The 57671-nt window shown below is 66.0% G+C and carries 44 protein-coding genes; 17 read left to right on the top strand and 27 right to left on the bottom strand.

The genetic code is table 11. The features are described 5' to 3' along the window. Positions 1–168 precede the first annotated feature (168 nt). Positions 169–1710, top strand: coding sequence for a DUF3943 domain-containing protein (locus FBX97_RS18040; RefSeq protein WP_185748632.1), 1542 nt, complete (start codon positions 169–171; stop codon positions 1708–1710). Here the strand turns inward: FBX97_RS18040 and FBX97_RS18035 are convergent. After that, positions 1707–2558 carry a LysR substrate-binding domain-containing protein gene (locus FBX97_RS18035; RefSeq protein WP_185748631.1) on the bottom strand — a complete coding sequence of 284 codons (852 nt, stop codon included), beginning with the start codon at positions 2556–2558 and terminating at the stop codon, positions 1707–1709. The two genes, FBX97_RS18040 and FBX97_RS18035, sit on opposite strands and share 4 nt — an antisense overlap. 90 nt (positions 2559–2648) lie before the next feature. Between FBX97_RS18035 and FBX97_RS18030 the strand changes: the two genes are divergently transcribed. Then, a complete protein-coding gene (locus FBX97_RS18030; RefSeq protein ID WP_141834185.1) occupies positions 2649–3509 on the top strand; it encodes an alpha/beta fold hydrolase in 861 nt (286 codons plus the stop codon). 366 nt (positions 3510–3875) lie between these two features. Next, complete coding sequence (locus FBX97_RS18025) at positions 3876–5567, top strand: PHB depolymerase family esterase (protein ID WP_255517537.1); 1692 nt, start codon at positions 3876–3878, stop codon at positions 5565–5567. Positions 5568–5619: 52 nt separating this feature from the next. Here FBX97_RS18025 and FBX97_RS18020 read toward each other — a convergent pair whose 3' ends face one another. Further along, entirely contained in the window at positions 5620–6393 is a 774-nt protein-coding gene (locus FBX97_RS18020; RefSeq protein WP_141834180.1) for an SDR family oxidoreductase, read from the bottom strand. A gap of 197 nt (positions 6394–6590) precedes the next feature. On the opposite strand from FBX97_RS18020, the gene FBX97_RS18015 reads away from it, so the two are divergent. From FBX97_RS18015 to FBX97_RS17995, 5 genes are all read left to right on the top strand, one after another. Next, the gene (locus tag FBX97_RS18015) at positions 6591–7472 is read left to right on the top strand and encodes a LysR family transcriptional regulator (RefSeq protein WP_141834177.1); all 882 of its coding nucleotides are present in this window, start codon (positions 6591–6593) and stop codon (positions 7470–7472) included. Between the two features lie 146 nt (positions 7473–7618). After that, on the top strand, positions 7619–8308 hold the full coding sequence (locus tag FBX97_RS18010) for a heavy metal response regulator transcription factor (RefSeq protein WP_141834174.1): 690 nt from the start codon (positions 7619–7621) through the stop codon (positions 8306–8308). Continuing rightward, positions 8305–9708, top strand: a complete 1404-nt coding sequence (locus FBX97_RS18005; RefSeq protein WP_141834171.1) for a heavy metal sensor histidine kinase — start codon at positions 8305–8307, stop codon at positions 9706–9708. The genes FBX97_RS18010 and FBX97_RS18005 overlap by 4 nt, the downstream gene beginning before the upstream one ends. 302 nt (positions 9709–10010) lie before the next feature. Then, positions 10011–10367 carry a DUF305 domain-containing protein gene (locus FBX97_RS18000; RefSeq protein WP_141834667.1) on the top strand — a complete coding sequence of 119 codons (357 nt, stop codon included), beginning with the start codon at positions 10011–10013 and terminating at the stop codon, positions 10365–10367. Continuing rightward, entirely contained in the window at positions 10364–11746 is a 1383-nt protein-coding gene (locus tag FBX97_RS17995) for a hypothetical protein (protein ID WP_141834168.1), read from the top strand. Before FBX97_RS18000 ends, FBX97_RS17995 begins: the two co-directional genes overlap by 4 nt. 35 nt (positions 11747–11781) lie before the next feature. On the opposite strand, the gene FBX97_RS17990 is transcribed toward FBX97_RS17995, so the two are convergent. From FBX97_RS17990 to FBX97_RS17970, 5 genes are all read right to left on the bottom strand, one after another. Then, the gene (locus FBX97_RS17990) at positions 11782–12171 is read right to left on the bottom strand and encodes a cytochrome o ubiquinol/quinol oxidase subunit IV (RefSeq protein WP_141834165.1); all 390 of its coding nucleotides are present in this window, start codon (positions 12169–12171) and stop codon (positions 11782–11784) included. Beyond that, entirely contained in the window at positions 12168–12797 is a 630-nt protein-coding gene (locus FBX97_RS17985; protein WP_141834162.1) for a cytochrome c oxidase subunit 3, read from the bottom strand. Before FBX97_RS17985 ends, FBX97_RS17990 begins: the two co-directional genes overlap by 4 nt. Continuing rightward, complete coding sequence (gene cyoB, locus FBX97_RS17980; RefSeq protein ID WP_141834159.1) at positions 12794–14770, bottom strand: cytochrome o ubiquinol oxidase subunit I; 1977 nt, start codon at positions 14768–14770, stop codon at positions 12794–12796. The genes FBX97_RS17985 and cyoB overlap by 4 nt, the downstream gene beginning before the upstream one ends. Before the next feature lie 11 nt (positions 14771–14781). Continuing rightward, positions 14782–15606 carry a ubiquinol oxidase subunit II gene (gene cyoA, locus FBX97_RS17975; RefSeq protein WP_141834156.1) on the bottom strand — a complete coding sequence of 275 codons (825 nt, stop codon included), beginning with the start codon at positions 15604–15606 and terminating at the stop codon, positions 14782–14784. A 69-nt stretch (positions 15607–15675) separates the two neighbouring features. Then, positions 15676–16530 carry a LysR family transcriptional regulator gene (locus FBX97_RS17970; protein ID WP_141834153.1) on the bottom strand — a complete coding sequence of 285 codons (855 nt, stop codon included), beginning with the start codon at positions 16528–16530 and terminating at the stop codon, positions 15676–15678. 103 nt (positions 16531–16633) lie between these two features. On the opposite strand from FBX97_RS17970, the gene FBX97_RS17965 reads away from it, so the two are divergent. From FBX97_RS17965 to FBX97_RS17940, 6 genes are all read left to right on the top strand, one after another. Beyond that, complete coding sequence (locus FBX97_RS17965; RefSeq protein ID WP_141834151.1) at positions 16634–18091, top strand: MFS transporter; 1458 nt, start codon at positions 16634–16636, stop codon at positions 18089–18091. 323 nt (positions 18092–18414) lie between these two features. Next, positions 18415–20787 carry a bifunctional diguanylate cyclase/phosphodiesterase gene (locus FBX97_RS17960; RefSeq protein WP_141834146.1) on the top strand — a complete coding sequence of 791 codons (2373 nt, stop codon included), beginning with the start codon at positions 18415–18417 and terminating at the stop codon, positions 20785–20787. Positions 20788–21044: 257 nt separating this feature from the next. Further along, a complete protein-coding gene (locus FBX97_RS17955; RefSeq protein ID WP_141834143.1) occupies positions 21045–21752 on the top strand; it encodes a hypothetical protein in 708 nt (235 codons plus the stop codon). A 48-nt stretch (positions 21753–21800) separates the two neighbouring features. Further along, positions 21801–22679, top strand: a complete 879-nt coding sequence (locus FBX97_RS17950; protein ID WP_141834140.1) for a DUF3365 domain-containing protein — start codon at positions 21801–21803, stop codon at positions 22677–22679. Positions 22680–22688: 9 nt separating this feature from the next. Beyond that, positions 22689–24143 carry a serine/threonine-protein kinase gene (locus FBX97_RS17945; protein ID WP_141834137.1) on the top strand — a complete coding sequence of 485 codons (1455 nt, stop codon included), beginning with the start codon at positions 22689–22691 and terminating at the stop codon, positions 24141–24143. A 17-nt stretch (positions 24144–24160) separates the two neighbouring features. Next, positions 24161–25012 carry a PP2C family serine/threonine-protein phosphatase gene (locus FBX97_RS17940; RefSeq protein ID WP_221631821.1) on the top strand — a complete coding sequence of 284 codons (852 nt, stop codon included), beginning with the start codon at positions 24161–24163 and terminating at the stop codon, positions 25010–25012. Positions 25013–25031: 19 nt separating this feature from the next. Here FBX97_RS17940 and tagF read toward each other — a convergent pair whose 3' ends face one another. From tagF to tssA, 19 genes are all read right to left on the bottom strand, one after another. After that, entirely contained in the window at positions 25032–25709 is a 678-nt protein-coding gene (gene tagF / locus FBX97_RS17935; RefSeq protein ID WP_141834134.1) for a type VI secretion system-associated protein TagF, read from the bottom strand. A 5-nt stretch (positions 25710–25714) separates the two neighbouring features. Then, on the bottom strand, positions 25715–29260 hold the full coding sequence (gene tssM / locus FBX97_RS17930) for a type VI secretion system membrane subunit TssM (RefSeq protein ID WP_141834131.1): 3546 nt from the start codon (positions 29258–29260) through the stop codon (positions 25715–25717). Between the two features lie 46 nt (positions 29261–29306). Further along, a complete protein-coding gene (gene icmH / locus FBX97_RS17925) occupies positions 29307–30635 on the bottom strand; it encodes a type IVB secretion system protein IcmH/DotU (protein ID WP_141834128.1) in 1329 nt (442 codons plus the stop codon). 3 nt (positions 30636–30638) lie between these two features. Then, positions 30639–31970: a type VI secretion system baseplate subunit TssK gene (tssK, locus tag FBX97_RS17920; protein ID WP_141834124.1), complete on the bottom strand. Its 1332-nt coding sequence runs from the start codon at positions 31968–31970 to the stop codon at positions 30639–30641. Between the two features lie 21 nt (positions 31971–31991). Next, positions 31992–33572, bottom strand: a complete 1581-nt coding sequence (gene tagH / locus FBX97_RS17915) for a type VI secretion system-associated FHA domain protein TagH (protein ID WP_141834121.1) — start codon at positions 33570–33572, stop codon at positions 31992–31994. Positions 33573–33705: 133 nt separating this feature from the next. Next, positions 33706–35670 carry a type VI secretion system Vgr family protein gene (locus FBX97_RS17910; protein WP_141834118.1) on the bottom strand — a complete coding sequence of 655 codons (1965 nt, stop codon included), beginning with the start codon at positions 35668–35670 and terminating at the stop codon, positions 33706–33708. Between the two features lie 13 nt (positions 35671–35683). Beyond that, positions 35684–36073: a DUF4280 domain-containing protein gene (locus FBX97_RS17905; RefSeq protein WP_141834116.1), complete on the bottom strand. Its 390-nt coding sequence runs from the start codon at positions 36071–36073 to the stop codon at positions 35684–35686. A 77-nt stretch (positions 36074–36150) separates the two neighbouring features. Further along, positions 36151–36786, bottom strand: a complete 636-nt coding sequence (locus FBX97_RS17900; RefSeq protein ID WP_141834113.1) for a hypothetical protein — start codon at positions 36784–36786, stop codon at positions 36151–36153. A gap of 425 nt (positions 36787–37211) precedes the next feature. Then, positions 37212–38111 (bottom strand): hypothetical protein, encoded by a 900-nt coding sequence (locus tag FBX97_RS17895; RefSeq protein WP_141834110.1) that lies wholly within the window; start codon positions 38109–38111, stop codon positions 37212–37214. 83 nt (positions 38112–38194) lie between these two features. Further along, positions 38195–39121: a hypothetical protein gene (locus tag FBX97_RS17890; RefSeq protein WP_141834107.1), complete on the bottom strand. Its 927-nt coding sequence runs from the start codon at positions 39119–39121 to the stop codon at positions 38195–38197. Between the two features lie 36 nt (positions 39122–39157). Beyond that, positions 39158–41872 (bottom strand): type VI secretion system ATPase TssH, encoded by a 2715-nt coding sequence (tssH, locus tag FBX97_RS17885; protein WP_141834105.1) that lies wholly within the window; start codon positions 41870–41872, stop codon positions 39158–39160. 28 nt (positions 41873–41900) lie between these two features. Beyond that, a complete protein-coding gene (tssG, locus tag FBX97_RS17880) occupies positions 41901–42929 on the bottom strand; it encodes a type VI secretion system baseplate subunit TssG (protein ID WP_141834102.1) in 1029 nt (342 codons plus the stop codon). Beyond that, on the bottom strand, positions 42914–44788 hold the full coding sequence (gene tssF / locus FBX97_RS17875) for a type VI secretion system baseplate subunit TssF (protein WP_141834099.1): 1875 nt from the start codon (positions 44786–44788) through the stop codon (positions 42914–42916). The genes tssG and tssF overlap by 16 nt, the downstream gene beginning before the upstream one ends. Next, entirely contained in the window at positions 44785–45297 is a 513-nt protein-coding gene (tssE, locus tag FBX97_RS17870; protein ID WP_141834096.1) for a type VI secretion system baseplate subunit TssE, read from the bottom strand. Before tssE ends, tssF begins: the two co-directional genes overlap by 4 nt. Next, positions 45290–46099, bottom strand: coding sequence for a type VI secretion system accessory protein TagJ (locus tag FBX97_RS17865; protein ID WP_141834093.1), 810 nt, complete (start codon positions 46097–46099; stop codon positions 45290–45292). The genes tssE and FBX97_RS17865 overlap by 8 nt, the downstream gene beginning before the upstream one ends. A gap of 62 nt (positions 46100–46161) precedes the next feature. Continuing rightward, positions 46162–46653: a type VI secretion system tube protein Hcp gene (locus FBX97_RS17860; RefSeq protein ID WP_141834091.1), complete on the bottom strand. Its 492-nt coding sequence runs from the start codon at positions 46651–46653 to the stop codon at positions 46162–46164. 106 nt (positions 46654–46759) lie between these two features. Continuing rightward, on the bottom strand, positions 46760–48247 hold the full coding sequence (gene tssC / locus FBX97_RS17855; protein ID WP_141834088.1) for a type VI secretion system contractile sheath large subunit: 1488 nt from the start codon (positions 48245–48247) through the stop codon (positions 46760–46762). Positions 48248–48270: 23 nt separating this feature from the next. Further along, positions 48271–48771: a type VI secretion system contractile sheath small subunit gene (gene tssB, locus FBX97_RS17850; protein WP_141834085.1), complete on the bottom strand. Its 501-nt coding sequence runs from the start codon at positions 48769–48771 to the stop codon at positions 48271–48273. 59 nt (positions 48772–48830) lie between these two features. Beyond that, positions 48831–49898 (bottom strand): type VI secretion system protein TssA, encoded by a 1068-nt coding sequence (gene tssA / locus FBX97_RS17845; RefSeq protein ID WP_141834082.1) that lies wholly within the window; start codon positions 49896–49898, stop codon positions 48831–48833. A 381-nt stretch (positions 49899–50279) separates the two neighbouring features. Here tssA and FBX97_RS17840 point away from each other — a divergent pair, with 381 nt between their 5' ends. Then, entirely contained in the window at positions 50280–51986 is a 1707-nt protein-coding gene (locus tag FBX97_RS17840) for a serine/threonine-protein kinase (RefSeq protein WP_141834079.1), read from the top strand. A 10-nt stretch (positions 51987–51996) separates the two neighbouring features. Here the strand turns inward: FBX97_RS17840 and FBX97_RS17835 are convergent, their stop codons facing one another. Further along, a complete protein-coding gene (locus FBX97_RS17835) occupies positions 51997–52536 on the bottom strand; it encodes an OmpA family protein (protein WP_141834661.1) in 540 nt (179 codons plus the stop codon). A gap of 255 nt (positions 52537–52791) precedes the next feature. On the opposite strand from FBX97_RS17835, the gene FBX97_RS17830 reads away from it, so the two are divergent. Then, on the top strand, positions 52792–54381 hold the full coding sequence (locus tag FBX97_RS17830) for a ShlB/FhaC/HecB family hemolysin secretion/activation protein (protein WP_185748630.1): 1590 nt from the start codon (positions 52792–52794) through the stop codon (positions 54379–54381). 18 nt (positions 54382–54399) lie between these two features. Beyond that, a partial coding sequence (locus FBX97_RS17825) for a YDG domain-containing protein (RefSeq protein WP_141834073.1) occupies positions 54400–57671 on the top strand: 3272 nt, incomplete at its 3' end.

The raw sequence follows: 57671 nt of genomic DNA, 5'->3' as shown, positions 1-57671 counted from the left end.
CTTGGCGAGGCGCGCAATCCCGCATGTCCATTCCATCATGCAATTCGTGCGACGACATTTCTTGCGAGCCATTATATTTATGCTAACACTCGTCCCGGGAGTCCTCCCGGTGAGCGAGCAGCAAAGCCTGGACACAGCATGATCGCATCGAGTCGACCTGGAATAGAGATGAACGCTTCACACTACACATTCAAGCTGCGCCGGCCTGTGCAGGCGCTGCTGCTGGCACTGGCCGCCGGCGCCGCCCATGCAGCACCCGGCGCGCCCGCCGACACCCCGTTTGCCGAAAGCTGGTTCACCGATACTGCGGCGGCGTCCGCAGCGGCCAAAGACCAGGCTCAGGAACAGGACCAGAACCGGGACCCGCTGCGCGAACCGGCGTCGCCGGCCGCACCGGGGCCGCTGCTCAAGGACGATGCGCGTCCCTACAAGAGCTACGGGGCGGCCGCGCTGGAAATCGCCGCCTTCCAGATCGCGCTGAACCGCATCGACCACGCCTTCGTGAAGCCGGACGACTATCGCGTCACCATGGGGTCGATCCGGCGCAACCTGCACAGCAGCTGGGTCGAAGACCGCGACCCCTTCGAAATCAACCAGCTGGGCCACCCGTACCAGGGTTCGGTGTACTACAACCTCGCGCGCAGCAACGGACTGACGTTCTGGGAATCGCTCGGCTATGCCTTCGCCGGCAGCGCGGTCTGGGAAATCGCCGGCGAGACGACGCCGCCTTCGCGCAACGACCAGATCACGACCAGCTTCGGCGGCAGCTTCCTGGGCGAAGCCCTGTACCGGATGGCGAGCCTGGTGCTGGACGGCGGCGACGGATCGAAGCCGCTGTTGCGCGAGACCGGCGCCGCGATCGTGTCGCCGGGGATGGGCTTCAACCGCCAGAGCGGGAGGAGCCGGCGCGCCGCTGCGCTGTGGGCCGGCGCCACCCCGGCCACCTTCGGGCGCCTGCAACTGGGTGTCAGCAACCCGTCGAACAGCAACGCCGGCCCGTCGCTGGCGACCAAGCGCAGGGAAGTGGCGGCCGATTTCGCGCTCGAATATGGCTTGCCCGGCAAAGAGGGCTATACCTACCACAAGCCGTTCGACTACTTCGCCTTCAGTGCCCGCGTGTCGAGCGTGAACGGCCTGGAAAGCCTGAGCTCGCGCGGCCTGCTGTACGGTGCGCCCTACTCGCCCGGCAACAAGCTGCACGGCATCGCCGGGCTGTACGGCAGCTACGACTACCTGTCGCCGCAGCTGTTCCGGATCGCGAGCACCGGCGTTTCGCTGGGTAGCAACCTGCAATGGTGGCTGGCCGACGGGCTGGCGCTGCAGGGCCATGCATCGGCGGGCGTCGGCTATACCTCGACCGGCACGATACGCGCCAGCTCGGCCGGACAATACAACTATGGCTTCGCGCCGCAGAGCGCGCTGGGCCTGCGCCTGATCCTCGGCGACAGGCTGTCGTTCGACCTGCGCGCACGCGCCTTCTTCGACGGCCGTGTCGCCAGCCCCGAAACCGCCGGTACCGACCGGGTGCTGCGCGGCGATGCCTCGGTCAGCTACCGGGTGGCCGGCCCGCATGCGCTCACGCTCAGGTACCTCACCTCACGCCGCCGCTTTTCCTTCCCGACCGTACTGGAAACGCAGCAGCGGCACGACTCGGTCGGGCTGTATTACAGCTACCAGCCATCGGGCGGGATGGGGGCGGTGAAGTCCTAGCGGCGCAGCTCCGCCATGATCTTCTCGGCCAGGAAGTCGCATGGCGGCCGCTTCGATGTCGAGCTGCGCGCGAGGATGACCTCCAGCGGCGCGATTTCAGGCAGCCCCTGTGCCTGTCCAAGCAGGGACAGGTGAGCCGGCACGGCACAGCGTGCCAGCGGCGCCACCGCCAGTCCTGCTTCGACCATGCTGAGCAGCCCCATCAGACTCGGGCTTTCGTAAGACGTGCGATACGGGATCTTCGCCCGCTCGAGACTGCGGATCGCGTTTTCCCGCGCGACGCTACCAGGCAGAAACACGGCAATCGGCAGCGGTTTTTCTTTCCAGAGTTCGCGCTCGCTCGGCGCGGCAGCCCAGACCATCGGTTCGAAGCGGACGAACTCCCCCGACAGTCCTTTGACACGCGTCGCGCACACCAGGTCGACCGAGCCGTCCTTCACCATGGGCGCCAGCGCCACGCTCGGCAGGCCCACGACCTGGATCTCGACCTTCGGATAGGTCGCGGAAAACTTCTTGAGGATCGCCGGCAGCAATGAAGAGGCATAGTCGTCGGGCACGCCGATACTGACGCGCCCCGTCACGTCCGGCCGTACCACCGCGGCCCAGGCTTCCTCGCGCAGCGCGAGCATGCGCCGGGCGAAGGTCAGCAGGACCTCGCCATCCTGCGTCGGCGTGACGCTGCGCGGCTTGCGCACGAAGAGCGGCTTGCCGATGGCCGTTTCCAATGTCTTGATCTGCATGCTCACCGCCGATTGCGAGCGATGCACGACCTCGGCCGCGCGGCTGATGTTACCGGTGTCGGCCACGGCCACCATCATGGCCAGGACGTCGAGATCGAGCGATTTCATAAGTCTCAGAAAATCTGATTGATACGATCAATATTATGCGATTTTCTTGGACCTTGCTGTGGTGCATAGTAGCAAAAAAGGAGTCCGACCATGAATGCACGAACCGATCAGCACGTTTTGGCAGTGCCCGAGGTGTACTTTGCCACCCTGCCTTCCGGCAGCCGCATGCCCTATGTGACGCGCGGATCCGGAGAACCGCTGGTATTCGTTCACGGATCGCTGTGCGACTACCGCTACTGGAACGGCCAGATGGCCGTCCTGTCGAAAGACTTTCACTGCGTGTCGGTCAGCCTCGGCCACTACTGGCCTTCGGACGATTGCTCGATCCCGGGGCCGTTCAGCTGGAGCACGCACGTCGCCGAACTCGCCGAGTTCATCACGGTGATGGACATCGGCCCGGTGCACCTCGTCGGCCACTCGCGCGGCGGCTGCGTTGCATTCCAGCTGGCGCGCGAGTATCCCTACCTCGTGAAGACGCTGACGCTCGCCGATCCCGGCGGCCCGCTGCAGATCGATGATGCGCCGGAAGCGGCGCTGCCGCCGGCGACCACTGCCCTGCGCGCGCAAGTTGCCGAGCTGATCGACGGCGGCGCGGTCGAGGCGGGCCTGGAAATGTTCGTCGACTCGGTCAGCATGCCGGGCATCTGGCGCAAGAGTCCCTCCGGTTTCCGCTCGATGGCGATCGACAACGCGGCCACGCTGCCGAAGCAGTTCCGCGATCCCTTGCCTGCCTATACCCGTGCGGCGGCGGATGGCGTGACATGCAGGACGCTGCTGGTCGCGGGAGGCAAGAGCCCGCGCATGTACCGCGACAACGTCGAGAGGCTTGCCGAGTGGATCGGACGTGTCGAGAAACGCACCCTCGCAGGCGCGTCGCATGGCATGAATGTCACGCATCCGGCGGAATTCAACCGGCTGCTCGAGGCCTTCGTGAATGGAAACGATACCTAGCGGCGCGACCCCGGCATGCGGGACCGTCTGGGCAAGAGCGGCCCGCCCCTGTTTGCGTAAATGCGACGGTGTGCAAATTCGCACAAGCAGCATGCTCGGACGCGCCTTGCGCCCGACTCTCCCAGGTCTAGAATGATTCGGCGATTCCCATCGCGATAAGACCGATAACCGGAGACCCGCCATGCCCATGTTCCCGCCCGCATCCTGACACGGCTGCCTTCGCTCTTCCGACACCGATCCCCGGTGCGGGCGCCCAACGCTCGCCGCGTCTGCGCTCGCCCGAGTTACCCGCACGGCTACCGCGCAATGGAGGCTTCGATGGCGTTTTCCTTTTCACGGGCAGCGCGCCTGCTTGTCCTGTTCTTCATGCTCGCCCCCTGGATCGGTGCCCAGGCCCAGGTGCAGGCCGGCCCCGGCACCTGGAGCGGCAACCAGACCTGGGCCACCGACAGCGTCAACGGCGGCGCCCTGAGCGGCTACTACTACTGGCCATCGACGGCGCCCGCACTCGCCGGCAAGCGCGCGCTGGTACTGGTGCTGCACGGCTGTGCGCAGACCGCGGCCGGCGACGTCATCGACGGCACGAGCGACAAAGGCTACAACTGGAAAGCCGTGGCCGACCAGTACGGCGCCGTGATCCTGGCGCCGAACGCCACCGGCAACCTGTACGGCACGCACTGCTGGGACTGGGCCAGGTCCACCCACAGCCGCACGACCGGCCACTCGGGCGTGCTGCTCGACCTGGTCAACCGTTTCGTCAGCAACCCGCAGTACGCGATCGATCCGAACCAGGTGTATGTGGCCGGCCTATCCTCGGGCGGCGCCGAGACCATGGTGCTGGGTTGCCTGGCGCCCGACATCTTTGCCGGCATCGGTATCAACGCCGGTCCGGCCCTGGGCGTGACGACGGCGCAAATCGGCAGCGTGCCGTCCGGGACCACCGCCACCAGCGCCGGCAACAAGTGCAAGAACCTGGCCGGCACCAATGCGCCCGCCTTCGCCACCCAGGTTGCCGGCGTCGTCTGGGGCACCAATGACTATACGGTGGCGCAGGGATACGGCCCGCTCGATGCGGCGGCGATGCGTGTCGCCTACGGCGGCAGCTTCACGAAAGGCGCGGCCGCCAGCGTGCCGACGGGCGGCAGCAATATCCCCTACACGGATGCCAATGGCAAGGTGCGCACCTCGGAAATGACGGTGACGGGGATGGGCCACGCCTGGCCGGCCGGCACGGGGGGCCAGAACGGCAACTACGTCGACGCCACCAAGGTCAACTACCCGGCCTTCGTGACCAATTTCTGGTTCGCCAACAACCTGCGCGTGGCGCGGGCGGCGGCGCCGGTGATGGCCTCGTGCAGCGCCAGCGTCTCGGGTTCGACAGTGACCGTCAGCGGAGTGGCGAGCGGCGGCGCCATCGGCAGCTATCGCGTCGTGCTGAACGGGCCGACACCGGTGGACGACGCCGCGGCCGGCAGCGGCCCCAACTTCAGCAAGGCCTATGCGGCGCGCGCCGACGGCTATTACAGCGGCAGCGTCAGCGCCACCGACAGCACGACCGGGCTGACCTCGAACGCCTGCACGATCGCGCAGTTCCTGGTCGGCACCGCGCCGGCGCTGCAAGCCCCGGCAGGGCTGGCGGTCGCCGGGTCGAGCGCCGCTAGCATCACCCTCACCTGGAACGCGTCGAACGGCGCCACCGGTTACAACGTCTATCGTAATGGGGCGAAGGTGAACGCGGCGGCGGTCGCCTCGACCGGCTATACGGATGCCGGGCTGGCGGCGGCCACCAGCTACAGCTACCAGGTCTCGGCCGTCGGCAACGGCGGCGTCGAAAGCGCACGCTCGGCCGCGGTGACCGGCAGCACGGCGTCCGGTTTTGCGTGCACGGCGACCACGTCGAGCAATTACGCCCACGTGCAGGCAGGACGTGCCCACGACAGCGGCGGCTATGCGCTGGCGAACGGCTCCAACCAGAACATGGGACTGGACAATCTCTTCTACACGGCGACGCTGGCGCAGACGGCGGCCGGCTACTATGTCATCGGTAACTGCCCGTAAAGGTGCCGGGTGCAAGTCTCCAAGGCCGTGGAAGACAATCCGGTGGCCCGGGTCATGAAACGCTGGGAACCAGGTTTTCGCCACCGGAGACTTCGATGGTCGTACCGGTGACATACGGGTTGGTCATCAGGAACCATGCCGCATGGCCGATGTCCTGCGCCGTGCCCGCGCGCCGCGCAGGGAAGGTTTCCTTCACCTTGTCTTTCAGACACTCGCGTGCGTCGCCGGGCAGGAAGCTCCACATATCCGTATCGACAAAGCCGGGACGTATCGTGTTCACACGGGTCGGCGCCAACTCGAGCGCGAGCGACTTCGCCAATGCTTCCACGGCCACGAATGCCGATGTCACGGCGGCATAGCCGATTTTCGGGCGGACTGCCAGGCCGCCGGACAGGAAGGTGATCGACCCGTTTTCCTTCAGATAGGGCGCGGCATGGCGTGCGCAGGCCCAGCTGCCCAGGAACTTGCCTTCCAGGTAGCTGCGGGCGCCACCCATGTCGTCGTCCATGAAGTTGCCCCAGGTGCCGAGATCGGGCGCAGCCGTGACGACCAGATGATCGAACGCGCCGATGGCCTCGAACGCCGCCCTGACGCTGCCCTCGTCGCGCATGTCCAGGCCGACCTGCTCGAAGCCGGCCAGGTCCGGACGATCCTGGATCGAGGCGACACGCCGGCTGGCGACCAGCACCGACGCGCCTGCCGCCAGCGCGGCACGTGCCACGCCCAGGCCGATACCGGTTTTTCCGCCGACAACGACGACCTTCTTGCCCGAGAGGCTCGGTGAGGTCGAGGCCGATACAGCCGGTTGATTGAATGCTGCGCTCATGGTTGTGCTCCTTCCATCAATGTGTGGGTCACCGCCCTTGGGGGCCCGTCGCTGGGGTGATGCATGAACGCGACGGCACATTGATCGTAATTGGCGCCGATTCTGATGATAATCCGCAGAACCAGGATTTATACTATTCCAAAATGGAATAAATGAGGTAAGCGTGTGGAACCCCATGTTGTGGCGATGGAGACGCGATGGACAGATTCCAGGAAGTGACCGCCTTTGCCGCCGTCGTGGAAGCGGGCGGCTTTTCCGCTGCCGCAAGGCGAACCGGCGATTCGCAGTCGGCGATCAGCAAAGCCGTGGGTGCGCTTGAAAGGCGCCTGGGCGTGCAACTGCTTAACAGGAGCACACGCAGTGTCACGCTGACCGACCAGGGACGCAGGTACTACGAGCGCATGAGGCCCCTGCTCGACGAAATGGCGCAGGTGGATGGGGAACTCGCCAGCAGCAGGGCCGAAGTCGCCGGTCTGGTGCGGGTCGCCGCATCCTCGACCTTCGGCCGGCTGCACGTCCTGCCCCTGCTGCCGCGGCTGTTGGCGCTGCACCCGAAGCTGGAACTCGATCTGCAGCTGTCCGACAGCGTCCAGGATCTGCTTGCGGAAGGCGTCGACCTGGCGATCAGGGTGAGTCCGCTGCAAAAGCCCGATGCCGTGGTCAAGAAGGTCAGCAGCACCTCGCTGGTCTGCGCCGGATCGCGGCTGTACTTCGAACGGCACGGCATTCCCGAGACGCCGGAAGAACTCGTCCACCACAACTGCCTTGTATTCAACAACATGTCCGACTGGCCGTTTGTCGGCCCGCAGGGAAAATTCAGCGTCGCGGTGCATGGCAACCTGTCTTCGAATACCGTCGAAACGATTCTTTCGGCGGTCAAGGCGGGTGTCGGCATCGGCATGTTCTACAGGGCGTCGCTGGTGGATGGCCTGCGCCAGCCGGACATCATGACCGTACTGGACGAGTTCGTCGGTGAAACGCGTGATGTGAGCCTGATCTGGCCGAACCGGAAATTCATTCCGGCGCGCGTGCGCCATGTGACTGAATTCTTCGCTGCGGCACTGGCCGAACGTTTTTGAGGTATGAGCGCCTCTGGACCAGGTACCGTGTTCGGTCTGAAAGATAACCGAACCGTAATGTGCTTGTCCGTCTATCGTCAGCTTCGGTTGGTTACAGTGCCGGGATAGAATTGGGCCAGGTGGCCCGCCCTGATAATGGAGCTGACATGCGAATCCTGGTTGTCGAAGACGAGCCGAAACTGGCGAACTATGTGCAGAAAGGCTTGACGGAGAACGGCCACGTGGTCGACGTCGCACACGACGGCATCGATGGCGCGCACCTGGCGGTCAACGGCGACTACGACCTTGTCGTGCTCGACATCATGCTACCCGGCATCGACGGCTTTGGCGTGCTCAAGGCGATCAAGGACAGCAAAAACAGCAAGGACACGGCGGTCCTCATGCTGACCGCGCGCGACAGCGTGGAAGACCGTGTGTCCGGCCTGCGCGAAGGCGCCGATGACTATCTCGTGAAGCCCTTCGCCTTCAGCGAGCTGCTGGCGCGCCTGACCGCGCTGCAGCGGCGCGGCATCCGCAGTGCGAGCAGCCTGGCCGCAAGCCGGATCGTGGTCGGCGACGTCGAGTTGGACCTGATCCGCCGCAAAGCGCTGCGCGCAGGCAAGCTCCTCGACCTGACCGCCAAGGAATTCCTGCTTCTGAGCCTGCTGATGCGACGCCAGGGCGAGGTGCTGTCGCGCACCGTCCTCGCCGAGCAGGTGTGGGACATGAATTTCGACAGCGATACCAACGTGGTCGAGGTGGCAATCCGCCGCCTGCGCACCAAACTCGACGATCCCTTCGAGACCAAGCTGCTCAAGACCGTGCGCGGCATGGGTTACGTGCTGGAACAGCCTTGACCACCTTGCTGCCTTCCACACGGTCGCTGTCGCTGCGCATCGGCTTGATGGTGGCCGCGGTTGCCGTGGTCGTGTTCTCCACGACCATCTATTTGCTGCACAAGGACTTCGTGCACATCCTGCAACTGGACGAGGAAGCCGACCTCCGCACCAAGGTCAGCGTCGTGCGCAAATTCACCGACGAGGTCAAGAGCAAGGACGACCTGCCTTTGCTGAAGCGCCACCTCGATGCCGCGGGTATCGGCGGGCGTTATCGCTGGAACGTCTGGCTGGTCGACAGTGCCGGAAAGGTGATCTATGGCGAGGCCTTCCCGCCGGTCGCCGCCGCCGGTCCGGAACGCATCCGCATCACGCGGCAGGACGGCGTGACACTGCGCGGCATCAGCTACCTGCTCGAAGACAATCCGGTATTTCCCGACACGCGCGTCTACATCGGCATGGACCCGCGTCCGCGCGTCGTCATGCTGGAGCGCTACGACCATTCCAGCATCGTCATCTGTATCGCCGGGGTGCTGTTGACCGTGGTGCTGGTATTCGCTGCCGCACGCCACGGCCTGCGGCCGATCCATGCCCTGTCGGCCGACGCCGCCCGCATCACGCCGGACGCGATGTCGCGCCGCCTGACGCTGTCCGCGGCAAGCACCGAACTGCTGCCGCTGGCGCAGCGTTTCAACGAAGTCCTGGACCGTATGGAGCAGGCCTGGCAGCAGCTCGATGGCTTCAGCGCCGACGTGGCGCACGAACTGCGCACGCCGCTGGCGATCATGATCAGCGGGGCCGAGGTGGCGCTGTCGCGCGACCGCCCCCTGCCCGAGCTGCGCGAAACGCTCGAGAGCCACCTGGAAGAACTGCGCTCGTTGGCCGGCATGGTCAACGACATGCTGTTCCTGGCGCGCGCCGACCGCGGCGCCATGGCGGACAACGTCAAGCCCTGTTCGCTGCGCGAAGAAACACGGCGGGTGGCAGACTTCGTGGAAGCCGTGTTCGCGGAAAAGCGCCAGGTCATCGCCATCGAGGGCGATGCCGACGTCATGGCGAACGCCCCGCTGGTATGCCGGGCGATCGTCAATTTGCTGACCAATGGCGCACGCCATGCCGACGCCGCGGCGACGATTGCGGTAAGGCTGACGCCAACGCCGGAAGGCGCACGGATAGCCGTCGTCAACCCGGGCAGTCCGATTCCCGAAGATGTCCAACGCCGCATGTTCGACCGCTTCTGGCGCGGCGACAGCGCACGGGTGAAGTACGGGGACCGCTTCGGGCTGGGCCTGGCGATCGTGCGCGCCGTCGCGATCATGCACGGCGGAACCACGTTCGTGCGCAGCGAGGGTGGCTACAACCACATTGGACTGACGCTTGTGAACACGGCTTCCGGCGCTCGCGCAAAGGAAGCGCCGTAGCGCACCGGGGTGGCAGACGCATGGCCGGCGCCGCTCCTCATCCCCTTCCCCGTTGATGCAAGCAGGTGCCGCGATCGGCAGCGATCGCCGGCCGCCGGTCTTCATTACGCAAACGTAATTTTGACGTCACTTTCGCGTTATACGGCCAGCCCTAACATGGCTACGCATACGCTGACTTCACAACCACGAAAGGAACCTGCCATGAAAGCATCCATCCGAATCCGGCGCGCCGGGGCTGCACCGTGAAGGCCCTGCTGACGACGCTGGGCTTGTGCCTGGCGACCGGGATCCATGCCCAGGAGATGCACATGCACCATGGCATGGCGGCGTCCCCGGCGGCGACCAAACCCGCGCCCGCACCGGCGCCGTTCGTGGCGAGCAGTGACCGGTCCTTTGCCCGCCTGATGGACGATGCGATGGCGGCCATGGATGCCGGCATGCAGGCGGCACCGATGAACGGCGACCCCGGACACGATTTCGTGACCATGATGCTGCCGCACCACCAGGGCGCGATCGACATGGCCAAGGCAATACTGCTCAACAATCAGGACCCGGAACTGCGCAACCTCGCACTCGGCATCATCGCCGAGCAGCAAAACGAAATCAATGTGATGCATGCCTGGCTGGCGCGTCACCACGATACCAAGGAGAAAAAATGAAACCCATCAAACGCATCCTCGTCCTGGCCGGACTGATCGGGGCCGCCCACGCCGCGCAGGCGCTGCCCGCGGCCTCTGACCGCGTCTATACGGCCGACCAGAACACGAATACGGTGTCGGTGTTCGACCCGTCCACCAACCAGCTGCTGGGCCAGATCGTGCTCGGCAATGGGCGTCCCGATGTGCTGTCGCCGTTGTACCGCGGCGAGATCAACGTGCACGGCCTGGGCTTTTCACCCGACCACAAAACCCTGATCGCGATTTCGAACGGGTCGAACTCGGTGACCTTCATCGATACCGCCACCAACAAGGTCAAGGGCAAGACCTATGTGGGGCGCTCGCCGCACGAGGGCTTCTTCACTGCCGACGGCAAGGAAGTCTGGGTCGTGGTGCGCGGGGAAGACTATATTTCCGTCATCGACCCGCATACGTACAAGGAGACGCGCCGCATTCCGACCGCCGTCGGCCCCGGCATGGTGCAGTTCATGCCGGACGGCAAGCTGGCGTTTGCGGTGTCCAGCTTTACCCCGGAGGTCGACGTCATCGACGTCAAGGCGCACAAGGTGATCAAACGGATTCCGGTGGTGAGTCCGTTCTCGCCCTTCCTGCAGTTCACGCCCGACTTCAAGGAAATGTGGATGACCCACAAGGACGTGGGCAAGGTCACCCGCATCGATACCCGCACGTTGGCGGTGACGGGCGTCATCGACACCGGGTTCATCACCAACCACCTGGCCTTTGCCAAGGTGGGCGGCCAGGTGCGGGCCTACGTCAGCGTCGGCGGCGAGAACCTGGTCAAGGTGTACACCACCGACAAGGAAGCGAAACTCGTGGCCAGCATCCCGACCGGTGCGCTGCCACACGGGATATGGACCTCGGACGACAGCAGCCGGGTCTACGTCGGCCTGGAAAACGGGGATGGCTCCGAAGTGATCGACCCGGCCAGCAACCGCGTGATCGCGCACATGCCGGGGGGCCAGGCGCCGCAAGCCCTGGTCTACCTGTCGCATGTCGCCGCGCCCGGCAGTGCCGAGAATCTGAGCAAACGCGTGAATGGCGATTCTCAATCGGTATCGCTCAAGGCAGCCACCGGACCCGGCCGCGGTCTGCTGGTGGCGCGCCAGCTGGGCGTGGTCGACGCGCTGGATATCAGCGTATTCAAGCTCAAGCCCGATACGCCGTACACCGTGTACCTCGGCGGACAGCAGGCCGGTGCGCTGCGCACCGATGCGAAGGGCACGGCCGCGGGCACGATGATCGGCCCGGTGCGCACCTTCGCGCAAGCCAATGCGGCAGCCGCGGCACCCGCCGCCCAGCGCGTCCTGGTCATGGAGGGAAGCATGGCACCGGATCCTGCCAGCGCCGTACTCGTCAACTAAGGCGGCGCCGGTGACCGCCTGCTTTTGCACTCAGGTCACGGCGCCATCATGGTCCGGTGCGCATCGACGGGCATGTCGTTCATGCGCGTATCCAGGCTGTGCATGATGATCATCGATCCGAAGATCACCAGCGCGACCACGAACACCCCGAAGGCGAGCGACATGATGTTGTTGGTGCTCTCCGGTCCGCTGGACACGTGCAGGAACATCAGCAGGTGCACGCCCATCTGCGCGATCGCCAGCGCCGCCAGCAGCACCGGCACCCCGCCCGGCCAGACGGCATCCGTGGCCGAGACCCAGAACGACACCCCGGTCAGCAGGATCGACAGCAGCAGGCCGCCGGTGTACTTCAGCAGCTTGGTGCGCAGTTCGCCCTCGGCGCCGGGGCGTTCGTCGTCGCGGCTTGCCTCTGTTTCGGTTTTCATGTGAAGGCTCCCAGATACACGACGGTAAACACACCCACCCACACGATGTCGAGCGCGTGCCAGAACAGGTTGAAGCACTGCAGGCGCCGCACCACCTTGGGCGAAAAGCCGAGCGTGGCGACCTGCGCCAGCATGACGACCAGCCACAGCATCCCGCACGCCACGTGCAGGCCATGCAGGCCCACCAGGGCAAAGAAACCGGACAGGAAGGCGCTGCGGCCGGGGCCGGCGCCATCGGCGATCATCTGCGTGAACTCGGACAGTTCCAGCACCATGAAGGCGGCGCCGAGCGCCAGCGTCACCGCCGCGGCGATATAGGTCACCGCCTTGTTGCGGTACTCGACGCCGACGCCCAGCAGGGCGCACGAGAAACTCGAAAACAGCAGGCATCCCGTCTCGATCAGCACGGTATGACGGTGGAACAGGTCGCGGCCCGCCGGTCCACCCGCCGTGTGGTCGCGCAGGACCACGAAGGCGGCGAAGAAGGCGGCGAACATGACGATATCGCTGAGCAGGAACAGCCACATGCCATAGCTGGTGGTCACGTGCGGCGCCGCCGGTCCGCGCTGCGAACGCGGTATCGGCCGCTCGATTGTTTGCATCGGTTCATCCAGCATGGCGCTCATGCGACCTCCCTGGCGGGCGCCGCGTAGACGGCGGCGACGGCATCGCCGTCGATGTCATGCTCGTCGTCCCGGCGCCAGGCAAACGCCAATGCCACGCCGAGGATTCCCAGCAGGCTGGCGATGGCCATCCACCAGATGTGCCATACCATGCCGAATCCGAAGCCGACCGCGAAGAAGGCGACGAAGAAGCCGGTGCCGGTGCGTACCGGCACCTCGATGGCGGATGGCGCCGGCATCTCGGGCCAGCCCGGCGCCGGCATGCCGGCGCGCTTGGCGGTCCAGAAGGCGTCGAGGCCATTCACCTGCACCGGGGTCGCGAAGTTGAAGGCCGGCGCCGGCGACGGCGTGGCCCACTCCAGCGAGCGCCCGTCCCATGGGTCGCCGCTCAGGTCGCGCCTGTGCGCCCGGCTACGGATGCTGACGACCAGCTGCACGATCGTGCAGCCGATGCCGGCGCAGATCGACAGCGCGCCGCACAGCGCGACGATCATCAAGGGTTGCCACTCCGGCTCCGCATAATGCTGCATGCGCCGTGTCGCGCCCATCAAGCCGAGCAGGTACAGCGGCATGAAGGCGAGGTAGAAGCCGACCAGCCAGCACCAGAAGGTGGCGCGGCCCCAGCCTTCGTGGAGCGTGAAGCCGAAGGCCTTGGGGAACCAGTAGTTGTAGCCGGCATAGGCGCCGAAAATGACCCCGCCGATGATCACGTTGTGGAAGTGCGCCACCAGGAACAGGCTGTTGTGGGTGACGAAGTCCACCGGCGGCAGCGCCAGCAGGACCCCGGTCATGCCGCCGATGATGAAGGTGACCATGAAGCCGAGCGCCCACATCATCGGCACCGAAAACCGCACGCTCCCGCCGTACATCGTGAACAGCCAGTTGAAGACTTTCACGCCGGTCGGCACGGCGATGATCATCGTCATGACGCCGAAGAAGCCGTTGACGTCGGCGCTGGCGCCCATGGTGAAGAAATGGTGCAGCCAGACCATGAAGGACAGCACGCAGATCGCCAGCGCCGCCGCGGCCATCGAGCGGTAGGCGAAAATCGGCTTGCCGGAAAAGGTGGAGATCACTTCGCTGAACACGCCGAAGGCCGGCAGGATCAGGATGTACACCTCGGGGTGGCCCCAGGCCCAGATCAGGTTGATGTACATCATGGCGTTGCCGCCGAAATCGTTGGTGAAGAAATGGAAACCCAGGTAGCGGTCGAGGGTCAGCATGGCCAGCGTCGCGGTCAGGATCGGAAACGCCGCGATGATCAGCAGGTTGGCCGTCAGCGCGGTCCAGCAGAAGATCGGCATCCGCATGTAGCCCATGCCGATCGTGCGCATCTTGAGGATGGTCGCGGTCAGGTTGATGCCGGACAGCAGCGTGCCGACGCCGGCGATCTGGATCGCCCACAGGTAGTAATCGACCCCGACGCCGGGCGAGTAAGCCAGCTCGGACAAGGGAGGATACGCCAGCCAGCCGGTGCGCGCGAACTCGCCGATGACCAGCGACAGGTTCAGCAGCAGCACCCCCGAGGCGGTGAGCCAGAAGCTGACCGAGTTCAGGGTCGGAAACGCCACGTCGCGTGCGCCGATCTGCAGCGGCACCACGAAGTTCATCAGGCCGACCATGAAGGTCATGCCCACGAAGAAGATCATGATGGTGCCGTGCGCGGAAAAGATCTGGTTGTAGTGCTCGGGCGGCAGGAAGCCCTGGTTGGCGCCCACCGCGATCGCCTGCTGCGAGCGCATCATGAGGGCATCGACGAAACCGCGCACCAGCATCACGAGTGCCAGCAGTACGTACATCACGCCGATCCTTTTATGGTCGACGCTGGTGATCCACTCTTTCCATAAATAGGTCCACCAGCCGCGCCTGGTGATCCAGACGGCGACGCCCAGCATGCCGAGTGCGACGATGCCGGCGGCGATCAATGGAATGGGTTGGTCGGTGGGAATCGCAGACCAGTCTAGTTTGCCCAGCATGGAAACGGCTTTCAATGAGAAGAAGAGGAAGACGGTGCCATCGACGCCGCCAGGATGTGCTGGAACAGCTGCGGTTCCTCCAGCCGGTAGGCGCGCGGGGCACTGGTGCCGGGCCGGGACAGCGCGGCGTAGGCGCTCGCGTCCAGGCGGGTGCCGCCTGCACGGGTGCGCGCCAGCCAGGCCTCGTACTCGGACGGCGTGACGGCCTCGACGTCGAAGCGCATGTCGGAAAACCCGTCGCCGCTGAACTGGACCGAGCGGCCGGGGAAGGTGCCGGGCCGGTCCGCCTGGAGGTGGAGCGTGGTCGTCATCCCGGCCATCGTGTAGATCTGGCTGCCCAGCTGCGGCACGAAGAAGCTGTTCATGACGGTACCGGAGGTCAGTTGCAGCTGCAGCACGCGCCCGGCCGGCACGACTAGGTGATTGACCGCGGCGACCCCGCCATCCGGGTAGATGAACAGCCATTTCCAGTCGAGCGACACGACCTGGATTTTCAGGGGCGGCGCCGGCGACGGCAGCGGCTTGGCCGGGTCCAGCGCATGCGATGCGACCCACCCCATCCCGCCGAGGAACAGGATGATCATCAGCGGCACCATCCAGTTCACCACTTCGAGCGCACCCGAATAACTCCAGTCTGGCCTGCGCTTGGCGCGCCGGTTGCCGGCCCTGAACCACCACGCGAACACCAGGGTCAATACGATGATCGGCACGATCAGGGCCAGCATGACCACGGTGGCGTTTTGCAGGAGCTGGTATTCGTCGGCGGCGACCGGGCCGCGCGGATCGAGGACGCCGGTGACCAGATCGGGCGCCATGGTGAAGACGGATTGGTTCATCCGCCCAGTATAAAGTGCCCTACCCGCGATTCGTTTCAGTTCATATAATTTTTTGCGGCATGGCAGTATTTATCCTTGCGCCAGCATCGCATCGGCGAGGTCCAGCAGCGCCCGCAGGCGGTCCATGTGGCGCAGGTCCTGGTGGTAGCCGACCCACACGTCCCTGCCCGGCGGCTGGTCCGGCATATCGATACGCTGCAGCCCGGCTGTCGCATCGCCCAGCGGCCTTGGCAGCACCGCAATGCCCATCCCGCGCACGCACATCTGTGCCTGAACGGCCCGGCTCGTGCTGGTGAACACCCGCCGCGAGCGCGGGAACCTGTCGAGCAGCCAGGCGACATCGGGGAAATGCGATTGCGCGGTATTCATGAGAATCAGCCCTACCGAGGCCGGATCGTCGTGCAGCGCAGACGCCGTGTCGGCCGAGCCATACAGACCGTAGGAAATCGTCACCAGGCGGCGCTGGACGATGTCCGGCTCGCTGAACGGCACGATGCGAAACGCCACGTCCGCCTCACGGCGCGCCAGGTTCAACAAGCGGTAGCTTGCGATCACCTCCGGCACCACGGCCGGATGGCGATGCGTCAGTTCGGCCAGCACGGGTGCCAGGACGTAGCCGGCAAACCATTCCGCCGCGGATATCCGCAAGATGCCCTCGAGGCGCTCGTGGTTGCCCGCCAGGCGCCGCTCCATGGCCAGCGCGGCATCTTCCATCGATTCGGCCAGCGCCAGCACCGTGTCCCCGGCATCGGTGAGGACCAGTCCCTCCCTGGTCCTACGGAACAGCGCCTGCTCCGCCCCGTCCTCGAGCGCCTTGATCCGGCGCCCCACCGTCGGATGGCTCACGCCCAGGATGCGCGCGGCCTCGCCGAACGAGCCGCCGCGCACGACAGCCAGGAAAATCCGGACGTCACTCCACTCCATCGCATAGCTCCGTACATAAATGTACATGAAATATACATTTATGGCAGTTCACAGACAACTTTGTACGCCTCACCATGACCAAAAGGTTCATCAAGGAGGTGTCATGTCACAGAATCATCCCGCCCTGCCCGAGCCGCGCCGCTGGGCGATGTTCGCCGTCCTGCTGGTCGGCGCCTTGCTGCCGCCGCTCGACTTTTTCATCGTCAACGTGGCGCTGCCTTCCATCCAGGGCGACCTGGGCACCTCGTCCTCGGCCGAGCAGATGGTCATTTCCGCGTATGCCGCACTGTATGCGGTCACCCTGACTACCGGCGGGCGCCTGGGCGACCTGTTCGGCCGCAGCCGCGTGTTCTTCCTCGGCCTGATAGGCTTCACCGCCGCCTCGCTGCTGTGCGGTTGCGCCCCGTCGCCCTGGGTCCTGGTCGCCGGGCGCGCCCTGCAGGGCATCAGCGCCGCGGTGATGGCGCCGCAGGCGCTGGCCTCGGTCCAGGCCATCTTCCCGGAATCCGAAAAGCCGCTGGCGCTCAGCCTGTATGGCGCGGTGTTCGGCCTGGCCTCGGTCATCGGGCAGGCGCTGGGCGGCGTCCTGATCGCGCTGGACCTGTTCGGCATGGGATGGCGCGCGGTGTTCCTGGTCAACCTGCCGGTGGCCCTGCTGGTGATCCTGTTCGGCATCCCCCTCCTGAAGCGGACCGGCGAGCGCGGCTCGGGCAAGCTGGACCCGGGCGGCATGGTCCTGTCGATGCTGACCCTGGCGCTGCTGATCGTGCCGCTGATCGAGGGCCGCGAGGCCGGCTGGCCGTGGTGGTCCTGGCTGTCGCTGGCCGCGGCGCCGCTGCTGGCGCGCTTGTTCTGGCGCTTCGAGGGCCGGCTGGCCCGGGCCGGCGGGGCGCCCCTGGTCAATCCCGCGGTCCTGCGCGCGCCGGGACTGGGCCGCGCCCTCTTGATCGCCCTGTCCTTCTATTCGATCGGTTCCTTCTTCCTGCTGTTTTCCATCTATCTGCAGAAGGCCCTGCACGTCAGCGCCCTGGACGCCGGCCTGGTCTTCCTGCCTTTCGGCGCCGGCTTCCTGCTGGGGCCCCTGTCCACGCCTTATTGCCGCCGCCACCTCGGCGAGTGGGTCAATCCGATCGGCATGGGCCTGGAAACCGCCGGCTTCCTCGGCCTGGCATGGCTGATCGCCGCCACGCCGGAAGGCATGGCGCCGGCAACCAGGCCGCTTGCCGTCCTGCTGTTCCTCATCGGCTTCGGACAAGGACTCGCGCTGCCGACGCTGATGAAAATGATCACCGGCCGCGTGGCGCCAGCCTATTCCGGAATGATCGCCGGCATCGCCAGCGCCACCCTGCAGATAAGTACCGCACTCAGCGTGGCCCTGATCGGCGGGATCTTCTATACGGTCCTCGGCGGGCGCGACGACCCGGCGGCGATCGCGCATGCTTTCATCGTCGCCGCTCTGTGCATCGCGTTCTGCCTTGGCGCCGGCGTGATGCTGGGCATGACGCTGGCGCGCCGTGCTGCCACCGCCGCTTCCACGCGAGGCCGGGTTTCCGGGGCTTGATCCAGCGTTGTCCTGGACGAGGCTTGGCGCGCGGGCGCCGGCACTCATGCATATCGGGTAGTCAGGACGAATTCTTTTGCCTGACGGCTTGAAAAACAACATTTGTGATGGATTGCACAGGAATTTAGTTTCTATGATGTAATATTAGTTCTTTATCGTCAATTTCCTCAAATGGAAGATGATGAGGACCTCGCGCACGCAGCCGGACGCTCGATCCCTTGTCCAAGCTGCGGATAGGCACTGCGGCTCACAGACATTTCTGCCGCCAAAGGTCAACCATACCGCTGCGCCGTGCCGCGATGGCCATAAAACCAGGCTTCCACATGAACTCGTTTGAAAATCTCGCCCGATGGCGTGCCCAGTTATTCAACAAAATCCTCTCGATTACGCTGGCGCTGGGCCTGCTGGCAGCAGCGCCCAGCCTGTTTTTATTGGGCGATAACTGGCAGGACGTCCTGGTCCTCGATGTCATTTCGCTGGGCTGGGTAGCGGCTTTGCTTCTCGCGCAGCGTATCGCGTTCCGCGCGCGCGTCATGCAGTTCCTGGCCATGAACCTTGTATTCGGCTGCGGCCTCATGATCACGGTCGGCTCGAGCAGCCAGGTGTACCTGCTCGCCGGACCAGTCATGGCAACCTTGCTGCTGAGTACCCGAATGGCCCTGTTGACGAGCGCAATCGGCAGTGCAGCGGTGTTTATCATCAGCTATAGCGGGATCGGCGCCGTGCAGTTGCAAGGCGTCACACAAGGCAGCCTGGGCTACGCCATGCTGATTACCATTACCTACGGCTTCCTCGCCACGGGTATGACCTTATCGTGTTCGTTCCTGCTGAAACGGCTTGCCGATTCGCTTGTAGAATTGAATGCCACTGCCGATTCACTACAAGAAGGCAAGCTCGCGCTATATGAAGCCAACGCTGAACTGAGCCTGACCGCCGCGGCGCTGTCAGGCCTGAGCGACATGGTCGTGATCGCGCGGATTGTCGACCGTCCGGACGCCGATCAACCGATCATCTACGTCAACGATGCTTTCGAGCGGCGTACCGGTTACAGCCGCGCGGAGATCATGGGCGGCAGCTGGCGCGTACTCCTTGGCGCCAATTCCGATCCGCTCGAAATCGCGCGGATCGGCGCCGCCATCAACCAGGGCGTCGCGGTGTCCAGCCAGCTCGAGTATTACACCAAGAGCGGCGCCCCATACTGGATCGAATTCGAGCTGAAACCGTTTGCCGATGCGGGCGGCATACAGACGCATTGGGTGGGGATTGCACATGACATCACCGAGCGCAAAAAATCGGAAATGCACATCCACAATCTGGCGTTTTACGACGTACTGACAGGACTGCCGAATCGGCGCCTGCTGATGGAACGGCTGGAAGCGCAGCAGGCCAACACGAGTGCCGGCATCGGTGCGCTGATGTTCATCGACCTGGACAACTTCAAGGTGGTCAACGACGCGCGCGGCCATGCTACCGGTGACGATCTGCTGACCACCGCTGCCGGACGCTTGTGCCGCCTGGTCGGGCCGTACGACACCGTCGCGCGGCTGGGCGGCGATGAATTCGTGGTCATGCTGGCCGCATTGGGCCATGACGAGCAACGAGCCACCGCCACCGCGCTCGCACTCGCCGAAAAGATCCGCCATGCGGTCGCCGAGGGGTTCGCCGTCGGCGGACATGGCTACCAGTCGTCTGCCAGTATCGGTGTGACCTTGATGGGTGTGCGCACCAACACGGTACAGGACCTGCTGAGCGAAGCGGACACGGCCATGTACCATGCCAAAGCCGGCGGGCGCAACCGGGTAGCCCTGTTCGAAACCACGATGCGCACCGAGATGGAGTGCCGCCTGACTTTGCAGGAAGACCTCACCGCAGCCCTCCACAATGGCGAACTCGGCATGCACTTGCAGTTGCAGGTGAATGCCGAAGGCAAGCCGGTCGGCGCCGAACTGCTGATGCGCTGGCGCCGCGCCGACGGCAGCACTGTGCCGCCCGACCTGTTCATTCCGGTCGCCGAGGAAAACGGCTTGATTGTCACGCTCGGCCAGTTCGCCCTGCGCCACGCCTGCGCCGCCTGGCACTGCCTGAACGATGCGGGACACCGCTTGCCCTTGTCGGTGAATGTCAGTCCGACCCAGTTCCGCCATCCCGATTTCATCGACCAGGTGAAAACGCTGCTGCACGACACGGCGACGCCGGCCGACCAACTCATCTTCGAGGTCACCGAAGGCCTGTTTGTCGACTCCCACGACAGCGTCATCGACCGCATGCATGAACTTGCCGCGCTTGGCATCCGCATGTCGATCGACGATTTCGGCACCGGTTACTCCAGCCTGGCCTACCTCAAGCGCATGCCTCTGTTCGAACTGAAAATCGACCGCAGTTTCATCGCCGACATCGCTACCGATGACGCTAGCAAGCACCACGGCAACGCCAATGGCAGCGCCATTGTCCAGTCGGTGATTGCCATGGCCGGTCACCTGGGACTGCAAGTGGTCGCCGAAGGCGTGGAAACGGCGGCACAGGCACGCTTCCTCGCCGCCAACGGCGCGCCGGCCATGCAAGGCTACCTGTTCGCCCGGCCCCTGCCCCTGGAGCAGGTGCTTGCGCAGCTGGACCGGACAAAACGCTCAACGCGGCTTGACGAGGGCGTTGCCGTCGCTTCACATGCCGACGCTGTGGCGAATGCGCTCGCTTGACGCTGACCGGCGGCCGGGAGGCATTGCCGCCGAAGCGTCAGCACAGTTCCCCGTTGCCCCGGGCTGTTGGTTGTTTGTGTCAATCCGGGCAGTCGAAGCTCAATCACTCCATATCCGGTAGACAATACTGTAGAATAATGGAACATTTTTGCTGCCAGCGCGCCTGGCCGAATGGTCCGATATTGTTCGATGTTCTCCCGGGAGTCAATGTGAGTCGATGCGTTCCTGGATTGTCGTGCTGGATCGCACCCGCTGCCTTGCTCTGCTCCCTCTTTGCCCCGGCGTCTGTCTTCGCCGCAACGCCCATTCCCATTGCAATCACGTTCGCCGAGCAGGCCGTCCACCTGGTGCGCGATACCGGCATGTACAGCGCCGGCCGCGGCACCGCATTACGGGCGGATGACGTGATCGATTCCGGCAACGCGACAATCCAGCTGGACTTCGCAGGATCGACCGTTGCTGTCGGACCCGATTCCCAAGTGTTTATCGGGCGCGGTATGGAGCTGGTCTTGCTCAAGGGATGGTTGAAGGTCCGCGGGGCCGTCCCGCACGGAGTGCGCCTGTCGACCGGCGGCGTCCAGTTCGACAGCACCGGTGCCACGGTGACGCTGCATGTCGTGCCTGGCACGAGCGAGCTGTTCCCCGAATCGAGCGACCTGCCCGTGACCGAACTGGCCGACGGCAAGGTGCAACGGGGCGGCAAGGTGCCGCGCGAACAATTTGGCGTCAAGAACGGGACTGTGCCCCTGAGACTGGCAACGCGGCCGTCCAGGGATTTTCTTGCCGGGATGCCGCGCGCGTTTCTCGACGTGCTGATCCCGGTGGCGGTCAAAGGGCCGACAAGGCCCCCCAGACGCGAGCGCCGGGCTACCTTTGCCGAACTGGCGCCGTGGCTGGCCGAACAGCCTTCGCTGCGCCAGCAGGTGCAGCGCCGCTTCAGCCCTTTCACGCCGGCGCCACGCTGAACGCCTGCACCGACGCGCTCCCACTAACCTGTCTCGGGACCACATTCCATGAAATTGTCGATTGCTGCGAAATTCAATATCGTCTTCCTGGCGGTCTTCGGCATCGGTTTCGGTGCCGCATGCATCGTGACCAACTACCTGCTGCAGCAAAACGCGCGGGAAGAGACGCTGCAGAGCGCGCGCGTGCTGATGCAGTCCGCGCTCGCGGCACGCAGCTATACGGCGACCCAGATCGTGCCGCTGCTGGACACGCGGCTGAAGTACGAATTCCTTCCACAATCGATTCCCTCGTTTGCCGCCACCGAACAGCTGGGCCAACTGCTCAAGCAATACCCGGACTTCACGTACAAGGAAGCCACGCTGAATCCGACCAACCTGCGTGACCGCGCCGCGGACTGGGAAGCGGACCTGGTCAACACCCTGCGCGCGAAGCCTGCGCTGGCCGAACTGGTCGGCCAGCGCGACACGGCAATCGGTCCCGCGCTGTACGTGGCGCGTCCGCTGCAGATCAAGAACGAAGCCTGCCTGCGTTGCCACAGCGTCCCCGATGCGGCGCCGAAAACCATGACCGACATCTACGGCCGCAACAACGGCTTCGGCTGGAAGCACATGGAAATCGTCGGTGCGCAGGTCGTGTCGGTGCCGATGGAAGTGCCGCTGCGCCGCGCCGGCGCGATGCTGCGCACTTACATGCTGTCGATGCTGGTCATCTTCGTGTTCCTGTTCATCGCACTGAATGTCATGGTCCACTATTTCGTCACGCGCCGGATCACCAGGATGTCGCTGCTGGCCGACCAGGTCAGCCTGGGCGAATTCAACGCCGAGGAATTCGAGGTCGACGGCAGCGACGAACTGTCGGCCCTGGCCCGCTCGTTCGCGCGCATGCGCGCCAGCCTCGCTTCGGCCATGAAGATGCTGCAGGAATAAGGTAGAACGATGATCGCGCAACTCGGGAAATACCGCATCGACAGCGTGCTCGGAAAAGGCGCGATGGGCGTGGTCTACAAGGCCTTTGACCCCTGGATCGAACGCGTGGTGGCGCTCAAGACCATTCGCAAGGAATTGTTCACGGATGGCCAGCAGGCCGACCTGATCAGCCGCTTCAAGAACGAAGCCCAGGCCGCCGGACGCCTGAGCCATCCGAACATCGTCACCGTGTTCGATTATGGCGAAGACGACGAATCGGCTTACATCGCGATGGAGTTCGTCGAAGGCAGCGCGCTCGATACGCTGCTCGTGGCCAGCCGCCCGACCGCCCTGCCGCGCGTGCTGGCCTGGATGGGCGACCTGCTGCAAGGACTCGACTACGCGCATGCGCGCGGCGTCGTACACCGCGATATCAAACCGGCAAACCTGTTGATCACTTCGGCCGCCCAGCTGAAAATCAGCGACTTCGGCATTGCCCGCATCGAGTCCTCGACCCTGACCCAGGCCGGGTCGATGGTCGGCACGCCAAGCTACATGCCGCCCGAACAGTTTCGGGGCGAACCGGTCGACGGCCGCTCCGACGTGTTCTCGGCCGGAATCGTGCTGTATCAGCTGCTGACCGGCGCGCGGCCGTTTACGGGCAGCGCCGCAGTCGTCATGCAGCAGATTCTCAACGACCATCCGCAAGCACCCTCGCAGCTGGCACCGGCCCTGGGCACGCGCTTCGACCGCGTGGTAACCACCGCGCTGGCCAAGGCACAGGGCGAGCGCTACCCATCGGCGCGCGCGTTCCATGAGGCCCTGCTGGCCGCGGCACGCGAGGGAGCCGGCGCCGGCGCCGACCCGGACGCCACCCGCATGGCGGACGATGACCGCACGGTGCTCGCCGCCGGCCTGCCGGACCTGGCCGCGTCGCACAGCGTCGTGTCCGCAGGCACCGGTACCGGCATGGACACCATGACGCCCTGGAAGCGCCAGGCATTTCCCGAGGTCGAAACCAGCCTGGCGCGCCAGATCGGTCCGATGGCCAGGTTCCTGCTCAAGAAGGTCGCCGACAGCGCCGATGGCCTCGACGCGCTGGGCACCCTGCTGCTGCCGCATATCCCATCCGATGTGGGCCGGATCGAGTTCCAGCAGTCGCTCGAACTACTCAAGAAAAAGCTGCTGGCCAACGGCACCGGCGCCGGTCTGCCGGTGACCGCGAGTTCGCCGGGAGCGATCGGAACGGTATCCGCAAGCTTGCCGCCGGCAGCGTCGGCGATCCGCGCGCCGGCTCCCTTCGATGAAGCGTGGGCCGACGCGACCGCGACCAGGCTGGTCGTCCTGATCGGGCCAATCGCGCGCATCGTCGCCAGGCGCGCCATGAAGCAGACCTGCGACAGGGCCGAATTTCTCCGGCTGCTGGCGAGCCACATCGACAACCCCGACCAGCGCACGCGCTTCCTGCGCGATGCCGATACTTGAACAAGGACCGTGACGCCATGCCGATGCCGATTCCGCTGTCTCCGATGCGCGTGCATCGCCTGTCGCTGGGCGTGGCCTTTGGCGCCACCGATGTCGGGCCGGTGCGCGAAACCAACGAAGACAACTTCCTGATCGACGAAGCGCTCGGCGTGGCGATGGTGGCGGACGGGATGGGTGGCCATGCGGCCGGCGAAGTGGCCAGCGCCGGCGTTCTGACGGCCTTGCGCGCCTACCTGGCACAGCATGCGCCGGCGCTCGCGCGGGAAAGCGCGCGCGGCATTGCAGCTGACGATCCCGATGCCACCTGGTCCGATCCGGCGGCTGGCGCCGTGCGCCTCCTGCATGCGGCGGTCGAACATGCCAACAGCATCCTGTATGCGCAGAATTGCGCGCGCGGCCGGTCCGATGGCGGCGGCATGGGCGCGACCCTGACCGGCCTGTGGCGCCCGCCCGGGCCGCATCCGTTCGCCACGCCCATGGTGTCCTTCCACGTCGGCGACAGCCGCCTGTACCGCTTGCGCGGCGGCGTCCTCGAACAGCTCACGCGCGACCAGACCCTGTACCAGCAGGCGCTGGAAGCCGGCATGGTCGACCGGCTCCCTGCCCGCAACCTGCTGCTGCAGGCGGTCGGGCCGTCGGCCGCCGTCACGCCCGAGGTGCGTTCACACATGATGGTTCCCGACGATGTCCTGATGCTGTGCAGCGACGGCCTGCACGGCAGCGTGCCGCATGGAGAAATCCAGGCTACCCTGGCCGATGCCCACGCCGGCAACCTGCCGGCACTGTGCGACCGGCTGATCGAGACGGCCAAGCGCTACGGCGCGCGCGACAACATCACGGTGCTGGTCGCGCTGTGCGGGCCGGCTTGAACGGCCAGCGCCCGACGCTCTAAGGCAGCGCCGCCGGCCATCCATGCGCTTGCCACTGCCCGTCGAGCAGCGCGGCAAATCCCGCCGCCGGCGGCAGGCCCGGGCATAGCGCCAGGCTGGGCGCGACCTGCGCCGATCCGTCGGTCCACCAGGCGCTGCACCCGGCCATGCCGGCGCCGGCCAGGGGCGGCACCAGGCCACTGGGCAAGGCCGCCACCCGCGGGCCAGCCGGCCCCGCCCTTGCCACGGCCATTGCCGGGCGCGGCGCGCCATCCAGCGCCTGCAGCGCGGTATCGAACGCATCCATCGAAAAACCCTCGTCGAGCGACGACAGCGCCAGGTCTTCCAGCCGCGCGAACCAGGCGGCGTGCCCTGTCAGGCAGTCGGCAAGCGACGGTACGTCGTCCAGGCCGGCCGCCAGCACCAGGGGAAAACATCGTCCGACCCGGTCGGCGCTGGGCATCATGATCCCGCACCAGGCCCGGGTGCCGCACAGGCCAGGCGCCAGCACGAAGCGCCACAAGGGACTGCTTGCCCAGGTCGGCGTCCAGTCTGCGCCGAGCGCGGCCCGGCTGCGCACCAGGGAGGCCTGCAGCCAGCCATCGAATGCCGACTGCATGGCGGGCGGCAGCCGGCGCGACACGAAATCGCCATGGCTGCGCAGCTTGCCGAAGAAGCCCGGCGCCCGCGCACCCATCGGAATCACCAGGCCGCCGGGCAGCGGAACTGTTCCAGCGCCTCGCGCCGGAACGGGTTGATCACGCTGCTGGCGGTGAGCTGGTAAGTCATCTTGTGGCCGTCGAGGTCGAACGTCAAGGTGTAGCGCTCGCCCTGCGCGCCAGGCTGCAGCACGCCCTTGTCCAGCATGCGGAACCAGGCCCATGGCCCCTCGGTGCGCAGGTCGGCGCGCAGCGCCGGCGTGGCTTCCAGGTGGACCAGGCTGCCGCCTTTGCCCGACGGGAGCGTGACCGGGACCGGCCGTGCCGGGGTGCCGGCGCTGTACAGGACCGGCTGGCCGTCGATGTCGAGCACGACCTTCGTCAAGGCCGGATCGGCCGCTTGCGGCAACAGCTCGAAGCGCAGCGAAGGCTGGCGTCCGCCGGCACCGAAGAACATCTCGCGCAGGCGTGCGGCGCGCTGGAACTGGTTCAGCACGTCCTGGCCGATGCCGACCGGCGCCTCGCCGGTGCCGCGCCATTTCCACTGCGGCCCCGACATGTCCACTTGCGCGGCCAGGTTCTTGCTGAAGAAATCGTCCATGATACCGCCCGGGCCAAAGAACTTGCCGAAATCGTCCGGCGTGGCATCCCTGGTGGCGCTGCGCACCATTGGGTAGCGTCCGGCGATCGCATCGCGGCAGAACGGCGCGGCTTCCGCCGCCCACAAGGCCTGGATGCGCGCGCGTTCGCTGTCGAGCGTCAGGCCCGAACCGGCGCTGTCGACGTTGGCAAGCATGTCGCCCAGCGGCGCCGGCGTCCCTTCGGCGGCGCGCTTGACCTTTTGCAGCGCATCGCCGGCAGGCGCGGGCGTACCGGCGCGACGCGCCTTGTCGGCGGCATCGAAGTATTGCGAGGCGTCCTTGAGCAGCGCCAGCTGTGCGTCGAGCGGTCCCGGGGCGGCAGCGCTGCCGACCAGCTTGTGCAGCGTCTCGAAATGCTGGTCGACCGGGGTGCCGGTCTTCGCCGCCGGCTCGGGCGCCGCGTCATCGCCACCGCCGAGTGCCGCTTCGAGTTTCTGGCGTGCGGCCGACAGCTTGCTGCGCACCGCGGCGTCGAGTGCCGCCGCCCCCTTGCCGCTTGCGCCGTCGAGCGTGGTTTCGCGCGCGGCCGCCGTCAGGAAGGCCTTGAGCGGCGAGTCGGCCGCGGCCAGCGCGTTGGTGATGCGTGCGCCCTGGTCGAGGCTGGAAAACGGCGCGATCCGCACGTCGGCCAGCATCGCGTCCCAGGCCCGGATGTAATCGGCGTAATACAGCTGCAGCACGGCGGCGTGCATCTGGTCGCCGGTGAGCGCACCCAGGGCGCCTTCGGCTTCGCGGCGGTCCAGCACCCAGCTGTCCTTGGCGATGTCGGCCAGCGCGCCGGGCGACTGCTTGAGCAGTTCACGGTAGCCGGCCACGCTGAACACACCCGGGATGCCGCGTGTGAGCGGCTCGCCGCTCTTGCGCGCCAACACGGCCGAGACGTCGCGCCCCACTGCCCGGTTGACCGAAAACTCCGGCAGTTTGGCCTGGGCGACCATGCGCTTGAGCCGGTTGTAAACGCGCTCGGGCAGCGGCATCATGGCCAGCGTGGCGCGCACCCTGGCGACGAGGGCGGCATCCAGCAGGGGCGGCTCGGCGCCGCCGCCGGCCGTCTCCAGCAGCGCGCCGGCGTGGGCGAGCAGCTGGTCGCGCTGCTCGGCGCTGGCATCCGGCAGGCTACGGCGCCAGTCGAAGGCCAGCCAGGCCAGGACCGAGTCGGCATCGAGATGCGTCGGCTGGCCCAGCATGAGGTACACGCGCAGCGCTTCGTAGAGCTGCTCCTGGCTGTTGGCGTCGCCGCGGCGCAGGACGTCTTCCAGGCGCGCCGCCACGCGCGGCAACATGCTCGATCGCAGCAGGCGCTGGTAAGCCAGTTCGGCACCGGCGCCGAGCTTGTCGCGCTGGTTCAGGCCGAAGCGGCTCGATAGCGGGACGCTGGCATCGCGTTCGTCATGGCCGCCAGGCAGTGCGCGCGCCGCGTTCAGCATCGGCAGGATGCCCAGTGCCGAGCCGTCCGCGGGCGCGGCCCGCACCAGCTTGTCGAGCGCGTCGGCGCGTGCGTCGACCTCGCGCACGGTTTGCCCGTTGTGCACGAAACTGGTGGCCAGGCCGGCCACCAGCAGCGCGAACAGCACGCCGGCGGCGCCCGCCCCCAGCCAGCGCAGGCGCCGCTGGCGTGCCTCGAAGGCGCCATCGATGCCGGCCAGTCCCGCTTCCTTGAAGATCAGCTCGCGCAGCAGATTGGTGATGAAATAACTGCGGCCGCTGGCCGCATTCGGCGGCAGCACCTTGCGGTCCAGGCCGAAGGTCGCGGCCAGCGCGCCCATCACGCGGTCGATCGGGCTGCCCTCCTGGGTCCCGCTGGTGAAGTACACGCCGCGCAGCAGGGCGCTCGGCTCGTAGCGGGTCGGTTCGAACACCGCGCCCAGGAAGCCGCCGAGCACCTCGCCCAGGCCCGCGAACTGTTGCGGAAAACGGTACAGCAAGGCACGCCGCTGCAGGTCGCGCTCGTCCTGCATGCGCGTCAGCACCCGCGCCTGCAACTGCTGTTCGAGTTCGAGGAAGCGCGCCGGAAATTCCGCCAGCGCGGCGCCTTCCGTCGCCGCCGGAAAAGTCATGCCCCACACCTGGGCACGCTCTTCACGCCCCAGCGGATCGAAGAATTCGGTGAAACCGGCCAGCAGGTCGCACTTGGTCACCGTGACGTACACGGGAAAACGGGTCCCGAGCTTCTCGTGCAGTTCCTTGATGCGGGCACGGATCGCCGCGGCCTGGGCCTGGCGCGCGGCGGGGCCCTGCTGCAGCAGGTCGGCGACCGACAGCGCCACGATGACGCCGTCGATCGGACGGCGCGGCCGGTGCTTCTTCAGCAGCGCGAGAAAACCGTGCCAGCCCGCCTGGTCGGCCTGGGCATCGCTGTCCTGGGTAGTGTAGCGGCCGGCCGTATCGAGCAGCACCGCCTCGTCGGTGAACCACCAGTCGCACTGGCGCGTGCCGCCGACGCCGCCGATGGCGCCCGGCCCCATGGCCTCGGCCAGCGGGAAGCGCAGGCCCGAATGCAGCAGACTGGTGGTCTTGCCGCTGCCGGGGGCGCCGACGAACATGTACCACGGCAGCTGATACAGATACTGGCTGCCCCACGCCTTCTTCCCGGGTGCCGCCTTCTTCAGCACCGCCAGCGCCTGCGCCATGCGCTGCTTCAGGGCCGCCTGCTCGTGCAGCGCCGCCGGATCGGGGACACCAGCCGGCACCGGCGCATCGGCGGCGGCCATGCTCGCGATCAGCTTGCGGTTGGCCAGCCAGGCGGACAAGGCCTTCCAGCCGAGCCAGCCGGCCCAGGCCGCGAACATCAGGAATACGAAGAACCAGCGCACGCTGCTGGCGGCAAACGGCTCCTTGCCGTCGAAGGCAAGCAGCGGCGCCTCGAACCAGAACACCAGCGACAGCAGCAGCACGCCGATGAAGGCCAGCACCGCGCGCTTGAAGAGCCAGGAAAACAGACGTTTCATAATATATAGCCGATGCGGCCGGTACGGCCAATGACAGGATGGGTATTCACGGGGCGCTGGCCGGCGCCAGCACGACCAGCTCGACGCGGCGGTTGCGCGCACGCGCGGCCGGGCTGTCGTTCGGCACCAGCGGTTCGGCATCGCCGCGTCCCTCGACGCTGTAGCGTTCCGGCGGACCGGCCCGCGTGGCCAGCGCCGCCATCACGGCCGCCGCACGGGCCTTGGACAAATCGTAGTTCGACGGGAAGCGGGCCGACAGGCCGGGTTTGGTATTGTCGGTATGGCCGATCACCAGCACCTTGCCGGGCAGCGTCTTCAGGGCGTCGCCGATGCGGCCGAGCAGGCCCGCGACGTCGCCGTTGACCTCGGCGCTGCCGGAGCCGAACATGCCTTCGCCGCGCAGCGTGATCGTGGTGCGCGCGGCCGATTCGGTGACGGTGACCTTGCCGGCGGCGACTTCCGGCGCCAGGAAGGCGGCGGTGCGTGCCGGCGCCGCGACGGGCATCGGTGCGGCCACCGTGGCCGGCACACCCGCCTGGCGCAGCGCCGACAGTTTGGCGAACACCGGGTCCGAATCGCGGTTCAGCACATGCGAGGCCACCAGCTGGGCCACCAGCAGCAGGCTGCAGGCGCCGGCCGCCATCACCCACACCGGCGTGCGGCGCATCGGCGAGACCGCCGGCGCCGCCGCGCCGCGCCAGTGCGGCGACAGGTCGGCCTCGAAGGCGCCGCGATGCTGGCGGATCAGGGCGAGCAGGCGTTCGCGTACGGTCGCCAGCTGGGCCTGGCCCTGGTCGGCGAGGCGGAAGCGTCCCTCCAGGCCGAGCGCCAGGCACAGGTACATCAGTTCGAGCAGATCGAGGTGTTTCGCGGCATCCTGGCTCAGGCGCTGCAAGACCAGGAAGAATTTTTCGCCGCCCGAGGCTTCGTTGTGGAAGGCCACCAGCAGGCTGCGCGCCCCCCATACCCCGCTGCCCCAGGGCGTGCCGGAGATGGTTTCGTCGAGCAGCGTGCACAGGGAATAACGGGCGGCGGCGATCGAGTCGGTCGGCACGCCGGCCGCCGCGGCGTCGGATTCGAAGGTGCGGATGGCCAGCGCCAGGCGCTCGCGCAGCTGGCCCAGGTCGGGCGGCTGCAGCGTATGGCGCAGCGGCACCACCAGGTCGAGCAAGGGGTTGGCCGCGCGCACCAGCCGGTTGAGGCCACTGCCTGCGAGCGCCACGTGCACCGGGGCGCTTTCGGCATGGATCGAAGCGCCGGCGGCGGGCGCGGGCGCCGCGCCCGCTGCCGTACGCCGGCCGCCGGGGTTCAGCACCAGCATCGTGGCATCGGGGTCCTGGCCCGGCTGCGGTGCCGGCTTGTCGGAATCGCTCATGGCTTACCTCCGGATGGCCCAGAACTGCATCTGCAATCCAGGGAACTCGCCGGCGACATGCATCGCGAAGCCGGCCGAGGTGTGCAAGTGCTGGAAATACTCGCTGCCGCTGTCGAGTTCGAAATAGGTGTAGCCGGCATAGAACGGCAGCTGGCGCGGCGCCACCGGCAAGGGGCGCAGGCCGATGCCGGGCAGTTGCAGGTTGACCAGGTCGCGGATCTTCTCCACCGAGCCGATCTTGACCTGCGCGGGGAAGCTGGTGCGCAGCAGTTCCGGCGGCAGGTGCGCATTCACCACCAGCACGAAGGTGGCCGAACGCAGCAACTCGCGGTCGGGCACCACCGCCACGCGGATGCCGAACTGGCGCTCGTCGAGCGGGATCGGCACGGCCTGGGTGTCCATCACGGTCGACAGGGCGCGGCGCAGGTCGGCGATCACTGGCGCGAAGGTCTCGGCAAGCGCATCGTGGCGATACACCGGATAGGCGGCCGTGCGCTTGCCGGGCTCGGTGAAAGTGGCCAGTTCGCCGGCCAGCGACACCATCGTCTGGTAGAGCGTTTCCGGGTGCACGCCGGTGGTGCCGGCCAGGTGGATCACCAGCGGCTCGACGCGGTTGAGCAACTGCAGCAGCAGGAAATCGGCGATCTCGGCGGCGCCCGCGGCCCCCGGCTGCGACAGGCGCGCCGCCAGCACGTCGCCGCGCTGGTGCAGCAGTCCCACCAGTTCGTCGGCAAACGCGGCCAGGCGAGGCGCAGCGCGGAAATCCAGGCATGGCGGGCTGTAATCCGGATCGATCACCACGCGGTTGTCGGCGCGCCGCTCGACGATGCGGGCCACGCCGATGGTGGCGTAGGCATTCGCCACTTCGGAGGCCAGGGCCAGGCGCAGGCGCAGCTTCCCGATCTGCAGCAGGGCGCTGTTGTCCAGGCCATTGCTGTCCCATGCCTCGTAGTCGTCCATGCGATGGCGCGCGAAGTTGTCCGGCTGCTCGCCATTGTCCACTTCGGCCACGCCGTGGCGGCGCAGCGGCAGCGCCAGCACCACGAGCACGTTGCGCGCGTCACCCGGGATATCCAGCGGCAGCGGCAATTCGTCGTCGGCCGGCAAAGTGAACGGCGTGCCGTCGGGCAGGACCGCGGTGCAGGACTGCAGCGCAAGCTTGCCCAGCGCCAGCTGGTGTTCGTCGATCTTCAGTTCGGCGAAACCCCAGCTGTACGGGCGCAGCGCAGCCACGCGGGTTTCGAGCTGGCTTTGCCAGTAGCGGTCGTGTTGCTGCAGGTGTTGCGGCTGCAGCAGCATGCCTTCGGACCAGACCACCTTGTTCTTCCACGCCATAATGCTTCTTTCGTCCCTAGATTATTGTTTCGCCTGGCGCAGGCGCGCCACTTGCTCTTCATAGGCTTCCGAGAATTTTTCCCCGAACAGGCGCTGCAGGTCGTCGTCGGCTTCGCGCGCGATCTCGGCGTACAGCTCGACCAGCCGGTCCCACATCCTGGCCTTGCGGTTCGACGACAGCATCTTGTCCATCACGCTCAAGTTGTCCAGGCGCTCTTCGATGCGGGCCGGGTCGAAGCGGTGCAGCACCGCGCCCAGGGCGGCGCGCATGCCGGCGATCACCGCCAGCTCGTGCGCGCGCAAGTCGTCGAAGGCGCCCGCCATCGCATCGCGCGGCGCCATGTAGCCGGCCATCGTCCCGGTCAGCATCTGGGTCAGCGCGCCGTCGGCATTGGGGAAGAATTTCAGGGGGTTGTTGGCGCGCACCGACAGCATGGTCATGTCGATGCGGCTCTCCTTCTTGGTCATGGCGCGTGCCATCAGCACGTCCATGGTGCCGGCCGTGGCCTCGCGCAGCAGCGCGCCGACCAGCTCGGCGACCTCGGTCGCGGGCCGCTGCAGCTGCAGGCCGGGCAGGCCGAGGCCGCGCAGCAGTGCCTGCAGGACGGCGTCGCTGGCCGGCGCGCTGCCCTGCCCGGCCAACGCGGGCGCCGTGGTGGCGGACGGTGGCGCTGCGGGCACCGGCGCAGGCGGCGCCAGCGGTGCCGGTTGCAGCGGCTGGGCAATGAGTGCCGTCATGTCGGCGTTGGCGCCACCCAGCACGGCATCCGGCACGGCATCCGGCAAAGGAGCATGCAACGCCGCGGGCACAGCGGCTGGCGCGGGCGCAGGCGTGGGTGGCACCGGTGCCACGGCCGGGGGCGCGAAAAAGTCAGCCAAGGGATCGTAGTCGTGAGGAATGGCAAAGCCGCCGGCCTGTGCGGACGGTGCGGACGGCGCCGGCGCGAACGGCGCGGGCGCCGCTGCGTGTTGCGGGAACGCGGCCAGCTCGGGCGACACGTGGTCGCTCTCCGCCGCGCGCGCGGGCGCCTGGGGTGCGCTGCCGAACAGGTTCAGGCCGAGCGGATCGTCACCCGCAAGACCGCCTCCCTGGCCAGGCAGCACATCGAGGATGCTGGCGCCGGCGAGCGGATCGGCGAACACGGCAGCTGGCGCCGGCGTGGCCGCCGGAGCAGGCGCGAAGTCGAGCGGTGGCAGTTGCACCGGCACGGGCGGGGGCGGCGGCTCGAACAGCGGCAGCGCGGCGTCGTTGACCGGTGCCGGCGCCAGCGGCGCTGCAGCCGGCGACGCCTCGATCAGCACCTGCAGCTGGTAGTCGCCGATGGCCAGGCGGTCGCCATGGCCGAGCGCGGCCTGGCTGCCCTTGCCGAGCGGACGGTCGTTCAGCACGCTGGCATTGCTGCCCAGGTCTTCCAGCAGGAAGGTATCGCCCCGGCACAACACGCGCGCATGCACGCGCGAGATGTACTTGCTCGGATCGTCGAGCACCAGCGCATTGTCGGCGGAACGCCCGATACTGCCGCCGGCGGCGGTAAAACGCACGGCGGGCGCGGGCGGCACCGGCTGGTTGCGGTAGCTCAGGATTCGTAGGGTCAGCAGCATCGGATGAATAGGGTTGGGTAGCCGCCGCACCATCTTTGCGCCGGGTCGCGCACGCGGCTGAAAGCGGCCTGGACAGATTGTCAATTATACGTTGGGTCCGGGCTGGCATTCCAACTTCCCGGCACGCCGGACATCAGTTAATTTGCACCATGGCGCCGCCGATCGTCATGACTGCGCCGGATTTGATTTCCATCATCGCGCCCGCCTTGACCTTCGCATTCGCGTCAGCGGCGATTTCGATCTCGGGCGCCTTGATGGTGATCTTGCCGGCTTCGATCTTGATGCTGCTGCCGCCGACCTTCAACTCGATCGAGGTACCTGCTTCGATGACGATGGTGGAACCAACCTTGACCTTCTGGGCGCCGTCGATGCCCACCGACTGGTCGCCGCCGACGTCGAGCTTCTGGTCGGCCTTGATCGTCACCGTCTGGTTGTTGTCGACGTTTTCGACCTGGTCGTGGCCGATGGTCGTGGTCTGGTCGTTCTTGATGTCGATCGTCTGGTTACCCTTGTCGGCGGTTTCGAAGCCGACCTTGAGCGCATCGTTGTTCTTCACTACGCGCAGGAAATCGCGTTCGGCGTGGAGGTACACCTCTTCCTCGCCCTTCTTGTCCTCGAAGCGCAGCTCATTGAAGCCTTCGCCGCCTTTCGAGGATTGCGACTTGACCGTCGAAATGGTCTGTTCGTCCGGCAGCGCGTAGGGCGGCATGGCGTCGGAGTTGTAGACGCAGCCCGTCACCAGCGGCCGGTCCGGATCGCCCTCGAGAAAACTGACCACCACTTCCATGCCGATGCGCGGAATCGCCATCGCGCCCCAGCCCTTGCCGGCCCAGCCCTGTGCCACCCGCACCCAGCATGAGCTGTTTTCGTCGTCCTTGCCCAGCCGGTCCCAGTGGAACTGCACCTTGACCCGGCCATACTTGTCGGTCCAGATTTCTTCGCCGGCCTTGCCGACCACCATCGCCGTCTGCGGTCCCTGCACCACCGGCCGGGGGATGGTCGGCAGCGGCCGGAAGGCGTGCTCCTTGCCGATGGCGTCGATGGTGCAGGCGAAGGCAAAGCCCTGGCCGCCGCTGGCGTAGTCGTTGCCGCTCACCTGATAGCTGGCCGCCGTCACCAGGTAGGCACGGTTCTGGTCCGCGCGCGGATGCTCGGCCAGCGTGAACAGGCCGCCCGGATACAGGCCGCGCGCGCTGGTCGTCGCACCGACCTGCTCGCCCTGGCCGTGCAGGCTCTCGATGCGGGCACGTGCAAGTGCACTGCCGTCGGCCGGCTTGCTGAAATTCCCCGGATAGTCGTACATCTCGTACGACGCCTGTCCGAACGCCGCCGCGATCGTCGCCGTCGACGTCAGGCCGCCGCTGGCGCTGGCGCCGGCCTTCTCGAAATCGAAATCGTCCAGCACGTACCTGCTGGCGGTGATGGCACCGCCTGTGGTCCAGGCAGACACGGTTTCGCCGCTGTCCGTCGCCCTCGGTGCCCTGTCGCTGAACTTCAGGGCCTCGTAGCCCGCGATCGGCTGGTGCGCGCCGTAGGAATCGGCCAGCACCATCGTATGGCTGTCGGCGTCGTGGGTGAAGTAGAAGTAGATGCCGGCCTCTTCCAGCAGGCGGCAGACGAAATCGAAGTCGGTCTCGCGGTACTGCACGCAATACGGCAACGCGGCGTACGTATTGCTCAGTGCGCTTTCGGACAAGGATACGGTGCTGCCATATTTGTCGCAGACTGCCTTGACGATGTCGGGCACCGACATCTCCTGGAAAATCCGGCAGTCCGACGCCCGCGTCAGCAGCCACAGGCCCGGGTGGACCGTCGCCTCGTAGGCGGTCAGGTCGCCGGCGCGGCCGGTGCTGCGAAAGCGCGTGACGATGCCGTTGACATAGCGCTTGCTCTCGCCGTCCGCGAGCGTCAGGACGACGGTCAGCGGCGTGCCGAGGATGTCGCCGATCTTGACGGCACCGTCGGTAGACACCAGCTTGACGGTGAATTCCGACAGGCGTCCAAGCTGCTCTTTGCCCTGCATGCCGGCAAAAAGAAGCACGTCGTCCGCCAATGCAGTCTTGACGGACACTTCGCGATTCGATTGGGTAGCGGGCATGGGTATTTTCTATTCAGGGAATCATGGTCTTGACGGTGCCGGACATGCTGAAGGCGATCACGCCGCCCCAGTTGCACATGCACTTCGAGACGTTGTCGAGCGCCGGCATCCTGGCGATCATGACGGTGGCGGCACCCGGCACCCACGGCGCGGCGGTCGCCGGGATGCACGGCATCGGGGTCGGCACGCCCATCGCGGCGGCGGTGGCGGCGATAACCATCGGATTGGCCATCGAACTGCACATCCCGAAAGGCATGATGTTGACCATCGGCTTGTGGTCCATGATGTTGGCGGCAGGGGGACCTTCGCACAGCACCTTGTTCGCCGGCAGCACGACCAGCGACGATGGCGCCGCGCCGAAGGTGCAGGTCATCATGGCGCCCATCGACACCTGGTTCGGCATGTTGTCTCTCCCCTGCGCTTCGGTTTGCTATGGTTCGGCAAGTATGGAGGATGCGCTTATTGGATGCAATGTTTTGCTCATCCAACCCGCATGCGCCGCACACCCGTTTCGCTCAGCACCGCCGCGCCGTTGACGGCATTGTCGAGGTCAGCGCGATCGCGGCGCCACTGGTCCTGCTTGCGGCGCACCACCAGCACCACCTGCTCGCGCGGCGCTGCCTGGACCTGCGCGAGCGAATCGCAGGCGTAGTCGTTGCAGGTGTCGCTGCGCATGTCGCGCGGCAAACTGCAACCGGTGCGGGTGTGGTTGATGCAGGAGCCGGTCTGGGTTTTGTGCGTCACGCGGTCCAGGTAGGCGGCTACCACCTCTTCCGGCGACATGCCGGGATGCGCGTCCATGAAGCGGCGCAGCGTCGGCGCGCCCAGGTAGGCGTGGTCGGACCCGCGCGTGCAGCAGCCGCCGCCGCACAGGGCGCACAGGCGGCCGGGCAGCAGCGATGCGGTATCCGAGACGGTTTCAGCGACCCTGGCGGCAGGCGCCGTCGGCGTGCCTGGCGCCAGGGCGGCGGCGATATCGACGACCGCCTGCAAATGGGCCCGATAGCGTTCGCGCCGCGTTGCCGCCAGCGGCCGCGCGCGGGGCGGACCGGATGGCAGCAGCAGTTGCAAGGGCACTGCCGCTGGCCCGGCGGGCAGGCGGGCGAAAGCATTCAACTCTGTCCATGCCCGGGCGTTCGCCTCGGCCTCCTCCATCCGCCTAGTGCGCCACGCTGCCACTAGCGTCGCCTGTTCGCGCTTTTGCTGCGCTTCGCGCCGCAGGTAATGCCGGAAATTGGCTTCGCTCATATCGTCGCGCCGGCTGACCACCATGCGGCATGCCACTGCATGACAGGTAGGATAAGCCGCATCTCCGGCAAATGACGACGCGTGACCGTACATCAGCGCTGCGTCACAGACAACGCAGCGCTGCTGTGCAAGTTGTCCGGGCTTGGGCAGCGATGCGACCGACGCCCCGCCATTGGCACATTCTGCAACGGCAGCTCTCCCTACCGCTTCTGCTACGCCCATGCTGTTCTCCCGTTCACTGTCCGGCGGCCGATGCCGACTGCCCCTGTTTGCGCTCCCGAGAACGTCTCGCATCAGGCAATCGTGCGTTCGGCTTTCATCTCAGGCGTCATCGGCCTCGTCGACCAGGCCGTAGCGGCACTCGAATAAAACACCGTCAATACTATTTTTTCCCCGTTCATTACCACATTAACGCCGCGCTTGGCCTGGCTGGAAATGAAATAGTACGACCGGTTGGGACCACGGGTGTCATTGCCGGGCTGATTGGCGGCACGCAGGGCAACAGCTTTCGTGATGGCTTGCGCATAGGTCTCCGCCGCTACCGAGTGCCCGCCACGCGGGTTGACGAGATCGTTGAGCAGTTCCAGATGGAAGGTCGCCCCGCCTGTGCCGCTCGGCAACATTAGATTCAGGGCGGCGCCGCCGAAATTGCGGTCGAGCCGCGCCAACTTCCAGAGGCCGAACCCTCCGAAAGCCTTCGACACATCCTGCAAGCGGCCCAGCACGAGCGGTAGCGTCAGCCATTTCTCCGCCGTATCGAGATTGGCGATCGCGACATCGTCAGCATCCCCGTAGCGGTCGAAGCGATCGAAACTGGCGCCAAGGAGCGGGATCCTGTTCTCGCTATCCCCCAAGGTCGGTTCGAGTTCCGCGATCAGGGAACGCTGAGCCGCTTCGGGAATGTCGGCATATCGCAATGTCTTGACGAACTTGCCGTCGCCGTCCGCCTCCCATTTACTCGGCAATGGCATTTGCTTTACGCCGGGCGCAGCCATGGGAGGCGCCTTCGGTGGGCGCGTCTCGGTGCCCGTGAATTTAAAACTCGCATGCCATAAATTTGTCGGACAAGCCAGACCGGGGCGTTTGGCGTAGCTCTTGCCTGGCTCGGGGCCTGGCTTGCCTGGCGGCGGCGCCTCTGGGCCGACCACAACTGCATTACAAGCGACACATTGAAAGATCAGATATTGCACCATTAGATTATCTCCGGATGTTCGAGGTGTTTCCGGCACTACGGTCAAATCGAGAAATGCTTAGCCGCACTGGGGTCGCGTAGAACTCAGTCATATATCTTAGACGCTAGCGCTTTTACGCCATCTGCGGACAGGATCGTGGCCAAAGTCTTAGAGTATTTCGTGCGGTCGTCGCTCAGCTCTTTACATAAACTGGCGATGATTGCCTGCGCTTTCCTGCATCCCGGCCCAATGAGCTGGGCAGGCAATTCAGAAGGATTTTCTGAAGGAAGCCAGGCGTTGCGGCGCTCAGGAGCGCCAGGCAAGTTGGGCGCCGCAGGTGGCGGTATATTGTGCAAGCTGGCATCGGCGACCTTATTTCCTTTGGGATGACTGGGGAGACGATAGGTTTCGTTTTCAAGCGCAGGAAACGAGCTTGGTCGTGCACTCTGCCAAAGGTCGTGAGCGATCAGACGTTTTCGCGCGCTAACACCAGGACTCAACACGTTGTACAACTTTTCCGGCACTGTATACAGAAGCGGCACCATAAACAGCGACGCACCAAACTTGGCTACGCCGATATCATGTCGTTCAGCCAGATAGTAAGCATGTGCCTCGCATTTTCCGCACGTGCACTTATAAAGTCCGCCGCCGCCCTTTTCTCGCGAAACGAGGTCCCATAGGCGAAACGACGTCTGTGCCGATTTCGCTACCTGCGCAGCGCCGATCCATACCGCTAAAACAGGTGCAAGGCTGCCGGCAGCAAACACGGCACCTGTTGCCACAATCCCTCCTGAAGCAACCGGAACCGTATAGGCTGTGGAAATACCGTAACCAGCTCCTTTTTTAATGCCCTCCTCGCTGGCTAACTTCGCTGCCTTTTTTAAATTACCGTACTTTCCGAAGTCCCACTTTAATGAAACATTTTTTAATTCCTCTTTTATCTTTTGATAGTCGCGAAGGTTACTGCTCTCGGCTGCATTTCGCAGGTCGATCAGCAATTGATCCAGCTCAGGCATGAATTCAGTAGGCATAAAAAACTCTCCTATGTATCTTGGGAACGACGCAGGTCAGGCAAAGTCGTAGGCAAACTCGCCATCCACGACGCTTACGTCGACGCGCGCGACTGCCTCGCCTTTCATCATCTGGTTCAGGAATTCCTTCGAAATATCCGGCAACATCGTATTCGTCAAAATCGCATCGATCATCCGCCCGCCCGACTCGCCTTCCGTACAGCGCGACACCACCAGCTTCACCACGTCGTCGGTATAAGTGAACGGAATCTTGTAGCGCGCCTCGACGCGCTTCTTGATGCGGTTCAACTGCAACTTGACGATCTCGCCCAGCATCGCATCCGACAGCGGGTAATACGGAATCGCCACCATCCGTCCCAGCAGCGCCGGCGGGAACACTTTCAGCAGCGCCGGCCGGATCGCCTTGGCCATGCCTTCCGGATCCGGCATCAGGTCCGGATCCTTGCACAGGCCGGCGATCAGCTCGGTGCCGGCGTTGGTGGTCAGGATGATCAGGGTGTTCTTGAAATCGATGAAGCGCCCTTCCCCGTCCTCCATGAAGCCTTTATCAAAGACCTGGAAGAACATCTCGTGCACGTCCGGATGCGCCTTTTCGACTTCGTCCAGCAGCACCACGGAATACGGCTTGCGGCGCACCGCCTCGGTCAGCACGCCACCCTCGCCGTAGCCGACATAGCCCGGCGGCGCGCCCTTCAGTGTCGACACCGTGTGCGCTTCCTGGTACTCGCTCATGTTGATGGTGATGAGGTTCTGCTCGCCGCCGTACAGGGCCTCGGCCAGCGCCAGCGCCGTTTCCGTCTTGCCGACGCCCGAGGTACCGGCCAGCATGAACACGCCGATCGGCTTGCTCGGGTTGTCCAGGCCCGCGCGCGAGGTCTGGATGCGCTTGGCGATCATCTCCATCGCGTGGTCCTGGCCGATCACGCGCTTGGCCAAGGTCGAGGCGATGTTGAGGATGGTCTCCATCTCGTTCTTCGCCATGCGGCCGACCGGGATGCCGGTCCAGTCGCCGACCACGGCGGCCACGGCCTGGTAGTCGACCGTGGGCAGGATCAGCGGGGTTTCGCCCTGCAGGTCGGCCAGCCTGGCCTGCACTTCCTTCAGCTGCGCCATGAGTTCGGTGCGCTGCTCGGCGCTCAAGGCGGCAGGCGCGTCGCTGCCGGCGGCGGCTTCCAGCTTGCTGCCGGTGCCTTCCACCGGCTGGCCGCCGTCGCGCAGGCGCGCGCGCAGCGCCAGCAGTTCGTCGACCAGCGCGCGTTCGTCGTTCCAGCGCTGCTCGAGGCCTGCCAGGCGCGTCTTTTCGGCCGCCAGCGCGGCTTCGGTGTCGCGTGCGCGCGCGGCGGTGTCGATGCCGATCGCGCCTTCGCGCCCGATGATGCCCTGCTCGACTTCCAGCGCCTCGATGCGCTTGCGGCTGTCGTCGACTTCCGCTGGCGTTGCGTGCAGGCTGACGGCCACACGCGCGCAGGCGGTGTCGATCAGGCTCACCGATTTGTCCGGCAGCTGGCGCGCCGGGATGTAGCGGTGGCTCAGTTTCACGGCTGCTTCCAGCGCTTCGTCCAGGATCTGTACCTGGTGGTGCTTTTCCATGGTGGAGGCGACGCCGCGCATCATCAGGATAGCGCGCTCTTCGCTCGGCTCGTCGACCTGGATCGACTGGAAGCGGCGCGTCAGGGCCGGGTCTTTTTCGATGTGCTTCTTGTATTCGGCAAAGGTGGTGGCGCCGATGGTGCGCAGGGTGCCGCGCGCCAACGCCGGTTTCAGCAGGTTGGCGGCGTCGCCGGTGCCGGCCGCGCCGCCGGCGCCGACCAAAGTATGGGTTTCGTCGATGAACAGGATGACCGGGGTGGTGCTGGCCTGCACCTCGTCGATGACCGAGCGCAAGCGCTGCTCGAACTCGCCCTTCATGCTGGCGCCGGCCTGAAGCAGGCCCACGTCCAGCGCCAGCAGGCGCACGTCCTTCAGGCTGGGCGGCACGTCGCCGCGCGCGATGCGTTGGGCAAAGCCTTCGACCACCGCGGTCTTGCCGACGCCCGCTTCGCCGATCATGATCGGGTTGTTCTGGCGGCGGCGCATCAGGATGTCGACCATCTGGCGGATCTCGTCATCGCGGCCGACGATCGGGTCCATCTTGCCGCTTTTCGCCTGTTCGGTCAGGTCGACCGTGAATTTCTTCAGGGCTTCCTGCTTGCCCATCGCCGCCGGGGCGATGGCGCCCGAGGCTTCGCCGGGGCTTGCAGCCGCGCTGAAGCCGTCGGTGGCGGCCAGCCTGGCTTCCGGCGAGTCGGCGAGCAGCCTGGCGAAATTGTCGGTCAGGTGCTCGAGCTTGATCTTCTCGAACTGCTTCGACATACCGTATAGACCGTTACGCAGGCCGCTGGTCTTGAGCAGGCCGACGACCAGGTGGCCCGAGCGGATCTGCGATTCGCCGAACATCAGGGTGCCGTAGACCCAGGCACGCTCGACCGTCTCTTCCAGCTGCGACGACAGGTCGGTGACCGAGGTGGCGCCGCGCGGCAGGCGGTCCAGGGCCGCGGTCAGGTCGCGCGCCAGCGTGGCCGGATCGATGTCGTACTGGCGGATGATGCGCACCAGATCCGAGTCCTGCAGCTGCAGGATCTGGTGCAGCCAGTGCACCAGTTCAACGTAGGGATTGCCGCGCAGCTTGCAGAATACGGTGCTGCTTTCGATGGCCCGGTAACACAGGCTGTTCAGTTTTCCAAACAATGCGACGCGGCTGATGTCTGCCATGACTTCCCCTTATTGGTGTTATATCGATTTATGACGCTCGTTCGGTACCGCTCTCCACATTCGCCGGATGGGTCACCATCTGGTCGAGGTCGTGCTGCGGCGCGGCGCTGGCCACCCAGGTGCTCCAGCCCATGCGGGTGGCGCCGCCCAGGCGCAGCGGCGGCATCTGTTCTTTTTTCAGTACCAGACGCACGTCCCAGTCCAGGGCCAGGCCGACGTAGGTTCTGACCCATGCCAGCAGGCGCGCCATGCTGTCGCCGCCCGGCATGAAGCGCTGGTAATCGGCGTAGTCCAGCGGGCCGATCACGATGCGGAACTTGTTCTGGCAATCCCACACCCTGCGGCCCAGCATCAGCGAGCTGCCGAGGCGATTACCGTCCTCGAACGCGCCCAGCCGGCTGCGGATCTCGTCCGGGATGCGCATCCAGTGGCCGACGAATTGCTCGACCCGGACCGGCACCTTGAAATAGGCGCCCAGGATCGTCACCAGGCCGGCGGCCGGGCGCGTCTTGTTGGCCAGCAGGCCGGCGAAGTGCAGCTTGGCGAAGTCGCCGATGGCGTCGCGCTCGCGCAATGCGGGTGCGCCGATGCCGAACATGCTGCCGACAAAATCCGAAAAGCGGTCGGCGTCGCGCCGGTCCAGGCTGATGACCGGTTCGGCCACCGCTCGGGCGCGGTAGAACAGGGCCAGCATGCGGTGGTGGAACACGTCGAGAAAGGCCAGCATGGTGCCGTCGCCGCCGTGGCGCAGGCGATCGCGCACGTATTCTGTGATGTGCACGGGCAGCGGGCCGTTCGCGCCCAGCAGCCCGAAGAAATTCACGGCCAGGCGCGCCCTCGCATCGCCGTCGGCACGAGTGAAGCGGGCCAGCGCGGTCGGATGGAAGATCAGGGCCGGATCCTGGCCGAAGCGCACCGCGTCGTCGCGCGGGCGCAGCGAGGTGCCGATGCGCGGCAGGTCGGGCCGGGCGTTCTCCAGCAGGCGCAGCACCTGGAAGAAATCCATGCGCGCGGCTTCCCGCTCCAGCAGCAGTTCGAGTTCTACAGGATCGCGCATACACCCACCCTGGCCGGCCAGCGCATGATCTCGCCACGTCCGATAGTGCGGATCACGGTTTCGGTGAATGAATTGATCGACACGTACTGCGCGAAGAATTCGCTCAGTACCGCGCCCAGCACGAAGGCGCCGCTGCCCTCGAAGGCGGCGTCGTCCAGCGTGACGGTGACCTGGATGCCGCGTCCCAGCGCGATCGGGCCGGGCGACGGCATGCGCCGGGTGATGGGTCGGGAAGCGATCGAGCGCACGCCTTCCACCTGGCGTTGCAGGCCCAGATCGGCGGGGTGGCAATACAGGGACAGCAGTTCGCGCAAGGCCACGGCGCCCTGCTGCACATCGGTGTCGAGCAGCGACAGGTAGTTCAGCGACAGCTGGTTCAGCAGGCGCCATGCCATGCTGCCTTCGGCAAACGAGGGATGCGGCTGGCTCGGCCCGGCGAGGCAGCGCACGGCCGTGATCGGGGCGCCGTCCTCGAGAATGAAATCGGTCTTGCCGACGCCGATCGCCAACGACAGCGGCAGGTCGCGGTTGGTGCACAAGACGCTCAGGCCGAGTTGGCGCACGTCGGCGCCATACGGGGCCTCGAGCGCGTCGACGATGGCGATGAAGGTTTCGCTGCCGATGTAACTGGAACGCGGGCCGTCGCGGCGCTGCCGTTGCGACACCTGGCGCGCTTCGCGCCGGATCTGGTAGAACGCCTGGTCCTGGTGAAGTGTCCCGATGTCCTTGGCCGCGTAGAAAGGCTGGAAGGTCTGCTGCGAATCGGGGCCCGCACCGTAGGCGGTAACCGATTCGACCTGGAACACTTCGAAGTCCATCGGCCGGGTGCGGTCGACCAGCACGTGGTATTCGAGCTGCTCGCCGCTGACGTTGATGCGGTCGGCGCGGCGCTGGAACAAATTGATGGCCGGGGTGCAGTGCAGGGCGAAGTTGGAGGCATCGAGCGACTTCTCCAGCTGCACGTCGGCACGGTTCAGCAGGATCGTGATCTCGATCTCGCGCTCGGCGCACTGGCGCAGCGCGCCCTGCAGGCCGGCCAGTTCGACGAACTGGAAACGCTGCGGAAAAGCAAAATACTCCTGCAGCAGCCGGTAGCCCTGGAAGCTGCGCTGGCCGCCCGGCAGCAGCGCTTCGTCGTCCTTGAAGCCGAGCGGACGCAGCGCCGTCTTCGGCAGCACGCGATGCCATGTGGCCGGACGCGCGACCGGCGTCACCAGCACCCCTTCGACGCCGCCGAGAAGGCTTTCCAGGATCCGTACCGGCATCTCGTCGGCGCCGCGCAGGTGCAGCGCCAGGGTGTCGAGCGGAAGGTCCTTGAATGCGGCGCCGGTGCTTTTCAGGCGCAGCCGTACGCCCGCCTTCACCGCCGGCGGCAGATGCACGTTCAGGCCGGCCTGGCGCCCGCCGTGGGTAAAGAACCTGGCTTCCACCAGCTCGATCGGCCACAGGGTGACGGCGTGGGCGGTGCGGAATTCGCAGGCGGTATTGTCGCCCTGCCCCAGCACGCTGCGCATGGCGCTGCCGCGCGCCACGCGGTAGCCCTTCTGCAGGGCCGGGTTGGACAGGTCGGGCTGCAGCTGCACCACGGCCATCGACGGCGTCGGCGCCAGCAGGTGCGGATACACCAGCTCCGACAGGTGCTGGGTAAACCGCGGGAACTCGGCGTCGATCTTCATCTGCACACGCGCGGCCATGAAGCTGAAGCCTTCCAGCAGGCGCTCCACGTAGGGGTCGGTGCACTCGAAGCTGTCCAGGCCGAGGCGGCCGGCGATCTTCGGGAATTCCTGGGCAAACTCGCCGCCCGCTTCGCGCAGGTGCTGCAGCTCCTGGCTGTAGTAACGCAGGAAGCGTGGGTTCATCTGGTGCTCCTGCCGTTGGCCTCGAGCACCACCACGGCGCCGCGCTCGAGGTCGAGCTCTGTCTTGAGGTACAGGCGTTCCGGATAGGGCTGCGCCCACAGGTCGGCCTCGATCTCGAAATCGAGCTTGTTCTGGCCTTCGGCGCGCGGGGCGAGTGCCTTGACGCTGACCGTGTTGCGGATCAGGCGCGGCTCGAAATCCCAGATCGCCTGGCGGATGCCGCGCTCCAGCGCGCCGATGTCCAGGTTCGACACGGCATTGCCGGCCAGGCCGGGTACACCGTAATTCAGTACCGAATTGGCCAGGTGCGGCAGTGCCGGCGTGGTGGTGACCGACAGCAGATTGGTGGTGTTCAGCAGCCACGCGAGGTCGCGCAGCACGCCCTCGCGCAGGGTGCGCAGCGACATGACACGCCGTTCGCGCGGCTCGACCGTGGCGGCCGGGTCGTCGTCGGTCAGCCGGTCCAGCAGGGACGGCTGCAGGCGTTCGCGCGGCGCCAGTTCAGCCATGTGCGGCCTGTTCGGGGTCGGTGTCGACGGCGTCGAACTCGATCGTGCGCACGTCCATCAGCGGATATTCGCCGGCGTCGGTGACCAGCATGCGCTGGCCCAGGCCGCGACCCTCTGCGGTCCATTCGGTGCGGCGCGCCAGCAGCAGCACATCGTCCTTGCGCGACAGCGTGTCGGCATAGCGGGTCGGCACCAGGCCGACCGTCTCGGCGCCGTTGGCCCAGGTGAACGAGGCCGGCGTCCAGACGGTGTCGCGCAGGTCGGCCGGCGCCTCGAAGGCGATGCGGCGGATGCGCTGCATCGGCACCCAGAAATAGCGGCCGTTGACGATGGCTTCGAGCACCGGCCCGAGACGCGTGTCGGCGTCGGCGAGCCAGGCGAAGGGCTGGCCGTCGATGCTGCCGCTGCTCGCCGGCGCGGCATCGAAGGCCTGCGCGCGTACCTCGGCGGCGCGTTCGTGCTCGCCGGCGGCGTCGAGCCTGACGGCTTCGAGCAGCAGCGCCAGCCATGGCGTCGGCTGGCCGAAGATCAGCGGCGCATGGGCCGCCTTGAAGATTTCACGGCGCAGGGCTTCGCACTGGATCGCCTCGCGGTAGGTCTGCACCATCGGCAGGGTAGCCGGGTCGAGTTCGCTGGCCACGTTCAGCTGGTTCAGCGCACGCTTCCACTCGCCCATCACGCACAGCAGCTGGAACAAAAACACGCGGTGCTTCGCATTCGCGGCATCCTTGCGCACCATGTCCTGCAGCGCGCCGAGTGCGTCGGCGAGCTTGCCTTCGCGGATGAGTTGTTGTGGGGTCATGAGCGTCCGCCGGAATTCGGAAAATCAAACGGGCGGCGTACGGCGCCGCCCACTGCAGCTGATTACTTGTCGGCGTTGCCGGCGATATCCCAGGTGAACTCCTTGTCGCCGCCCTTGGTGCCGGTCTTGGCTTGCGGCGCGTAGGCGAATTTCACCTTGGCGAAGTTGAGGGTGACGTTTTCGGTCAGGCGGTCTTCGCCGCCGCTGCCGCCGGTCGACAGCGAAGTGACCATGACTTCTTCCATTTCGATGGTCAGGTACTTCTGCTGGCCTTCGCCGGCCTTGCGCGCGAGCAGCGTGACCTTCGGGATGTGGGTGCCCTTGGCCAGCGCGATCATCAGCGCATTGCTGGCCGAGTCGATGTACTTGGTGAACGACAGGTCCTGGAAGTTGGCCTTGCCGGCGCCGCCGCCCGAGCCCATGTGGGTGGTGCCCGACTGCGACATGCCCCAGCTCCACGCCAGCACGTCGATGTCGCCGGCCTTGCCCTGGACCTTGTCGGCCGATTCGCCGACGATCTTGTCGCCCATGTTGATGAACATATCCAATGCCATTTTAATTCTCCTTGTAAGCCGGATCCCTGCCGGCGGATGTGAGCGGACGGGCGGGCACACGTGGCGCCCGCCCTGGTTTGTTACTGACGACGCGAACGACTACAGGTCAGGCTTTTGCCGACGGCAGCTTGGACACCAGACGCAGCGACACGGTCAGACCTTCCAGCTGGTAATGCGGGCGCAGGAAAAACTTGGAACTGTAATAGCCCGGATTGCCTTCGACTTCTTCCAGCACCACTTCGGCGGCGGCCAACGGCTTGCGCGCCTTGGTGTTTTCGCTCGAATTGACCGGATCGCCATCGACATACTGGGTGATCCAGTTGGTCAGCCAGCGCTGCATCTCGTCGCGTTCCTTGAACGAGCCGATCTTGTCGCGCACGATGCATTTGAGGTAATGCGCGAAACGGCAGGTCGAGAACAGGTACGGCAGGCGCGCGGCCAGGTTGGCATTGGCGGTGGCGTCCGGATCGTCGTACTCCGCCGGCTTGTGCAGCGACTGGGCACCGATGAAGGCCGCAAAGTCGGTGTTCTTCTTGTGCACCAGCGGCATGAAGCCGTTGGCGGCCAGTTCGGCTTCACGCCGGTCCGAGATCGCGATCTCGGTCGGGCACTGCATGTCGATGCCGCCGTCGTCGGTCGGGAAGGAGTGCACAGGCAGGCCTTCGACCGCGCCGCCGGACTCGATGCCGCGGATGCGCGAGCACCAGCCGTATTCCTTGAACGAGCGGTTGATGTTCACGGCCATCGCGTAGGCGGCATTGGCCCAGGTGTAGCTCTTGCTGCCCAGCGTCGCGGTGTCTTCCTCGAAATCGAATTCCTCGACCGGGTCGGTCTTGGCGCCGTAGGGCTGGCGCGCCAGGAAGCGCGGCATGGCAAGGCCGACGTAGCGCGAATCCTCGGATTCGCGGAAGGAGCGCCAGGCGGCGTGTTCGGGCGTCTGGAAAATCTTGGTCAGGTCGCGCGGATTGGCCAGTTCCTGCCACGATTCCATCAGCATGACCGACGGTGCGGCAGCCGAAATGAAAGGCGCGTGGGCGGCCGCGGCCACCTTCGCCATGCTAGAGAGCAGCTCGACGTCCGGTGCACTGTTGTCGAAGTAGTAGTCGGCCACGATGGCGCCGAAAGGCTCGCCGCCGAACTGGCCGAATTCCTCTTCGTACATGCGCTTGAAGATCGGGCTCTGGTCCCAGGCCGTGCCCTTGAATTTCTTGAGCGACTTGCCCAGGTCGTTCTTCGAGATGTTCATCACGCGGATCTTCAGCGTTTCGTCGGTCTCGGTGTTGTTGACCAGGTAGTGCAGGCCGCGCCAGGCGCCTTCCAGCGACTGGAATTCGGGAGCGTGCAGGATCAGGTTGACCTGCTCGCTCAGCTTCTTGTCGAGCGCGGCGATCAGGCCTTCGATCGTGCCCAGCACGTCGCTGGAGATGATATTGCTGCCTTGCAGGGCTTGCTCGGCCAGCGTGCGCACCGCGCTCTCGACCGATTCCTTGGCCTTGTCCGATTGCGGTTTGAATTCCTTTTGCAGCAGGCTGCCGAAATCGCTCATTTCGAGCGTGCCGCCGGCCTGTCCTTCTTGCAGTAATTGTTCAGCCATTGTCGTTCTCCAGGACGGTCAGGTTATTCTTGTGGTTTCGGTGCGGAGGTCAACGCCTGCATCAGCGCCGGTTCGGCCAGCAGCTTGGCGATCAGGTCTTCGGCGCCGGTCTTGCCATCCATGTAGGTCATCAGGTTCGACAGCTGGGTGCGCGCTTCGAGCAGCTTGGCCAGCGGCGCCACCTTGCGGGCGATGGCAGCGGGGGTGAAATCGTCCATGTTCTCGAAAGTCATCTCGACCGCCAGGTTGCCTTCGCCGGTCAGCGTGTTCGGCACCTGCACGGCCACGCGCGGCTTCATCGCCTTCAGGCGTTCGTCGAAGTTGTCGACGTCGATCTCGAGGAATTTGCGCTCGGCGACCGGCGCCAGCGGATCGGCCGGCTGACCCGTGAGGTCGGCCATCACACCCATTACGAACGGCAGCTGGATCTTCTTTTCGGTGCCGTACACTTCGACGTCGTACTCGATCTGCACGCGCGGCGCGCGGTTGCGCGCGATGAACTTCTGGCTACTTTCTTTACCCACGATTGATACCCCCATGAATTGAACACCACAAACCGACGTTTGTACTTTTTATCGACTGCTTAATATTCGTCTTCCGTCTCGGAACCGTCCGGCCCGCGGATCACCTTCAACTGGGCGATGCCGTCCGGCGCCATGTCCTGCATGATTTCGAAGAAGTTCATCGGCACCAGGCGCTTGGCGCGCTCCAGCAGGATCGGGATCGGACTCGACGGTTCGTACCGGTTGTAGTACTGCACCAGCTTGTCGAGCATGCGCACCACGTCGTCGCGGTTGGCGATCTCGCCGCTGATGCCGGGACGCGCGCCACGCGCCGCGGCTTCGCCGGTGGCCGCGGTGCCGGCATCGGTATCGGTATCTGCGCCGTCGGCGGACTGGCCGGCATCCGCGCTGTCCTGCTGGCGGCGCAGGAAGTCGAAGGCCTTGCGCAGCGGGCGCGTCAAGGCGTCCAGGTTCAAGGCTTGCGAGCTGCCGACCTGCCGTACCAGGGTGAGTTCGACGTTGACGGCGGCGTTCAGGGCACGCTCGATCGTCTGCACGCTGCGCGCCAGCTCGTCCGCATCGACGTCGGCAATGGCATGCTCGATCGAACTGATGGCGATTTTTTCCTGGTCCTCGCCCGGCGCGATTTCGCCGTTGGCGATTTCGATGAGCTTGATGCTCAGCGGGCCGAGTCCCGGCAAGCGGAGCAGCGTGGCGTCGCGCAGTTCGCGTATCAGGGTGGTGCCGTCGGCCATGATCGCCAGCGAATTGATGCGCAGCGTCGGATCGAGGTCGTCGTCGGGATCGAGTTCCGGGTGCACGCTGTCCCAGCGCCGGTCGAGCAGGCGCTCGATCAGTTCGACGCCATCGGCCAGCCCGGGAATGCCGTGCAATGCCAGGTTGGCGCGGACCAGGTGCGCCGCCAGACGCAGGTCGCGGCTGCGCTCCAGCAGCTCGGCCGCCATGCGGCGTACCACTTTCCAGTCAGGGGGAACGGCGGGCGTGATGGTGTCGCCGTACTGCACTTCAGGCTTGCCGAGTGCCTCCTGTTCCAATGCGACGAATGCCGGATCGTATTCCAGGTTGGGGCCGCAAGGTTGCTCATCCGCGACCGGCTCCAGCAGGGTCTCGATGTCGATAGTGCTCATTCGTGCTCCAGCAACATGCGTTGCCCCGGTGGTGTCATGGATGTCAAGACGGCAGGCTCGTGCTAGCGCGATCCAAGCGTGCACCGTCGAAGCAAGACTCGCGTTAAACTGTAGAGTTAATTGGATAATAACAATTAGAGCAGCACTATACGTTCTGTCAAAAAACAAATACAACGGAAATATTATTTTTTAAAAAACCGTTGCTAATTTGCTACTCACCGCAGCTTTTCCGAAATGGCCAGTAATAAATGTGCTATTGAAGCGAAGAACGAGCAACCATGCCTCCACGACCGGCCATTCTTCGGTGCCCTGTTGTAAATAATTGATAGCGGGATGATGTCGGGCGAACGATAATGAGGAACCCGAACAGCGACCGCGACAATGAATCTTCCGCCCGACGACGACCTCACCGTGCTTTCGACCGGCAACGCATCCGGCGCCCAGCCGGTGTCCCCGGCACATGAGGGCGGCCATGTCCTCCCGGTCGGGACGCGCCTGGACGAATTCGAACTCACGGCCGTGCTCGGCGAAGGCGGATTCGGCGTGGTCTACCTGGCCTACGATCACCTGCTCGAGCGCCAGGTCGCGCTCAAGGAGTACATGCCCTCCTTTGCCCGCCGCGGTACCGGCATCCACGTCGGCGTCCACTCGGCGCAGAACGCCGACAGCTTCGAGGCCGGGCGGCGCAGCTTCGTCAACGAAGCGCGGCTGCTGGCAAAGTTCGACCATCCCTCGCTGGTCAAGGTGTACCGTTTCTGGGAAGGGAACGGCACTGCCTACATGGTGATGCCCTATTACCGTGGACAGACGCTCAAGCAAGTGCTGCAATCGCGTCCGGAACGTCCGGACGAAGCCTGGCTGAAAACCTTGCTGGCCCCGCTGCTCGATGCGCTCGAGACGATTCACCAGGACCATTGTTTTCATCGCGATATTGCGCCCGACAATATCCTGATGCTCGAAGACGGCCGCCCCGTGCTGCTCGACTTTGGCGCGGCCCGGCGTGCCGTCGGCGCAGCCAACCAGGCCTTCACGGTCATCCTCAAGCAGAACTACGCGCCGATCGAGCAATATGCCGAGATGCCCGGGATGAGCCAGGGTGCGTGGACCGACCTCTATGCGCTTGCCTCGGTCATGCACTACGCCATCGAGGGCACGCCGCCGCCGCCGGCCATGAGCCGCATGATGTCCGATCCCTATGTGCCGCTCGCAACACGTCACGCGGGGAAATTCAGCCTCGGCTTTCTGCAGGCGCTCGACCAGGCGCTCGCCTTCAAGCCCGGCGACCGCCCGCAAAGCGTCGCCGCCATGCGCACGCTGCTCGATATCGATGCCCCCGCCCCGGCCGCTGCAGCGGTACCGGCTGCGGCGGGGCCGGCACCCCCGGCGCCGCCTGCCGCCGGCAAGCCGCGCCGACTCGTGTGGGTACTGGGCGGCCTTGGCGCTGCCGGCGCCGCTGCGGCACTGCTGTTCGGTGCAGGACGCGACGCGCCCGCCCCTGCGAACCACGGCGCCGCCAGCGCGAAGCCCGCCGTCCCGGCACCTGCAGCGCCCACCGCGCCGGCGGCCGATGCGCCGTTCGATCCGGTCGCGGCCCTGGACGCCGTGCTGGCCGGCGCCGATCCTGAGCGCCAGGTCACGGTGCGGGTGAAGAACCACCGCGTCAGGATCGGGGAGGACATCCGCTTTGCGATTACGGCCTCGCATGCGGGCTATGTGTATGTCGAGATGGTCAGCAGTAACCGCACCGATTTCAATATGGTGTTCCCGAACGCACTGGACCGCGACAACCGCATCCGGGCCGGCCAGACGCTCGACCTGCCGCGCCGGACCTGGCCGATCGGCGCCGCCGGACCCGCGGGTACCGACCATTTCGTCGTCATCGTGTCCGATACACCGCGCGACTTCCGGGGCGCGGGCCTGGTCAAAGGCGAGCCGTTCGGCATGTTCCCGGTCGCGCAGGCCGCGCAACTGCAGCGCGGCTACCGCGGCGCGACCGCCCTGTTCGCAGGCGTGCCGTCCTGCGAGGACGCGCCCTGCCCGGGAACCTACGGCGCGGCGTCCTTCGTCATCGACGAGGCCGCGCCCTGACGCGACGCGTTCAGCGCGACAGGTTGACGATCGTGACGCGGCGGTTCTCCGGTGCGTCCACGTCGACCTTGTTCATCAGCTCGCGATCGCCCTTGCCAACCGCGTCCAGGCGTGCCGGATCGATACGCAGGTTATCGACCAGATAGGCGCGCACCGATTCGGCGCGCTGCTTCGACAGTTTCAGGTTGGCGGCGGAGCTGCCGCGCGGATCGGCGTATCCCTCGATGGCAAAGCGGAAAGGCGTGAGCTTGCCCGAGGCAAGCGCCTGGCCGACCACGTCGAGCGACTGGCGCGAGCGCGCGGTCAGGACCGCGGAATTGGTCTCGAAGGTGATGAGCAGGGAGACCTTGGGCGGCGGCACGATCGACGGCGATCCGGGCTCCTGGCGCAGGATCTTGATGCCACGCATGCGCACCTCCGGCTTCGGCGTCAACGCTTCCACCAGCGACCCCACGTTCTCCTGCCCTTCCTTGATCACTGGTTCTTCCTGGGCAAACGCAGGGATGGCGAGGGCCAGGGCATACCCCGCCAGCAGCAGTCGGATCTTCATCATTCTTCCTTGTAGATTGTGTGGCGGTGCCGTTCAAACCACCGTGCCCAGCATTTTAAGCGTGATCGAGGCCGGCCAGAACGGCGGCTGGCAAGGGTTGCAACTGCACCACACGAAAAAATAGCAGTTGCATCGATAACAAACAATCACGTAGATTGTTGTCCGTTAATGTTTTTAGTATGAGTGCGCATGGCGTGCATGCGTTGTCGCCGTGCGGCAGCGAATGTCCATCGTATAACCAGAATCAGGAAACCGATGGCACGACGCTTTCGCAGCTTCGCATTACAAAGTGGCATGGCCCTTGCACTGTTACCCGCAATCGCGTGCGCCCAGGCGCCGGCAGTCGATGTGGCGGCCGTGCGGGTCGAAGGCAACACGCTGCTGCCCGAGGCCACGCTGGCCCGGCTGACGACCGGCGTGGCGGGCACGAAACAGGACCTGCCGGCGTTGAATGCCCTGGCGGCGCGGATCCAGTCCGCCTACCGGGACGCCGGCTATGGCGGCGTGGTGGCCTACCTGCCGGCACAGGAATCGTCCGACGGTACGGTCGTCGTGCGTGTGGTGGAGGGAAAGGTGGCCGAGGTGCGCGTGAACGGCAATCGTCATTTCACAAGCGCGAACATCCGCGCCGGGCTGGCACACCTGCGCGAAGGCAGCACCCCGCCGGTGCGCGCGATCGACCGCGATATCCAGCTCACCAACAGCAACTCCGCCAAGCACGTGAACGTCAGCCTGACGGCGGGCGCCGCCCCCGGCGACATCCATGCCGACGTCGACGTCACCGACACGCAGGCGCTGCAGTACCTGGTCGGCTACAACAATACCGGCACGCAGTCCACGGGACGGGGCCGCCTCAGTCTCGGGATCGAACACGCCAACCTGTTCGACCGCGACCACGTCGGCACGCTCCAGTTCCAGACCTCGCCCCAGGAGCCTGGCCGCGTGCGCATCTTCAGCGGCGGCTACCGCGTGCCGCTGTACCGGCAGGCGGCATCGCTGGATGCCTTCGTCGCACACTCCACCGTACGCAACGGCACCACCGCCACCACCGCCGGTCCGCTGTCGTTCACAGGCAGGGGCACGATTGCGGGGCTGCGGGCCAATTTCTACCTGGACCGCGCCGGCGAATACGATCATTTCGTCACCATCGGACTGGACCGGCGCGACTACAAGGACGATTGCGCGATCGGCGACTTCGGCTCGGCCGCCTGCGGCTCGGCGGCGGTCAGCGTCACGACCGCGCCCCTGAGCCTGTCGTACACGGGCCAGCGCGGCGGTCCCGGACTCGCATACGGTTTCAACGCGGGCCTGTCGGTGAACGTCGGCGGCAGCGCCGCGACGACGTTCGAGGCGGCCCGGGGAGGATCGAAGCGGCGCTACCTGCTGTCGCGCGCTACCGGCTTCGTCGAGCGGCCGCTGACGTCCAGCATCACCTTGAATGCGCGCGTGGACATGCAGTACAGCGCGGCGCCGCTGATCTCGGCCGAGCGCTTCGGCCTCGGCGGCGCCGGCAGCGTGCGCGGCTACGAAGAACGCGAGCTCAACGGCGACCACGGCATCCTGGTGCGGATCGAGGCGGCCCATGCAGGCATCGAATGGCCCCAGGGCGCGCGCCTGCAACCCTATGTCTTCGTCGACCACGGATGGGTGGAAAACCGCGGCGACCTGCCCTGCCTGGGCCTGGATGCGACCTCGTGCCGGCTGACCAGCGCCGGCGTCGGCACCCGCGTCACCCTGCCCAGACGGGCCAGTGCGAGCCTTGACGTCGCTCGCGCCACGGAACATGGTTCGACATCGGCCCCGGGAAACGTACGCGCGCACGTCGCGCTCAACCTGGCCTTCTGACATTCCGAGCATGCATCCATGACCCAGTTCCCCGCACGCCGTCCGGCCCGCCCACTGCCCCGCGCCCGCCTTGCCCGGCGCGCTCTCGCAACCGCCCTCGCCGCCGCCTTCAGTCACGCGCCCGAAGCAGCATGGGCCCAGGCGCAGGCGCTGCCGACGGGGATGAATATCGCCAGCGGCACCGCGGACGTCGAGTCGAACAGCGGCCGGATGGTGATCAGGAATTCGCCGAACGCGATCCTGAACTGGCAATCGTTCTCGATCGGCCAGCCGAACACCGTAATTTTCTTGCAAGACAATGCCAACAGCAAGGTCCTGAACCGCGTCATCGGCAACGACCCGAGCAGCATCCTCGGCAGCCTGACGTCGAACGGCCAGGTCTGGCTGGTCAATCCGAACGGCGTGCTGTTCGGCCAGAATGCGCAGGTCAACGTCGGCGCGCTGGTGGCATCGACGCTGGGCATCTCGAACACGGACTTCCTGGCGGGCCGCAATGCGTTCGCCGCTGGCGGTGTGCCGGACAGGCAGGTGCGCAACCAGGGAACGCTCTCTACCAGCCTCGGCGGACACGTATGGCTGGTCGGTGGTTCCGTCCAGAATGAAGGCAGCGTGAGCAGCCCGGGCGGGCAGATCGTGCTCGCGGCCGGCCAGAGCGTCGACCTGGTCGATTCCGGCGTCCCGAACGTCACCGTGCGCGTCAGCGCCCCGGGCAACGACGTCGTCAACCTGGGGCAGCTGCTCGCACCGGGCGGAGGCAGCATCGACCTGCACGGCGCCATCGTGAACCAGCAGGGCATCGTGCGCGCCACCAGCCTCGACAACGACAAGACGGGCCGTATCGTGATCCGTGCCCAGGACAACGTCGTGCTGGGAGACGACAGCGACACCAGCGCCGGCGCAGCTGCCGAGAGCGATGCCGCCGGCGGCTCGGTCACGGTCGAATCGGTGGCCGGCACGAACACGGTTCAGGGCCGCGTGTCGGCCCTGGGTGCGCACCGCGCGGGCGGCCGGATCCGGCTGCTCGGGCGCGCCGTCGAGGTCAGTTCCGGCGCGGATATCGATGCCTCGGGCACGACCGGCGGTGGCCAGGTACTGATCGGGACCGAGCAGGAAACCGCCGGACCGGCCGTGCGCAATGCCGACAGCGTCCTGGTCGACTACGGCACCCCGATCCGCGCCAACGCCACTGATTCGGGCGACGGCGGCAGCATCGTCATCCGGTCGGACGGCACGACGCAGGTATATACCGGCCTGGAAGTGAGGTCCGGCATCTACGGCGGCAAGGGCGGCGCGGTCGAGACGTCCGGCGCCTTCGTCGACGCGCGGCCTTCCTACATCGACGTCGGCGCACCCGAAGGCGATGGCGGCAGCTGGCTGCTGCGCGCGGACAGCGTAACCGTCGCCGACAGCCCCTGCTTGCCGTGCGGCGGCGAAGCGAACGTGCCCGTTCCGGAATCCGTCGTGTCGAACCGCCTGGTGCGCGACGTCCTGGCGCAGGCCGGGCGCGTGCGGGTGGAAGCAGCGAGCAAGGACGCCGCGCCGTCGACGGGCAACCTCAAGATCACCGCCGACGTCGATGCCACCGAATATGCGCCTTTGGGCGCGGCGCTGACACTGGCGGCGCAAAACGACCTCACCGTGAACGATGGGGTCCGCATCGGCAACACGAGCAACCCGATGCCGGTGACCCTCATCGCCGACCTCGAGCATAATGGCACCGGCGCCCTGCGCCTGGGCGCCGGCACGCAGGTCTTCACCGCCGGCGGCGTGCTCACCCTCGGCGGGAACAGCACCGGAAACGGCACCGCGCAATCGGTCTCGCTGGCGGGCAGCCGCCTTGACGCCGGCGGCGGCACCGTCCTTATCCTTGGCAACGAGGTGGATATCCGCGACAACAGCGCGGTGTCGGGCGAGGCAATCCTGATCGCCGGCGGCAACCTGACGATGCAGCATGCCACCCTGGACGCTTCCCAAGGAACGAAATTCGTCTCGCTCAACGTCGGTCACGCCACGATCGCGCAATCCACGCTGTCCGCCGGCCGCTACCTCGAGATCCTCGCTTCGCAGAACGTGGCGCTCGACGGCACGACGGTATCGGCAAACGGCGACGGTGATGCCCTCGTGCTGAAGACCGCCCGCCTGGATGCCGACTCCAGCCGGATCACGGCGCCGAACGGACGCTGGCTGACCTACCTCGACACCGCCAGCGCCTTCTCGCCAGTGCTGTACGATAAGCTGGGCTACACCTTTCTCCAGGTCGGCGCGGGCAGCACGGAGGCGCCGGCACTGTCAGGACCCGGCCAGAACGGCGTCATCGTGCGCGCACCCATGGATGTCCGCGTGCAGGTGGACGCGAACCGCGTCTACGATGGCGGCACGCAGGCGTCGTTCTCGAACGTGCTGGCTACCGACCTGACGCCGGCCTTCGTGCTGCAGACCCGCGCGGGCGCCATCCAGGGCGAGTTCGCGAACAAGAACGCCGGCGCAGGCAAGGCGATTTCGTTCGGTACCGGCGCCGTGCCGTACACCATCGCCACCGCCAACGGCCGTCCTGTGTATGGAGCGAACCAGACGTATGTCGCCGATATCACGCCAAAATCGATCACGGGCAGCCTGACCGGAGCCAGCAAGCTCTACGACGGGACCCGCGCGACGACCGTTTCCGGCAGCCTGGCCGGCACCATCGCAGGCGACGATGTGCGCGTGGACGGCGCGGCAGGCCTGTTCGACACCAGGGATGCCGGCACTGGCAAGGCCATCACGCTGACCGGCGATCCGCTGAGCGGCATCGATGCGGGCAACTACCGCCTGCAAGTGGACAGCCGTCCGGTGGCGGAAATCGCGCCGCTGCCGATCGCGCTCACCGGCTTGACGGCACTGGACAAGGTCTACGATGGCACCCGCACGGCAACCATTTCCGGCAGCCTGCTCGAGATCCTTCCCGGCGACGCCGTCAGTGTGGACCGTGCCACCGGCCAGTTCGCCGACAAGAACGCCGGAACCGGCAAGACGGTGTCCATTTCCGGCGTCACGCTGGCCGGGGCCGATGCGCGCAACTACGCCCCGCGCGGCGCGGCCACGGTACAGGCGTCGATCACGCCGCGCGCCATCACGCTGGCCGGCGTCACGGCGCTGGACAAGGTCTACGACGGCACCCGCGCCGCGACCCTGTCCGGCGGCCTCACGGAAGTTCTCGCCGGCGATGCCGTCAGCCTGCATGGCGCCACCGGCCAGTTCGCCGACAAGAACGCCGGCACCGGCAAGAGCGTGTCCATTGCCGGCGCCATGCT

It is taken from the genome of Herbaspirillum sp. SJZ107, from assembly GCF_006715485.1.
Classification (GTDB): Bacteria; Pseudomonadota; Gammaproteobacteria; order Burkholderiales; family Burkholderiaceae_D; genus Telluria.
Note: the sequence above shows the minus strand (reverse complement) of the source record. Positions and strands in the feature narration are given on the sequence as shown.

Bases quoted from the DNA above. Each gene is read 5' to 3' on its own strand.
- FBX97_RS17940 (WP_221631821.1), top strand. From the start codon at position 24,161: ATGCCGATGCCGATTCCGCTGTCTCCGATGCGCGTGCATCGCCTGTCG.
- cyoA (WP_141834156.1), bottom strand. From the start codon at position 15,606: ATGAACCAATCCGTCTTCACCATGGCGCCCGATCTGGTCACCGGCGTC.
- FBX97_RS18040 (WP_185748632.1), top strand. From the start codon at position 169: ATGAACGCTTCACACTACACATTCAAGCTGCGCCGGCCTGTGCAGGCG.
- tagH (WP_141834121.1), bottom strand. From the start codon at position 33,572: ATGCTGCTGACCCTACGAATCCTGAGCTACCGCAACCAGCCGGTGCCG.
- FBX97_RS18000 (WP_141834667.1), top strand. From the start codon at position 10,011: ATGCACATGCACCATGGCATGGCGGCGTCCCCGGCGGCGACCAAACCC.
- FBX97_RS17995 (WP_141834168.1), top strand. From the start codon at position 10,364: ATGAAACCCATCAAACGCATCCTCGTCCTGGCCGGACTGATCGGGGCC.
- tssC (WP_141834088.1), bottom strand. From the start codon at position 48,247: ATGGCTGAACAATTACTGCAAGAAGGACAGGCCGGCGGCACGCTCGAA.
- tssA (WP_141834082.1), bottom strand. From the start codon at position 49,898: ATGAGCACTATCGACATCGAGACCCTGCTGGAGCCGGTCGCGGATGAG.
- FBX97_RS18010 (WP_141834174.1), top strand. From the start codon at position 7,619: ATGCGAATCCTGGTTGTCGAAGACGAGCCGAAACTGGCGAACTATGTG.
- tagF (WP_141834134.1), bottom strand. From the start codon at position 25,709: ATGGGTGCGCGGGCGCCGGGCTTCTTCGGCAAGCTGCGCAGCCATGGC.
- FBX97_RS18020 (WP_141834180.1), bottom strand. From the start codon at position 6,393: ATGAGCGCAGCATTCAATCAACCGGCTGTATCGGCCTCGACCTCACCG.
- FBX97_RS17830 (WP_185748630.1), top strand. From the start codon at position 52,792: ATGGCACGACGCTTTCGCAGCTTCGCATTACAAAGTGGCATGGCCCTT.
- FBX97_RS17970 (WP_141834153.1), bottom strand. From the start codon at position 16,530: ATGGAGTGGAGTGACGTCCGGATTTTCCTGGCTGTCGTGCGCGGCGGC.
- cyoB (WP_141834159.1), bottom strand. From the start codon at position 14,770: ATGCTGGGCAAACTAGACTGGTCTGCGATTCCCACCGACCAACCCATT.
- FBX97_RS17965 (WP_141834151.1), top strand. From the start codon at position 16,634: ATGTCACAGAATCATCCCGCCCTGCCCGAGCCGCGCCGCTGGGCGATG.
- FBX97_RS17950 (WP_141834140.1), top strand. From the start codon at position 21,801: ATGAAATTGTCGATTGCTGCGAAATTCAATATCGTCTTCCTGGCGGTC.
- FBX97_RS17835 (WP_141834661.1), bottom strand. From the start codon at position 52,536: ATGAAGATCCGACTGCTGCTGGCGGGGTATGCCCTGGCCCTCGCCATC.
- FBX97_RS17860 (WP_141834091.1), bottom strand. From the start codon at position 46,653: ATGGCATTGGATATGTTCATCAACATGGGCGACAAGATCGTCGGCGAA.
- FBX97_RS17905 (WP_141834116.1), bottom strand. From the start codon at position 36,073: ATGCCGAACCAGGTGTCGATGGGCGCCATGATGACCTGCACCTTCGGC.
- FBX97_RS17990 (WP_141834165.1), bottom strand. From the start codon at position 12,171: ATGAAAACCGAAACAGAGGCAAGCCGCGACGACGAACGCCCCGGCGCC.
- FBX97_RS17895 (WP_141834110.1), bottom strand. From the start codon at position 38,111: ATGGTGCAATATCTGATCTTTCAATGTGTCGCTTGTAATGCAGTTGTG.
- FBX97_RS18030 (WP_141834185.1), top strand. From the start codon at position 2,649: ATGAATGCACGAACCGATCAGCACGTTTTGGCAGTGCCCGAGGTGTAC.
- FBX97_RS17910 (WP_141834118.1), bottom strand. From the start codon at position 35,670: ATGCCCGCTACCCAATCGAATCGCGAAGTGTCCGTCAAGACTGCATTG.
- FBX97_RS18035 (WP_185748631.1), bottom strand. From the start codon at position 2,558: ATGAAATCGCTCGATCTCGACGTCCTGGCCATGATGGTGGCCGTGGCC.
- tssM (WP_141834131.1), bottom strand. From the start codon at position 29,260: ATGAAACGTCTGTTTTCCTGGCTCTTCAAGCGCGCGGTGCTGGCCTTC.
- tssE (WP_141834096.1), bottom strand. From the start codon at position 45,297: ATGGCTGAACTGGCGCCGCGCGAACGCCTGCAGCCGTCCCTGCTGGAC.
- FBX97_RS17890 (WP_141834107.1), bottom strand. From the start codon at position 39,121: ATGCCTACTGAATTCATGCCTGAGCTGGATCAATTGCTGATCGACCTG.
- tssG (WP_141834102.1), bottom strand. From the start codon at position 42,929: ATGCGCGATCCTGTAGAACTCGAACTGCTGCTGGAGCGGGAAGCCGCG.
- FBX97_RS17840 (WP_141834079.1), top strand. From the start codon at position 50,280: ATGAATCTTCCGCCCGACGACGACCTCACCGTGCTTTCGACCGGCAAC.
- FBX97_RS18025 (WP_255517537.1), top strand. From the start codon at position 3,876: ATGCTCGCCCCCTGGATCGGTGCCCAGGCCCAGGTGCAGGCCGGCCCC.
- FBX97_RS17960 (WP_141834146.1), top strand. From the start codon at position 18,415: ATGAACTCGTTTGAAAATCTCGCCCGATGGCGTGCCCAGTTATTCAAC.
- tssF (WP_141834099.1), bottom strand. From the start codon at position 44,788: ATGAACCCACGCTTCCTGCGTTACTACAGCCAGGAGCTGCAGCACCTG.
- FBX97_RS17985 (WP_141834162.1), bottom strand. From the start codon at position 12,797: ATGAGCGCCATGCTGGATGAACCGATGCAAACAATCGAGCGGCCGATA.
- FBX97_RS17945 (WP_141834137.1), top strand. From the start codon at position 22,689: ATGATCGCGCAACTCGGGAAATACCGCATCGACAGCGTGCTCGGAAAA.
- icmH (WP_141834128.1), bottom strand. From the start codon at position 30,635: ATGAGCGATTCCGACAAGCCGGCACCGCAGCCGGGCCAGGACCCCGAT.
- FBX97_RS18015 (WP_141834177.1), top strand. From the start codon at position 6,591: ATGGACAGATTCCAGGAAGTGACCGCCTTTGCCGCCGTCGTGGAAGCG.
- FBX97_RS17865 (WP_141834093.1), bottom strand. From the start codon at position 46,099: ATGACCCCACAACAACTCATCCGCGAAGGCAAGCTCGCCGACGCACTC.
- tssH (WP_141834105.1), bottom strand. From the start codon at position 41,872: ATGGCAGACATCAGCCGCGTCGCATTGTTTGGAAAACTGAACAGCCTG.
- tssK (WP_141834124.1), bottom strand. From the start codon at position 31,970: ATGGCGTGGAAGAACAAGGTGGTCTGGTCCGAAGGCATGCTGCTGCAG.